The sequence below is a fragment of the Pseudomonas sp. LBUM1669 genome, assembly GCF_059695705.1.
This window is the reverse complement of the sequence record NZ_CP166784.1, coordinates 4,943,836-4,999,928: the sequence shown is the minus strand read 5'-3', so window position 1 is coordinate 4,999,928 and position 56,093 is coordinate 4,943,836. Positions and strand designations below refer to the sequence as shown.

The 56,093-nt window shown below is 60.4% G+C and carries 53 protein-coding genes and 1 pseudogene (2 of these 54 only partly in view); 24 read left to right on the top strand and 30 right to left on the bottom strand.

Going from position 1 to position 56,093, the window contains the following annotated elements:
* Positions 1 to 1,517: the 5' portion of a putative bifunctional diguanylate cyclase/phosphodiesterase gene (locus ACA051_RS23220; protein WP_497305048.1), read on the bottom strand. Its footprint begins 535 nt before the window's first position; the window shows 1,517 of its 2,052 coding nt (coding positions 1–1,517); its start codon is at positions 1,515 to 1,517; its stop codon lies off the left edge, out of view.
* A 1,188-nt stretch (positions 1,518 to 2,705) separates the two neighbouring features.
* Here ACA051_RS23220 and ACA051_RS23215 point away from each other — a divergent pair.
* On the top strand, positions 2,706 to 3,080 hold the full coding sequence (locus ACA051_RS23215; RefSeq protein ID WP_497305046.1) for a DUF6124 family protein: 375 nt from the start codon (positions 2,706 to 2,708) through the stop codon (positions 3,078 to 3,080).
* A gap of 57 nt (positions 3,081 to 3,137) precedes the next feature.
* Here the strand turns inward: ACA051_RS23215 and ACA051_RS23210 are convergent, their stop codons facing one another.
* The 3 genes from ACA051_RS23210 to ACA051_RS23200 all read right to left on the bottom strand — a co-directional run bounded on the left by ACA051_RS23210 (position 3,138) and on the right by ACA051_RS23200 (position 4,921).
* Positions 3,138 to 3,734 (bottom strand): superoxide dismutase, encoded by a 597-nt coding sequence (locus ACA051_RS23210; RefSeq protein WP_460121402.1) that lies wholly within the window; start codon positions 3,732 to 3,734, stop codon positions 3,138 to 3,140.
* A gap of 176 nt (positions 3,735 to 3,910) precedes the next feature.
* Positions 3,911 to 4,513 (bottom strand): LysE/ArgO family amino acid transporter, encoded by a 603-nt coding sequence (locus ACA051_RS23205; RefSeq protein WP_109634398.1) that lies wholly within the window; start codon positions 4,511 to 4,513, stop codon positions 3,911 to 3,913.
* 6 nt (positions 4,514 to 4,519) lie between these two features.
* Entirely contained in the window at positions 4,520 to 4,921 is a 402-nt protein-coding gene (locus tag ACA051_RS23200; RefSeq protein WP_497372072.1) for an ACT domain-containing protein, read from the bottom strand.
* Between the two features lie 95 nt (positions 4,922 to 5,016).
* Here ACA051_RS23200 and ACA051_RS23195 point away from each other — a divergent pair, with 95 nt between their 5' ends.
* The 4 genes from ACA051_RS23195 (at position 5,017) to ACA051_RS23180 (ending at position 9,064) form a co-directional block, all read left to right on the top strand.
* Positions 5,017 to 5,910: a LysR family transcriptional regulator ArgP gene (locus ACA051_RS23195; protein WP_109634394.1), complete on the top strand. Its 894-nt coding sequence runs from the start codon at positions 5,017 to 5,019 to the stop codon at positions 5,908 to 5,910.
* Positions 5,911 to 5,971: 61 nt separating this feature from the next.
* Complete coding sequence (locus ACA051_RS23190; protein WP_497305038.1) at positions 5,972 to 6,964, top strand: NAD-dependent epimerase/dehydratase family protein; 993 nt, start codon at positions 5,972 to 5,974, stop codon at positions 6,962 to 6,964.
* A 121-nt stretch (positions 6,965 to 7,085) separates the two neighbouring features.
* Complete coding sequence (locus ACA051_RS23185) at positions 7,086 to 7,964, top strand: ATPase (protein WP_497372070.1); 879 nt, start codon at positions 7,086 to 7,088, stop codon at positions 7,962 to 7,964.
* Positions 7,965 to 8,215: 251 nt separating this feature from the next.
* A complete protein-coding gene (locus ACA051_RS23180) occupies positions 8,216 to 9,064 on the top strand; it encodes a cache domain-containing protein (protein WP_497372068.1) in 849 nt (282 codons plus the stop codon).
* Positions 9,065 to 9,198: 134 nt separating this feature from the next.
* Here the strand turns inward: ACA051_RS23180 and ACA051_RS23175 are convergent, their stop codons facing one another.
* Both ACA051_RS23175 and pobA read right to left on the bottom strand, forming a co-directional pair.
* The gene (locus tag ACA051_RS23175) at positions 9,199 to 10,716 is read right to left on the bottom strand and encodes an MDR family MFS transporter (RefSeq protein WP_497372066.1); all 1,518 of its coding nucleotides are present in this window, start codon (positions 10,714 to 10,716) and stop codon (positions 9,199 to 9,201) included.
* An 80-nt stretch (positions 10,717 to 10,796) separates the two neighbouring features.
* Positions 10,797 to 11,981 carry a 4-hydroxybenzoate 3-monooxygenase gene (gene pobA, locus ACA051_RS23170; protein WP_497310651.1) on the bottom strand — a complete coding sequence of 395 codons (1,185 nt, stop codon included), beginning with the start codon at positions 11,979 to 11,981 and terminating at the stop codon, positions 10,797 to 10,799.
* A gap of 188 nt (positions 11,982 to 12,169) precedes the next feature.
* Here pobA and ACA051_RS23165 point away from each other — a divergent pair, with 188 nt between their 5' ends.
* A complete protein-coding gene (locus tag ACA051_RS23165; RefSeq protein ID WP_497372064.1) occupies positions 12,170 to 13,066 on the top strand; it encodes a helix-turn-helix domain-containing protein in 897 nt (298 codons plus the stop codon).
* Positions 13,067 to 13,075: 9 nt separating this feature from the next.
* Here the strand turns inward: ACA051_RS23165 and ACA051_RS23160 are convergent, their stop codons facing one another.
* Together ACA051_RS23160 and ACA051_RS23155 are read right to left on the bottom strand one after the other, a co-directional pair.
* Positions 13,076 to 13,252, bottom strand: a complete 177-nt coding sequence (locus tag ACA051_RS23160) for a hypothetical protein (RefSeq protein WP_497305028.1) — start codon at positions 13,250 to 13,252, stop codon at positions 13,076 to 13,078.
* 262 nt (positions 13,253 to 13,514) lie between these two features.
* Positions 13,515 to 14,420, bottom strand: a complete 906-nt coding sequence (locus ACA051_RS23155; RefSeq protein WP_497372062.1) for a LysR family transcriptional regulator — start codon at positions 14,418 to 14,420, stop codon at positions 13,515 to 13,517.
* Between the two features lie 115 nt (positions 14,421 to 14,535).
* On the opposite strand from ACA051_RS23155, the gene ACA051_RS23150 reads away from it, so the two are divergent.
* The gene (locus tag ACA051_RS23150; protein WP_497305024.1) at positions 14,536 to 15,423 is read left to right on the top strand and encodes an MBL fold metallo-hydrolase; all 888 of its coding nucleotides are present in this window, start codon (positions 14,536 to 14,538) and stop codon (positions 15,421 to 15,423) included.
* Positions 15,424 to 15,643: 220 nt separating this feature from the next.
* Positions 15,644 to 16,258, top strand: a complete 615-nt coding sequence (locus ACA051_RS23145; RefSeq protein WP_497372060.1) for an NAD(P)-dependent oxidoreductase — start codon at positions 15,644 to 15,646, stop codon at positions 16,256 to 16,258.
* Positions 16,259 to 16,360: 102 nt separating this feature from the next.
* Here the strand turns inward: ACA051_RS23145 and ACA051_RS23140 are convergent, their stop codons facing one another.
* Positions 16,361 to 17,242, bottom strand: a complete 882-nt coding sequence (locus ACA051_RS23140) for a LysR substrate-binding domain-containing protein (RefSeq protein WP_497372058.1) — start codon at positions 17,240 to 17,242, stop codon at positions 16,361 to 16,363.
* Positions 17,243 to 17,401: 159 nt separating this feature from the next.
* Here ACA051_RS23140 and ACA051_RS23135 point away from each other — a divergent pair, with 159 nt between their 5' ends.
* The 6 genes from ACA051_RS23135 (at position 17,402) to ACA051_RS23110 (ending at position 24,834) form a co-directional block, all read left to right on the top strand.
* Positions 17,402 to 19,039 (top strand): 5-guanidino-2-oxopentanoate decarboxylase, encoded by a 1,638-nt coding sequence (locus tag ACA051_RS23135; protein WP_497372056.1) that lies wholly within the window; start codon positions 17,402 to 17,404, stop codon positions 19,037 to 19,039.
* Positions 19,036 to 20,484, top strand: a complete 1,449-nt coding sequence (locus tag ACA051_RS23130; protein ID WP_497372054.1) for an aldehyde dehydrogenase family protein — start codon at positions 19,036 to 19,038, stop codon at positions 20,482 to 20,484. Before ACA051_RS23135 ends, ACA051_RS23130 begins: the two co-directional genes overlap by 4 nt.
* 217 nt (positions 20,485 to 20,701) lie before the next feature.
* Entirely contained in the window at positions 20,702 to 21,805 is a 1,104-nt protein-coding gene (locus tag ACA051_RS23125; protein WP_094470949.1) for an extracellular solute-binding protein, read from the top strand.
* Positions 21,806 to 22,008: 203 nt separating this feature from the next.
* Positions 22,009 to 22,917: an ABC transporter permease gene (locus tag ACA051_RS23120; protein ID WP_497305014.1), complete on the top strand. Its 909-nt coding sequence runs from the start codon at positions 22,009 to 22,011 to the stop codon at positions 22,915 to 22,917.
* On the top strand, positions 22,914 to 23,762 hold the full coding sequence (locus tag ACA051_RS23115; protein ID WP_497305012.1) for an ABC transporter permease: 849 nt from the start codon (positions 22,914 to 22,916) through the stop codon (positions 23,760 to 23,762). Before ACA051_RS23120 ends, ACA051_RS23115 begins: the two co-directional genes overlap by 4 nt.
* A gap of 16 nt (positions 23,763 to 23,778) precedes the next feature.
* On the top strand, positions 23,779 to 24,834 hold the full coding sequence (locus tag ACA051_RS23110; RefSeq protein ID WP_497372052.1) for an ABC transporter ATP-binding protein: 1,056 nt from the start codon (positions 23,779 to 23,781) through the stop codon (positions 24,832 to 24,834).
* 135 nt (positions 24,835 to 24,969) lie between these two features.
* Here the strand turns inward: ACA051_RS23110 and ACA051_RS23105 are convergent, their stop codons facing one another.
* Positions 24,970 to 25,899 (bottom strand): AraC family transcriptional regulator, encoded by a 930-nt coding sequence (locus tag ACA051_RS23105; RefSeq protein WP_497305008.1) that lies wholly within the window; start codon positions 25,897 to 25,899, stop codon positions 24,970 to 24,972.
* Positions 25,900 to 26,235: 336 nt separating this feature from the next.
* Here ACA051_RS23105 and ACA051_RS23100 point away from each other — a divergent pair, with 336 nt between their 5' ends.
* Both ACA051_RS23100 and ACA051_RS23095 read left to right on the top strand, forming a co-directional pair.
* Positions 26,236 to 26,589 carry a putative quinol monooxygenase gene (locus tag ACA051_RS23100; protein ID WP_497305006.1) on the top strand — a complete coding sequence of 118 codons (354 nt, stop codon included), beginning with the start codon at positions 26,236 to 26,238 and terminating at the stop codon, positions 26,587 to 26,589.
* Between the two features lie 41 nt (positions 26,590 to 26,630).
* On the top strand, positions 26,631 to 26,861 hold the full coding sequence (locus ACA051_RS23095; RefSeq protein ID WP_083375873.1) for a hypothetical protein: 231 nt from the start codon (positions 26,631 to 26,633) through the stop codon (positions 26,859 to 26,861).
* On the opposite strand, the gene ACA051_RS23090 is transcribed toward ACA051_RS23095, so the two are convergent.
* The 5 genes from ACA051_RS23090 to ACA051_RS23070 form a co-directional block, all read right to left on the bottom strand.
* Positions 26,862 to 27,491 carry a flavin reductase family protein gene (locus tag ACA051_RS23090; RefSeq protein WP_497372050.1) on the bottom strand — a complete coding sequence of 210 codons (630 nt, stop codon included), beginning with the start codon at positions 27,489 to 27,491 and terminating at the stop codon, positions 26,862 to 26,864.
* 241 nt (positions 27,492 to 27,732) lie between these two features.
* Entirely contained in the window at positions 27,733 to 29,052 is a 1,320-nt protein-coding gene (locus ACA051_RS23085) for an MFS transporter (RefSeq protein ID WP_497305004.1), read from the bottom strand.
* A 311-nt stretch (positions 29,053 to 29,363) separates the two neighbouring features.
* Positions 29,364 to 30,689, bottom strand: coding sequence for a sigma-54-dependent transcriptional regulator (locus tag ACA051_RS23080; RefSeq protein ID WP_497305002.1), 1,326 nt, complete (start codon positions 30,687 to 30,689; stop codon positions 29,364 to 29,366).
* Positions 30,683 to 32,449 carry a sensor histidine kinase gene (locus ACA051_RS23075; RefSeq protein WP_497372048.1) on the bottom strand — a complete coding sequence of 589 codons (1,767 nt, stop codon included), beginning with the start codon at positions 32,447 to 32,449 and terminating at the stop codon, positions 30,683 to 30,685. Before ACA051_RS23075 ends, ACA051_RS23080 begins: the two co-directional genes overlap by 7 nt.
* 163 nt (positions 32,450 to 32,612) lie before the next feature.
* Positions 32,613 to 34,136 carry a fumarate hydratase gene (locus tag ACA051_RS23070; RefSeq protein ID WP_008156025.1) on the bottom strand — a complete coding sequence of 508 codons (1,524 nt, stop codon included), beginning with the start codon at positions 34,134 to 34,136 and terminating at the stop codon, positions 32,613 to 32,615.
* Between the two features lie 499 nt (positions 34,137 to 34,635).
* On the opposite strand from ACA051_RS23070, the gene ACA051_RS23065 reads away from it, so the two are divergent.
* Genes ACA051_RS23065 through ACA051_RS23055 form a run of 3 tightly spaced genes read left to right on the top strand, consistent with a single transcriptional unit; the run spans position 34,636 to position 37,451 of the window.
* Positions 34,636 to 35,742, top strand: coding sequence for a GGDEF domain-containing protein (locus tag ACA051_RS23065; protein WP_497304998.1), 1,107 nt, complete (start codon positions 34,636 to 34,638; stop codon positions 35,740 to 35,742).
* The gene (locus ACA051_RS23060) at positions 35,735 to 36,670 is read left to right on the top strand and encodes an iron-sulfur-binding ferredoxin reductase (protein ID WP_497372046.1); all 936 of its coding nucleotides are present in this window, start codon (positions 35,735 to 35,737) and stop codon (positions 36,668 to 36,670) included. The genes ACA051_RS23065 and ACA051_RS23060 overlap by 8 nt, the downstream gene beginning before the upstream one ends.
* Before the next feature lie 31 nt (positions 36,671 to 36,701).
* Positions 36,702 to 37,451 carry an enoyl-CoA hydratase-related protein gene (locus tag ACA051_RS23055; protein ID WP_497372044.1) on the top strand — a complete coding sequence of 250 codons (750 nt, stop codon included), beginning with the start codon at positions 36,702 to 36,704 and terminating at the stop codon, positions 37,449 to 37,451.
* A gap of 203 nt (positions 37,452 to 37,654) precedes the next feature.
* Here the strand turns inward: ACA051_RS23055 and pyk are convergent, their stop codons facing one another.
* Complete coding sequence (gene pyk / locus ACA051_RS23050) at positions 37,655 to 39,106, bottom strand: pyruvate kinase (protein ID WP_140667576.1); 1,452 nt, start codon at positions 39,104 to 39,106, stop codon at positions 37,655 to 37,657.
* 157 nt (positions 39,107 to 39,263) lie between these two features.
* Between pyk and ACA051_RS23045 the strand changes: the two genes are divergently transcribed.
* On the top strand, positions 39,264 to 39,650 hold the full coding sequence (locus tag ACA051_RS23045; RefSeq protein ID WP_403100402.1) for a tetratricopeptide repeat protein: 387 nt from the start codon (positions 39,264 to 39,266) through the stop codon (positions 39,648 to 39,650).
* 245 nt (positions 39,651 to 39,895) lie between these two features.
* Positions 39,896 to 40,255 (top strand): PilZ domain-containing protein, encoded by a 360-nt coding sequence (locus ACA051_RS23040; protein ID WP_010457554.1) that lies wholly within the window; start codon positions 39,896 to 39,898, stop codon positions 40,253 to 40,255.
* 153 nt (positions 40,256 to 40,408) lie between these two features.
* Here the strand turns inward: ACA051_RS23040 and ACA051_RS23035 are convergent, their stop codons facing one another.
* From ACA051_RS23035 to ACA051_RS23000, 8 genes are all read right to left on the bottom strand, one after another.
* A complete protein-coding gene (locus ACA051_RS23035; RefSeq protein WP_497372042.1) occupies positions 40,409 to 40,792 on the bottom strand; it encodes a DUF6124 family protein in 384 nt (127 codons plus the stop codon).
* A 276-nt stretch (positions 40,793 to 41,068) separates the two neighbouring features.
* Positions 41,069 to 41,287 (bottom strand): hypothetical protein, encoded by a 219-nt coding sequence (locus ACA051_RS23030; RefSeq protein ID WP_497304989.1) that lies wholly within the window; start codon positions 41,285 to 41,287, stop codon positions 41,069 to 41,071.
* Between the two features lie 135 nt (positions 41,288 to 41,422).
* Positions 41,423 to 42,754, bottom strand: a complete 1,332-nt coding sequence (locus tag ACA051_RS23025; protein ID WP_497372040.1) for a DUF58 domain-containing protein — start codon at positions 42,752 to 42,754, stop codon at positions 41,423 to 41,425.
* Positions 42,755 to 42,959: 205 nt separating this feature from the next.
* Entirely contained in the window at positions 42,960 to 43,961 is a 1,002-nt protein-coding gene (locus ACA051_RS23020; protein ID WP_219095516.1) for an AAA family ATPase, read from the bottom strand.
* Positions 43,958 to 45,121, bottom strand: coding sequence for a DUF4350 domain-containing protein (locus ACA051_RS23015; RefSeq protein WP_497304986.1), 1,164 nt, complete (start codon positions 45,119 to 45,121; stop codon positions 43,958 to 43,960). The genes ACA051_RS23020 and ACA051_RS23015 overlap by 4 nt, the downstream gene beginning before the upstream one ends.
* Positions 45,118 to 46,662 (bottom strand): DUF4129 domain-containing protein, encoded by a 1,545-nt coding sequence (locus ACA051_RS23010; protein WP_497304985.1) that lies wholly within the window; start codon positions 46,660 to 46,662, stop codon positions 45,118 to 45,120. Before ACA051_RS23010 ends, ACA051_RS23015 begins: the two co-directional genes overlap by 4 nt.
* A complete protein-coding gene (locus tag ACA051_RS23005) occupies positions 46,649 to 47,626 on the bottom strand; it encodes a stage II sporulation protein M (RefSeq protein ID WP_497304983.1) in 978 nt (325 codons plus the stop codon). The genes ACA051_RS23010 and ACA051_RS23005 overlap by 14 nt, the downstream gene beginning before the upstream one ends.
* The gene (locus tag ACA051_RS23000) at positions 47,623 to 48,348 is read right to left on the bottom strand and encodes an RDD family protein (protein ID WP_497304982.1); all 726 of its coding nucleotides are present in this window, start codon (positions 48,346 to 48,348) and stop codon (positions 47,623 to 47,625) included. Before ACA051_RS23000 ends, ACA051_RS23005 begins: the two co-directional genes overlap by 4 nt.
* A gap of 182 nt (positions 48,349 to 48,530) precedes the next feature.
* On the opposite strand from ACA051_RS23000, the gene sbcB reads away from it, so the two are divergent.
* On the top strand, positions 48,531 to 49,961 hold the full coding sequence (gene sbcB, locus ACA051_RS22995; RefSeq protein WP_497372038.1) for an exodeoxyribonuclease I: 1,431 nt from the start codon (positions 48,531 to 48,533) through the stop codon (positions 49,959 to 49,961).
* A gap of 99 nt (positions 49,962 to 50,060) precedes the next feature.
* Here sbcB and mvaT read toward each other — a convergent pair whose 3' ends face one another.
* Entirely contained in the window at positions 50,061 to 50,438 is a 378-nt protein-coding gene (mvaT, locus tag ACA051_RS22990) for a histone-like nucleoid-structuring protein MvaT (protein ID WP_007933316.1), read from the bottom strand.
* Positions 50,439 to 50,778: 340 nt separating this feature from the next.
* On the opposite strand from mvaT, the gene purU reads away from it, so the two are divergent.
* A complete protein-coding gene (gene purU, locus ACA051_RS22985; RefSeq protein ID WP_219095513.1) occupies positions 50,779 to 51,627 on the top strand; it encodes a formyltetrahydrofolate deformylase in 849 nt (282 codons plus the stop codon).
* 86 nt (positions 51,628 to 51,713) lie between these two features.
* Positions 51,714 to 51,890 (top strand): hypothetical protein, encoded by a 177-nt coding sequence (locus ACA051_RS22980; RefSeq protein ID WP_497304976.1) that lies wholly within the window; start codon positions 51,714 to 51,716, stop codon positions 51,888 to 51,890.
* A gap of 213 nt (positions 51,891 to 52,103) precedes the next feature.
* Here the strand turns inward: ACA051_RS22980 and gpgF are convergent, their stop codons facing one another.
* From gpgF to ACA051_RS22955, 5 genes and pseudogenes are all read right to left on the bottom strand, one after another.
* On the bottom strand, positions 52,104 to 53,099 hold the full coding sequence (gene gpgF / locus ACA051_RS22975) for a glucosaminyl phosphatidylglycerol flippase (RefSeq protein WP_497372036.1): 996 nt from the start codon (positions 53,097 to 53,099) through the stop codon (positions 52,104 to 52,106).
* Positions 53,096 to 53,872, bottom strand: a complete 777-nt coding sequence (gene gpgD, locus ACA051_RS22970; protein WP_497304972.1) for an N-acetylglucosaminyl phosphatidylglycerol deacetylase — start codon at positions 53,870 to 53,872, stop codon at positions 53,096 to 53,098. Before gpgD ends, gpgF begins: the two co-directional genes overlap by 4 nt.
* The gene (gene gpgS, locus ACA051_RS22965) at positions 53,865 to 54,986 is read right to left on the bottom strand and encodes an N-acetylglucosaminyl phosphatidylglycerol synthase (protein WP_497304970.1); all 1,122 of its coding nucleotides are present in this window, start codon (positions 54,984 to 54,986) and stop codon (positions 53,865 to 53,867) included. Before gpgS ends, gpgD begins: the two co-directional genes overlap by 8 nt.
* Before the next feature lie 193 nt (positions 54,987 to 55,179).
* On the bottom strand, positions 55,180 to 55,944 hold the full coding sequence (locus ACA051_RS22960; protein ID WP_497375622.1) for a methyl-accepting chemotaxis protein: 765 nt from the start codon (positions 55,942 to 55,944) through the stop codon (positions 55,180 to 55,182).
* Positions 55,945 to 56,085: 141 nt separating this feature from the next.
* Positions 56,086 to 56,093, bottom strand: a pseudogene (locus tag ACA051_RS22955) (HAMP domain-containing protein); its annotated part runs 832 nt beyond the window's last position; the annotation flags it as partial.

The following is a 56,093-nucleotide window of genomic DNA, read 5'->3' as shown; positions in this document are numbered from 1 at the left end:
TGATCGTGCCATTCGCGTAATTGCTTGCACGCTTGATCCAGTACCCATTCGCCAATGGCGATGATGGTGCCGTTCTGCTCGGCCAACGGGATAAACAGGTCCGGCGGCACCAGGCCATGCTCGGGATGCTGCCATCGAATCAGGGCCTCGACACCCACCACCCGGTGATCGCGGTAGCTGATCTGCGGTTGGTAGACGAGGTAGAACTGGTCCCGCCGCAGGGCGTCGCGCAGGTCTTTCTCCAGTTCCCGGCGGCGACGCATCTCGGTGTCGACGCTGGCGATGTAGAACTGATAACGGTTGCGCGAGCGGGTTTTCGCCAGCGTCATGGTCTGCTCGGCTTTTTGCAGCAGTTTCTCGGTGCTGTCGCCATCCTCGGGAAACAGGGTGATGCCGATGGTCGCGCGCAGGCGGATTTCCTGATGGTCGAGGGCAAACGCCGCTTCCAGATCATCGAGAATGCTTTGCGCCAGTTCGGCGGCTTCGTAAGGTTGTTCGATATCGGCCTGGACCAGGGCGAACTGGTCACCACCGAGACGGGCGAGGGCACCAAGGCGACCGCTGTGAGCGCGCAGGCGATCGGCCAGGGCCAGCAGCAATTGGTCGCCGGTCTGGTAGCTGAACTGTTCGTTGATGCCTTTGAAGTCGTCCAGGCCCACCACCAGCACCGCAACCCGTCTTTGCAATTTGCCGGCGTCGACGAGGATCTTGTCCAGTTGTTGCTGTAATTGCTGGCGGTTCGGCAGGCCTGTGAGGAAGTCGTACTGGGCCATGCGCAGCAGGCTGTTTTCCGCTTCGTGTCGCAGGTGGGTGTTGCGCTCGATGGATTCGAGCAACTGGTTGGCGGTGCTGATCCAGATACCCAGTTCGTTCTTTTCGTGACCCTTGAGCAGCGGAATCTTGTGTTCGCTGGGGCGGTCCGGATTGATTTCGGTCAGGTGTTCGATGATTCGCGACAGCGGTTTGGTCAGCAACCAGTGGTAGACCAGGTACAGCACCAGGCCCATGGCCAGGGCGCGCAATACGCCAGAGATGAAGATGATGACCGAACTGACGATGAAATCCTGCCCGTAGGTGGCGGTGTCGAGGGTGATGCTCAGGTCGCCGTAATACTCGCTGTAGGGGCCGCGGCCTACCAGTTGGGTGGTAAAGGTGCGTTCCTTGCCGAGGATCAGGTCGGTCAGCCAGCGACTGTTGGAATGCTGCAACTCACGAGACTTTTGCGCGAGCATGGCTTCGTTGGGATGGCCGATGGAGGCCTGGCGCACGGCTTCGTCCTGGAACAGGCCTTCGATGACCTGCATGCCCATTTCCCGGTCCAGGCTGTAGACGGCCTGGGTGGAGGGGTCGCGGAACATGTCGAGGATGCGCTCGGCATCGTTGGCCACGGCTTGGCGTGTTTTATAGGCATCGAAAACAATCTGCGCGCAGCTCAAGACTACGCCGACGATCAATGCCGACAGGAGCACGACCCGGAGCAACTTCACCGACAAGCTGTTCTTGAGTTCCAGCTTCAAAGGGTTATTCCTTGTTCCGTGCGGGTAGCATCAAGTTGCCATGAGTATTGGCAATCCCGTGATGGCAGTCAAAGGGACATTCAATCTCAGGTTTTTTTGCCTTCAGCTTGGCAGAAATGCTGTTGTTTTGAGTATTTGCCCTATTAGCACTGTGTCGGTAGTTGGGTCCTTCAACTTGAGGGGGATTGGGACTATTTTTCCTTTTGTTGATGTTAGCCTGCTGTGGCGTGGGGGCAAGGGGCTGAATGCTGGTTTCATTGTCCGAGATTGGCTTGGTTGCTTGGCGGCCTTAAAGCCGACCAATCTCTTTCAGGCGTACGTCATTTCATTGTGGGAGCGGGCTTGCTCGCGAAGGCGGCCTGGTAGCCGACCATGTTCTTGTTGGTTGTGTACATATCCATTGCTGCGGTAACGGCTGCTTATGGTTTCGCCCTTACGGCGACTCCCTTTGGCAAACGCCCCAAAGGAAGCAAAGGTCTTCGCCCCAACGTCCGGCCCCTCGCCTGGGCTCGGCGTTCCTTCGCTCCGGCATTCATCTGGGGGCATCGCCTCCGGTCGGCTTCGCTTCGACCTCCTCTCGATGTGTGCGGCTTCGCCGCACGGCGCTACGCGCCTACCCCCCAGATGAACGCCTCCACTCAGCCTCCCGACGGGGCGGGTGGATCAAGATCAAGAGCTGCAGGCGAGCTAACGCTCGGCCTAATGAGTGGTGAGAAGCGGACGGCGTACGCCGATCCATTGTGGGAGCTGGCCTGCCAGCGATGGCGGCCTGACAGCCGACCAATCTCTTCCTGTTGCCTCCGATTGATCGTTCCCATGCTCCGCGTGGGAATGCCGCCCGGGACGCTCCGCGTTCCATTTTGTGTGTTGAAAGATGTGTAAGAAACACAGCGATTTCCCACGCATTTTTCAGGTTGCCGGGTAGGAAGCAGTCTCTCTAACCTCTGGCTGTCGCTGAAAACTCAGCGGCCGGGTGTGAGAGCCCAGCAACTTATGGTCATCCAGTGTCTGTACACGCATAATCGCCGCCAGCTTACTCGCTGCCAGTATTTGCGTTATGGCGGCTGTGTGCGGGCGGACTTCGGTCCGGCCGGGTGTCCATAACCGGTCTTCTCACCTCGCACATAGCTGCCACCTCTTTGCCGTGTGAGAAGCGGCAAGTGGAGGCTCCAACGCTGGAGAAATTCAATGGACAAATTGATCCCCGACCCACCCTTCAACACCACCACCCCAGGCGCCGAAGACACCCAATCCGAAGCACTCCTGCGAGACCGCGAAGCCATAAAACGCGCCCTCGATTACTACCTCGACCCGCCAGCCCCATACCTCGAAAAAACCCGTCGCCCCAGCACGATGTTCATGATCGCCCCCAACATGGACACCGAAAGTCTCCTGGCCCAAGCCTGCGAGTCCCTGGCTTCGGCGAGTGTCATGGCCAGCGATTTCGCGGCGAACCTGATTGGCCCGCAGCGCAATACGGTGTTGGCAATTCAGCAGATCATCATGCTGGCTGAGTTGGCGGTGAACCGAGCCTTGGATAACGTCGATCCGCAAGCAGCCTGATTTCTCCAGGCCATAAAAAACCCGGCATATAGCCGGGTTTTCTGTCTGGCATCGAGCTTAAGCCTTGAAGGTTTTGCCTTCAAATTGCTCAGCCACGAATTTCCAGTTGACCAGGTTCCAGAACGCTTCGACGTATTTCGGACGAACGTTGCGGTAGTCGATGTAGTAAGCGTGTTCCCAGACGTCGCAGGTCAGCAGCGGGGTGTCGCCGTTGGTCAGCGGGTTGCCGGCGCCGATGGTGCTGGCCAGGGCCAGGGAACCGTCAGCCTTTTTCACCAGCCAGCCCCAACCGGAACCGAAGGTGCCGATGGAGGTTTTGCTGAATTCTTCTTTGAACTTGTCGAACGAACCGAAGGCTGCGTTGATGGCTTCAGCCAGTGCGCCGGTTGGTTGACCGCCAGCGTTTGGCGCCAGGCAGTTCCAGTAGAAAGTGTGGTTCCAAACCTGAGCGGCGTTGTTGAAGATACCGCCCGAGGAAGATTTGACGATTTCTTCCAGGGTCTTGCCTTCGAACTCGGTGCCTGGCACCAGGTTGTTCAGGTTCACGACGTAGGTGTTGTGGTGCTTGTCGTGGTGGTATTCCAGAGTTTCCTTGGAAATGTGCGGCTGCAGGGCATCGTGTGCGTAAGGCAGCGGCGGCAGTTCGAAAGCCATGATGATTCTCCTAATCAGGTCAGTTGCGGTGAGCGCAAGGCCGATCACGGGCGGCCAGACACGCGCCGGGGAGTTTGTACTCTTTGCGGCGCATCGGATCGGATCATAGCACCGGGGGTGCGGCATAACCACGCAACAACTGTGTGGGATAGAGGTTCCAGAGCCTTTTGGAATAATCAGGGCGCGACGATTAATTGAAACGCCACTGCAAACATCATCACCGCCACCAACAGATCAAGAATCCGCCAAGTGCTCGGCCGAGCCAGCCAGGGCGCCAACCATGCAGCACCGAGTGCCAAAGTGAAAAACCACAGCAACGACGCACTGGCCGCGCCCACGACATAAGCGCCGGGCTCGGTTTGCTGCGCGCCGAGGGAGCCGATCAACAACACCGTATCCAGATAAACGTGCGGGTTGAGCAACGTCACCGCCAACGCGCTGAGCATCACCGCACGCAGCGAACGCACTGTCTGGTTTTCACCTTGTTGCAGACTTTGTTTCGAGCAGGCCCGACGCAGTGCCTGACTGCCATACCAAATCAGAAAGACTGCGCCACCCCAGCGGGCGACCGCCAACAGGGTCGGATTTTGCGCCAGCACCGTCGCCAGCCCGAATACCCCGGCGGCTACCAGCAAGGCGTCGCAGGTCACGCACAACGCCGCCACGGGCAGGTGGTGTTCACGCCGAAGGCTCTGCGCCAGCACAAACGCGTTCTGAGTGCCGATCGCCATGATCAGCCCGGCGGCCACCAACAGGCCGTTCACATAGCTTTGCCACATAAGGGTTTACTCCGCGTGGGCTGCCAGGTCGCGCAACACTTGCATTGCGTGTTGGGCATCGGCCTGACCGACGAATAAATGGTCGTGGTAGTAACCGGCGATCACGTTGCAACTGATGCCGGCCTGGCCCAGTGCTGTGGCGAAGGCGGCTGTCAGGCCGACGGCTTCGAGGGCCGAGTGCACGTTCAAGGTGATCCAGGCTGCGACGTAGTCGAAGCTGAAACCAGCCTTCTCGGCGTGGGAACGTTCGAGAATGACGGTCAGCCCTTCCTGCTCGCGAAAGCTGCCGACGATCTCAAGGCCAGCGGGCAACTTACCGTCGCGCAGGGTGCAGAACACGTATTCGCCGTCGTTGAGCTGCGGGCTCATGCTGCGTAGCAGCGTTGCCAATGAAGTTTCGCCAGCCATGTCGGTGTTCCTGTTCAAGAGTGCTTGCTGGCTATTCTCCGGTGCAACGCGGTATAAGAAAAACCAATCATGCTGATCGCTCATTAGGAAAACTGATGTTCGACTATAAATTGCTTTCTGCTCTGGCCGCGGTGGTCGAGCAGGCCGGATTCGAACGCGCCGCGCAGGTGTTGGGCTTGTCGCAATCGGCGATTTCCCAGCGCATCAAGCTGCTGGAGGCGCGGGTTGGCCAGCCGGTGCTTGTGCGGGTGACGCCGCCGGCGCCCACCGAGATTGGTCGGCGACTGCTCAACCATGTCCAGCAGGTGCGTTTGCTTGAGCGGGATCTACAGACGCTGGTGCCCGCGCTGGACGAAGAGGGTTTGCCGGAACGCCTGCGCATCGCCCTGAACGCCGACAGCCTTGCGACGTGGTGGGCCGCAGCCGTCAGTGATTTCTGCGCCGAGCAACACCTGCTGCTGGACCTGGTCGTCGAAGACCAGACGGTCGGCCTCAAACGCATGCGCGCTGGCGAAGTGGCCGCGTGCATCTGCGCCAGCGAGCGCCCGGTGGCTGGCGCGCGCAGCGTGTTGTTGGGTGCCATGCGTTATCGCGCGCTGGCCAGCCCGGCGTTTATCGCCCGGCATTTTCCTGAGGGTGTGCGTGCGGATCTGCTGGCAAAAACCCCGGCGCTGGTGTTCGGCCCGGACGATTTCCTGCAGCATCGCTACCTCGCCTCCCTCGGTGTCGATGGCGGTTTCGAGCACCATTTATGCCCATCGTCTGAGGGCTTCATTCGCTTGACCGAAGCCGGACTTGGCTGGGGTCTGGTGCCCGAATTACAGGTGCGCGAGCAGCTGGAACGGGGTGTCTTGCAGGAGCTTTTGCCAGATAAGCCCATCGATGTGCCGCTGTACTGGCATCATTGGCGCAATGGCGGTCAGCTGTTGGGGTTGCTGACCGATCAATTGGTGCGTTCGTCGAAGCAATGGCTGGTGCCGTTGGACTGACGGGCAGCGTCAAGACTTACGCATTACGCATTACGCAAAACGAAAGACATCGGAGCTCTACATGAAAATTCTGGTCACCGGCGCAAGCGGCTTCATTGGCGGGCGCTTTGCGCGTTTCGCCCTGGAGCAGGGCCTGGACGTGCGGGTCAACGGTCGCCGGGCCGAAAGCGTCGAACACCTGGTGCGCCGTGGCGCCGAGTTTATCCCGGGCGACTTGAGTGACCCGGAACTGGCGCGCGAGCTGTGTTCCGATGTCGAAGCGGTGGTGCATTGCGCCGGCGCGGTCGGTTTATGGGGACGTTATCAGGACTTTCATCAAGGCAACGTGCAGGTCACCGAAAACGTGGTCGAGGCCTGCCTGAAACAGCGGGTCCGGCGCCTGGTGCATTTGTCGTCGCCGTCGATCTACTTCGATGGTCGTGATCATCTGGGGCTGACCGAAGAACAAGTGCCTAAACGTTTCAAGCATCCCTACGCCGCCACCAAATTCCTCGCCGAGCAAAAGGTCTTTGGTGCACAGGAATTCGGTCTCGAAACCCTGGCCCTGCGCCCGCGCTTCGTGACAGGAGCGGGTGACATGAGCATCTTCCCGCGACTGCTGAAGATGCAGCGCAAGGGACGCCTGGCGATCATCGGCAACGGCCTGAACAAAGTCGATTTCACCAGCGTGCAGAACCTCAATGAAGCGTTGCTGAGCAGCTTGCTGGCCAGCGGTTCGGCGCTGGGCAAGGCCTACAACATTAGCAACGGTACCCCGGTGCCGTTGTGGGACGTGGTCAATTACGTCATGCGCAAGATGGAAGTCCCACAAGTGACGCGCTACCGTTCCTACGGTCTGGCCTACAGCGTTGCCGCGCTCAACGAAGGGGTGTGCAAATTGTGGCCGGGCCGTCCCGAGCCGACGCTGTCGCGACTGGGCATGCAGGTCATGAACAAAAATTTCACCCTGGACATCAGCCGCGCCCGGCATTATCTGGACTACGATCCGAAAGTCAGTCTCTGGACGGCCCTCGATGAATTTTGCGGCTGGTGGAAAGCTCAGGACATTCGCTGACTTTTGCAGTGACAAACCCGCCAGCACTGAACCGAGTTTGGCGTTGAGGGTCAATCGCTGCGGCAGTGGGGTTTATACTCGCCGCCTATAGCCATCACCGCGTTCCACAAAGGTTGACTCAATGTCCATGCGTAACGATGCCAACGACGACTTCGATGATGTCCCGAGCCTGCGTGCAGACATCCCCGATGACGATGATTTTCCGACCTCGAAACGCACCTCCGTGCATTCGCGCACGGCGCCGGTGGTCAAAGTCAAAAGTGCCAGCACCGGTCCTCTGTGGGCCTTGGTCGGCGCTTTGTTCTTCGCGTTCGCCGGCCTTGCCTGGTGGAGCTTTCAGCAGATTTCTCTGATGGAACAGCAACTGGTGGCCACCCAGGAAAGTTTCGCGCGGATCAGTGAGGACGCGGCGGGGCGCTTGCAGGACATTTCCGGCAAGGTGGTCGCCAGCCAGACCAACGTCACCAGCGGCAGCGAAGCCCTGAAGCTGCAAATCAAGCAGCTGGAAAACCAACTGCAGGATCAAAGCAAGCAGCAGCAAGGTGTAGTCGGTCAGACCAGCGATCTGGACAAGCGCTTGGCACTGATGACTGCGCAAACCACCGATCTGGACAAACGCCTGGCGCAAATGACCGCCCAGAGCACCGAACACCAGACCGCTAACACGCAATTGCAGGCGCAGGTCAAAGCCTTGAGCACCGAGTTGGCTGCGTTGAAAAATGCCCCGGACGACACCAGCAAACTCGACGCCCAGCTCAAAAGCCTCGGCGCCGACATCGTTGCGCTGAAAAAACAGGGCAACCCGAGCGCCGCCATCGATCGTCTGGAGCAAGACATGATCGTGCTCAAAAGCCAGCAGGACAACCGCCCGGCTGCCGCGCAAGGCGTCACCAATACCGCCGAGTTCGACGCCTTCCGCGGGCAGACCACCCGCAACATCAACACCCTTCAGGCGCAGATCCAGAATCTGCAGCAGCAACTCCGCGCCCGGGCGCAATAGCGCGGTTGCTGGATCCTGTGGCGAGGGAGCTCGCTCCCGTTCGGCTGCGAAGCAGTCGTCAACGAGGCACTGCCGATCTGACTGAATAACTGCGGTGAATGGTTTTGGGGCCGCTTCGCGCCCCAGCGGGAGCAAGCTCCCTCGCCACACAAACCCCATTTGCCGCGATGGCCGGCGCTTTCCTGAATATTCGTACATATCCCATAGCCGTCTACGCTCTTGAAACACCGACAAGAACGAGGGGATGCGCTATGGGGGGTCTGCACAAGTTGGCCGTGCTGGGGGGGATGCTGTTGCTGTGCCTGGGGCAGGTTCAGGCCACTACGGCGGAAAAGGATGACAGCCAGGCCGCCAAGGCCTTGCTGGAAAAAGCCTTGGCCTACTACCACGACAACGGCGACAAGGCCTTCGCAGCGTTCAGCCGTCAGGGCGAGTTTGTCGATAAGGATCGTTATGTCTTCGTGGTCGATACCAAGGGCGTGATGCTCGCCAGTGGTGGCCCGTCTTCGGCGCTGATCGGGCGTGATGTGTCTGAAACGCTCGGGCCGGATTTGCAGAAAGCCTTCAAGGACGCCTTGAACGTGCCGGAGGGCAATGGCATCCAGCAGGCCGAATATCGCTGGCAGAACTGGTCCGATGGCAAGGTCGAGCGCAAGCATGTGTTCTATCAGCGTGTTGGCCAGCGGATTCTGGCCGTGGGTTACTACCTGCCACGGGCGTCGGCGGAGCAGGCGATGGCCTTGCTCAACAAAGCGGCGACTGATCTTGCCAAGGACGAGAAGGGCACGCTGACCGCGATCAACTCCCTCAAGGGCGGGTATTTGCAGGATGACCTGTACGTCTTCGTGGTCGACCTGAACACCCAGCGTTACGTGGCTCACGGCACCAACCTGCGGCTGATCAACACCGACTTTGGCAAGATCAAGGACCCGGAAGGCAAACCGGTGGGCGAGCCGATCCTGGCATTGATTGCCAAACAGGATTACGGCGAATACGAATACCGCTGGAAAAACCCGGTGACCGCAAAGGTTGAAGACAAGCATGCCTACCTGAAAAAGGTTGGGCATTTTCTGGTGGCTGTCGGGTATTACAGCCCTTGATTCACCGTGGCCTGTAGACCGCTTTCGCGAGCAAGCCCGCTCCCACAAGGGATCTCCAGTGTTCACAGATCTTGTGTACGACCGAGAACCCTGTGGGAGCGGGCTTGCTCGCGAATGCAGGCAACTCGGTCCCCCTATCGAACCTTATCTTCCCGCCCCCGCAACACCCTGTTCGGCATCGCAACCGCCGCCGCCAACCCCAGCAACGACACCGCCGCACTGACCACCAGCAAATACCTGAACGTGAGCAGCAACTCCGCGCGCAAGGCGTTCTGCGCCTGCCCCGGCGCAGCGTTCAAACCGTCCAGCAACACATTCCCAGAACCGCCCTCGGCAATCGTCGACGAACCGGCCAGGTGGGCGAAGCTCGAATCCTGCAGCAATGCGAGCAGCAGCGCCGACATCAACGCCACGCCCACCGCGCCGCCCAGCGAGCGGAACAGGTTGGTGGTGCTGGTGGCGACGCCGATGTCCCGCTGTTCCACCGAGTTCTGCGTGCCGACCAACGACGTCGGGAATTGCATGCCGCTGGCGATCCCGCTGAGCAACATAAAGAGGCTACTGAGCAAAAAAGCCTGAGGCGGACTGAAGGCCATGCCGAGAATCGAAATTGGCATCAGCACCGCCCCCGTCAGGATCATCGGTTTGTAGCGCCCGGTCACCGACGTGCGACGTCCGGCGAAATAAGCCCCGATCGGCAAGCCCATGGCCAGCGGCAACAGGTGCAGCGCGGCGCTGTCGGCCCCGGCGCCGGTGACGCTCTGGAAGCGCAGCGGCATCAGCACGATCAGCGAGATCGCCTGGAAACTGGTGAAGAAAATCGTGCACCAGCACAGGATCGCGTTGCGGTTGGCGAACAGGTGCATCGGCAGCAACGGCTCCCGCGCCCGGCGCTCATGCCAGACGAACAGCGCCAGCACCAGCACTGCGCACCCAAGCAGGCCCAGCACTTCGGCGCTGCGCCATGAGTGGCCCTGACCGACTTCGCTGATGCCCAGTAGCAAGGCAGTCAAACCGATGATCATCAGCAGCGTGCCGAGGTAATCGATGATCGGTTTGCGCTGTGGCACGGGCAAACCCACCAATGTGCGGTTGGCCACCAGCCAGGCCCCGAGGCCCAGCGGCAGGTTGATCAAAAACACCCAGCGCCACGACAGGTATTCGGTCATGTAACCGCCGAGCACCGGGCCGGCGACACTGGCCACGGCGTACATGCTGCTGAAATAACCCTGATAACGACCGCGCTCCCGGGGCGGGACGATGTCGCCGATGATCGCCTGGCTGACCGAAATCATCCCGCCCGCGCCGATGCCCTGAATGATCCGCGCCAGCACCAGCTGCTCCATGCTCTGGGCCATGCCGCAGAACAACGAGGCGAGGGTGAACAGCCCCATGCCGAACAGCATCAACTTGCGCCGGCCGTACAGATCGCCGAGCTTGCCGTAGATCGGCACCGCCACCGTCATCGCCACCATGTAGCCGGAAATCACCCAGGCCAGCAGGCTGACGTCCTTGAATTGCGCGGAGATGGCCGGCATTGAAACGGCGACGATGGTTTGGTCCAGTGCGCCGAGAAAGATCGCCAGCATCAGGGCGATCAACACGCTGCGAATGGCCGGTTTGGGCGTTTCAGGCTGGTGGAGATTGGTCACGGCTGAAAACCTGCGGGCAGTGATTGACCCGCACGAAGCAAGGCGAGCGGCGGTGCTCGCCAGTGTAAGTCGATAGCAGGCTATTCGATAGCCTCATAAGGAAGCCCGACGTAATTTTCTGCAATGGTTTTTCGACCGGCTTCGGAGTTTACGAAGTAATCCAGCTCCGACTCGCAGATGCGCTGGCTGAAGGCGTCGTGATCATCGAAGCGGTGCAGCATCGAGGTCATCCACCAGGAAAACCGTTCGGCTTTCCAGACCCGGCGCAGGCAGATTTCAGAATACTTCTCCAGTAAGTCCAGTCGCCCCTCGTTGTACACCTTCTGCAAAATAGTGAACAAGGTGCTGACGTCGCTGGCCGCCAGGTTCAGGCCTTTGGCGCCGGTGGGCGGGACGATGTGCGCCGCGTCGCCGACCAGGAACATCCGCCCGTACTGCATCGGTTCGACCACGAAACTGCGCAGCGGCGCGATGCTCTTTTCGATGGACGGCCCGGTCACAAGGGTGTCGGCCAGCGCCGCAGGCAGACGCGACTTGAGTTCATCCCAGAATCGCTGGTCCGGCCAATCCTCGACCTTCTCGTCCGCCGGCACCTGGAGGTAATAACGCGTGCGGGTTGCCGAGCGCATGCTGCACAGGGCAAAACCGCGCGCGTGGCGGGCGTACACCAACTCGTCGTGGACCGGCGGCGTATCGGCGAGAATCCCGAGCCAGCCGAACGGATAGACCCGCTCGAAAACCTTCAGGCACTCGGCAGGAATCGACTGCCGCGCCACGCCATGGAAACCGTCGCACCCGGCGATGTAGTCGCAATCGAGGCGCCAGGTCTCGCCATCCTTCTCAAACGTCACGAACGGCTCTTCGGTTTTCATCCCGTGCGGTTCGACGTTGCCGGCTTCATAAATCGTCTGCGCGCCAGCCTCCCGACGAGCGGCCATCAGGTCGCGGGTGACTTCGGTCTGGCCATAGATCATTACGGTTTTGCCACCGGTCAGGGCTTGCAGATCGATGTGCACCTGGCGGCCGTCGAGGGCCAGTTCGAAACCACCATGGACCAGCCCTTCGGCGTCCATGCGCTGACCCACTCCGGCCTGACGCAACAGCTCTACCATGCCTTGTTCGAGGACACCGGCGCGGATTCGGCCGAGCACATAGTCGGGGGTCTGGCGTTCGAGGATCAGGGTGTCGATTCCGGCGTTATGCAGCAATTGGCCTAGCAGCAAACCGGAGGGACCGGCGCCAATGATGGCGATTTGGGTTTTCAGTGTTTTCATTGTTTTTATGACTCGCAAGCTTCACGCGACCACGGCCGGTGAATGATTTTTATGGATCGAGTGCTTGCATTTTTCCCTTGCGGGTCTGTCAATTGAAGGTGAAAACTGAGCCGATACCTGTACATTCTGCCAATCGGTGCGATTATCGCCCGTAACCCTCTGAGGCCTGGATTGAAGTGATGAACAAGCCTGACCTGCCTTCGATTCCAGTGTTCAAGCTCTACGGTGAAAGCCTGGACTGGCCGACCCCTGACTTGTTGCACTGTGAAACCATTTCCAAACGCAGCCGCGAACACCAGTGGGAAATCAAACCCCACCGTCACGCTGATTTATGCCAGTTACTCTTCGTATTCAAAGGTCAGGCAGAGCTTGAAATCGAAGGCAAACAGACGCAACTGACTGAACCGGCGATCCTGATCCTGCCGCCGTTATCGGTGCATGGTTACCGGTTCTCCGAGGACGTCGAAGGGTTCGTCGTTACCCTGGCCGCGCCGTTGATTGCTCATCTTCAGGCGCAACTGGGCAACTCGGTGAACGCGCTGGCCCAAGCCGAAAGTTATCCGGCGGGCCAGGAAAGCGACTACCTCAACAGCCTGTTTTCAGCGCTGCAAGACGAATACACCGGCCACCAGCCCGCGCGCGAAATGCTCATGCATTCGCTGGTCAGCGTGATCATGGTGTGGGTCAGCCGTCAGGTGATTTCGCGCCGTGATGCCAGTCAGCGTCCGCAACGGGCCCGGGAATACCTCAACGGTTTTATCCAGTTGGTGGAAGAGACTTACCGCCAGCACGTCAAGGTCGAGGACCTGGCGCATCGGCTGGGGATTTCTGTCTCTCACCTCAACGGCACCTGCCGCGAGCTGGCGGGGCAGCCGGCGTTGCAGATCATGCACGAGCGCCAGTTGCTGGAAGCCAAGCGCCTGCTGACCTACACCAGCATGACCATTTACGAAATGTCTGACGTGTTGGGGTTTTCCGATCCAACCAACTTCACACGCCTGTTCCGGCGCCGGGTGGGGATCTCGCCCAAGGCTTTTCGCGACCGCTTGAAGGCCGATCAGGATAACGAGGCCTGAGCGCCTTCGTTACCGAAGGGCGTTGAGGGTCGCGTTGTGGGGAATGCAGCGCTCGAAGTTACAACTCGCGTAGTCACGGGGCAGTTGTCGCAACTGCTCGACACGCCAGGCGGCGGTGCCATACAACGCCAGCGTCGCTGCGCAGGTGACGAAAATGGCGACGTATCTTCTTGTTTTGGTGTTCATGGCGTTGACCTCTGAACGAATACCCTTCGGTATTACTTTCAGCATAGGTCAGCGCGGGTGAGTTGCCAGTCACACGGTCTACGTAATTACCCCGCCATTCAGAACACTGATACCCCTGTGGGAGGGTGTCGAGCGCATAGTCAGCGGTATCCCCAATCGAACTGTGGGAGCGGGCTTGCTCGCGAAAGCGGTGGGTCAGTCGGCATCAATGTTGGCTGACACACAGCATTCGCGAGCAAGCCCGCTCCCACATTTGATTCGGTTACAGGCCGATATCCCATGTTGGTTCTTCGGGAAACCTGAGCACCAGAAAATCCAGCATGCTGCGCAGCGCCGCCGGCATGTGCTTGCGTGAGGCGTACACCGCGTACACGCTCATCTGCCGTGGCTCGGCGTGGGGCAGCAGGCGAATCAGCTCGCCGCTGTGGATATGCACACCCGCCTGATAACTGGGCAGCATCGCCACGCCCGCACCGGCCATGGTTGCGCGCAGCAAGGTGCTGGCTTCATTGGCGCTGATGTTGCCCTGCACCGGCACCGACACCGGTTCGCCGTCCTCCTCGAAATGCCACAGGCTTTTGCCGAAATAGGAGTGGGTCAGGCAGTTGTGCTGGCTCAAGTCCTCGACCCGTTGCGGCGTCGGGTGTTCGCTCAAGTAGGCGGGGGAGGCGCAGATCACCGAGCGGCAGACCGTCAGCCGCCGGGCGATCAGGTTCGGGTCCAGGTCGTTGCTGGTGCGAATCGCCAGGTCGATGCGTTCATCCACCAGATTCACCGTGCGGTCGAGCATCTGCATGTCGATGCTGACACCGGGGTAACGTTTGACGTACGCGGCCACTGCATCCGCCAGTTGCGCCTGGCCGAACGAAGTGCTGACACTGATGCGCAACAGGCCACGTGGCGCCTCATCCGGCTCGCTGACCGCTGCTTGCATGTCGGTGGACAGGTCGAGCATCTGCCGACAGCGAGGCAGGATTTCACTGCCTGCAGCCGTCAGGCTCAATTTGCGCGTGGTGCGGTGCATCAGGCGCGCACCCACCCAATCCTCCAGCTCGGCCAGATAACGCGAAACCACCGGCCGTGACAGGTCCAGATGATCGGCGGCGGCCGACTGGCTGCCGAGGTCGACCACTGAGACGAACACTCGCATTGCTTGTAGACGATCCATGATTTGCCCGCTTTCAGAAACAAACTATGTTCAAACATCGCATTTTTTGTACTGAGTCATGCAACTAAGCTCTGTCCCCATCGCCAGACACGGCATTCGGACAACGGAGCAACAGATGATCGGCTTCACCTTTCTCAAGCGCATTTTGCTGGCCACCGCCACACTCGGCTTCGCGGCCCACGCTGCTGCGGCATCGACCCTGACCCTGGACGTGTACAACCCGGGCGACAAGGCGATCTTCCCGGTGACCTCGGTTCTGGTCAGCGGCGAGAAAGAAGCGATTCTGGTCGACGCGCAATTCGGCAAATCCCAGGCCGAACAGGTGGTCGAGAAAATCCGCGCCAGCGGCAAGCAACTGACCACCATCTACATCAGCCACGGTGACCCGGATTACTACTTCGGCCTCGACACCCTGACCGCCGCGTTCCCGAACGCCAAAGTGCTGGCCTCGCAGCCAACCGTTGATCACATCAAGCACACCGTTGACGGCAAACTGGCGTTCTGGGGCCCGAAAATGGGCGCCGACGTGCCGGCCAAAACCATTGTGCCCGGCGTACTCAAGGGCGACAGCCTGATGCTCGAAGGGCAGAAGTTGCAGGTGGTGGGCCTGGACGGCAAACAGCCGGACCGGACCTTTGTGTGGATCCCGTCGCTCAAGGCCGTGGTCGGTGGGGTGGTCGTGGCAGAAAACATCCACGTGTGGATGGCTGACACGCAAACCGCGCAATCCCACACCGATTGGCTGGCTACGCTGCACGCCATCGAAACCCTGAAACCGAAAACCATCGTGCCGGGGCATTACCTGGGGCAGAGCGCCCGTTCGTTGGCCGCCGTGCAGTTCACCGCCGATTACATCAAGGCCTTCGACGAAGAAACCGCCAAGGCCAAAGACTCCGCCGCGCTGATCGCCGCGATGAAAAAGCGCTTCCCGACCCTGGGCGAAGAGAGCTCGCTGGAGCTGAGTGCGAAAGTCGCCAAGGGCGAGATGAAGTGGGGTGAATGAGTTTATGTGGCGGGGGGATTAGCTGTGGCGAGGGAGCTTGCTCCCGCTGGACCGGGCTGGCGCTCCAGTGCGAAGCGCTCCCCTGGAGTGTGTCAGCCACAGGGCATTCTCAGGTTTACGACTGCTGCGCAGCCGAACGGGAGCAAGCTCCCTCGCCACAGGATTGCGTGATCGCACTCGCTGCAAACGTCAGATATACCCAAGCCAACTGGAGAACGTCATGAGCAAAATCGCAATCATCGGTGCCACCGGCCGTGCCGGCAGCCAATTGCTGGAAGAAGCCCTGCGTCGAGGTCATAGCGTCACGGCCATTGCCCGCGACACCTCGAAGATCGGCCCGCGTGCCGGTGTGGTTACCAGGAACGTCGATGCCCTTGATGCTGAGGCGTTGCAAGCCGCCGTCGAAGGCCATGACGTGGTCATCAGCGCGGCGCACTTCGCGACCCTTCCGGCCAGCGCCGTGGTCGGGCCGGTGAAAAAGGCCGGGGTGAAGCGTCTCCTGGTGGTGGGCGGTGCGGGTTCGTTGTTGTTGCCGGACGGCATTCGCGTCATCGACAGCAAGGGCTTTCCGGAGGAGTACAAGGCAGAGGCGAGCGCCGGGGCTAAGTTTCTTGGGAACCTGCGTCAGGAAAAGGATCTGGACTGGACCTTCCTGTCACCGTCGGCGGAGTTTGTCGAAGGTGAACGCACGGGGGCGTTTCGGGTGGGCAAGGACGATTTGCTGGTGAGCGGTGCAGGGCGCAGCTGGATCACGTTTGCCGATTACGCGATTGCGCTGATCGATGAAGTGGAAGCGCCGAAGCATTCGCGTCAGCGGTTCACTGTCGGGTATTGATAGCGCGGCTGAAACCATTCGCGAGCAAGCCCGCTCCCACATTGGAATGCATTCTCCTGTGGGAGCGGGCTTGCTCGCGAAGCTTTTCAGCTTTTCAGCTTTTCAGCGACTCTGAGCCTGCTCCACCAACCACCCCAACAACTCGCGCAATTTCGGCGAAGGTCCGGGTTTTTCCGGGAACACCAGGTAATACGCCAACCCCGTCTTCACCTTCAATTCAAACGGCATGACCAGCCGCCCGGCGCTCAGGTCATCGCCAATCAACGACCAATCCCCGATCGCCACGCCTGTGCCCTGGGACGCCATCGACATCGCCAGGTCCAGGGTTTCGAAATGCTGACCCTTGCCGACATTGCTCAAGCGCACATCGGCGCTGGCCAGCCAGGCTTTCCAATCGCGTTCGTCGCGGGTCGGATGCAACAGCATGTGTTGTTCCAGATCTTCCGGCGCCTGCAACGGCACCGGCCCTTCGAGGTACGGTCGGGAGCAGACCGGCGTCAGTTGCTCATCGAACAGCCGATGGGACGCCAGTGACGTCTCCGGCGGTACGCCATAGATCACCGCCGCATCGAACTGTTCACGATGAAAATCCACGCCGTGTTTCACCGTGGTGGTCAATTCCACGGGCACATCCGGGCGCTCCCTTTGCCACTGCACCAGGCGCGGCAGCAGCCAGCGCATCACGCATGTCGGGGCCTTGAGTTGCAGGGTTTCGCGCTTCTCGCCGATCTGTTCGACCGCCTCGTCGATCAAGCCGAAAATCTGCTGGATCCGTGGCAGCCATTCGCGTCCTTCGACGGTCAAGTCCAGGCCGCGGGCCTGACGGATAAACAGTTCATAACCCAAATGTTCTTCCAGCCCGGCGATCTGCCGACTCACCGCGCCCTGGGTGATGTACAGCTGTTCGGCGGCCCGGGTGAAGTTGCAGCACTGCGCGGTGATCAGAAAAGTGTGCAGTGCCGGCAGGGGAGGCAATCGTTTCATTGGGATCCAAGGTATGACGTGAGGACATGGCTAGTATGATTTTTTATCCATTGTTGCGGCTACGTGTCGCCCGTTCCAATGAGGCCATCCCTGGACCTGCCCACGCATCATAAACACTGCGCAGGCCCGGCGTCTCAAACGAACAAAAAGGGCAATGACATGGCGACGTGCGGCGAAGTATTGGTCAAGTTACTCGAAGATTACGGGGTCGAGCAGGTGTTCGGCATTCCCGGGGTTCATACCGTGGAGCTGTATCGCGGGCTGGCCCGTTCGAGTATCAACCACGTCACGCCGCGTCACGAACAGGGCGCCGGTTTCATGGCCGACGGTTATGCACGCACTAGCGGCAAACCGGGTGTGTGCTTTATCATCACCGGCCCAGGCATGACCAACATCACCACCGCCATGGGCCAGGCCTACGCCGACTCGATCCCGATGCTGGTGATCTCCAGCGTGCAATCGCGCAACCAGTTGGGCGGCGGTCGCGGCAAGCTCCACGAGCTGCCGAACCAGAGTGCATTGGTCGGCGGCGTGGCGGCGTTCTCCCACACCCTGATGTCGGCGGCGGAATTGCCGGGCGTGCTGGCGCGTGCGTTTGCACTGTTCCAGGCCGGTCGTCCGCGTCCGGTGCACATCGAAATTCCGTTGGACGTGCTGGTTGAAGAGGCCGACGACCTGCTCGCCAGTCTCCCGGTGAACATCGACCGCGCCGGTGCCTCGCCAAGCGCCATCAGCCGCATGACCGCGCTGCTGGCCGGCGCCAAGCGTCCACTGATTCTCGCCGGTGGCGGTGCCATCGATGCGGCCGCCGAGTTGACCGAGTTGGCCGAACTGCTGGACGCGCCGGTGGCCCTGACCATCAATGCCAAAGGCATGCTCGAATCCAGCCACCCGTTGCTGATCGGTTCGACCCAGAGCCTGGTTGCGACCCGTGCCCTGGTGGCCGAGGCCGACGTGATATTGGCCATCGGCACCGAACTGGCCGAGACCGATTACGACGTCACGTTTGCCGGCGGTTTCGAGATCCCCGGCGTGCTGCTGCGCGTGGACATCGACCCCGACCAGACCGTGCGTAATTACCCGCCGAAAGTCGCCCTGGTCGCGGACTCGCGCAACGCCGCTCAAGCCCTGCTGGGCGAACTGTCCAAACACTCGCTGGCCGAGCGTCGCAACGATTGGGGTCAGGTCCGTGCCGCACGTTTACGCGAAGACCTCGCCGCGACCTGGGACGCCCCGACCCTGGCCCAGACCCGCTTCCTCGAAACCGTGCTGCACGAATTGCCGGACGCTGTGTTCGTCGGCGATTCGACCCAACCGGTGTACACCGGCAACCTGACGTTCAACCCGGAACGCCCGCGTCGCTGGTTCAACTCGTCCACCGGTTACGGCACTCTCGGTTACGCCTTGCCGGCGTCAATCGGCGCCTGGCTCGGTGGCAGCCTTGAAAACGGTGCGCGTCCTCCGGTGGTGTGCCTGATCGGTGACGGTGGCCTGCAATTCACCCTGCCGGAACTGGCCAGCGCGGTAGAAGCGCGCACCCCGGTCATCGTGCTGCTCTGGAATAACCAGGGCTACGAAGAGATCAAGAAATACATGGTCAACCGCGCCATCGAGCCGGTCGGCGTGGACATCTACACCCCGGACTTCATCGGCGTGGCCAAGGCGCTGGGCTGTGCGGCCGAAGCGGTCAATGGTGTCGAGCAGCTGCGCAGTGCACTGCGTACTGCCGCTGATCGTCAGGGCCCGACCCTGATTGAAATCGATCAGACGTCGTGGATGAAGGCGGTGTCGAAATGAGTTTTCCAACGACCCTGGACGGTCTGTACATCGACGGCCGATGGTCCGCCGGCAACGAACATCTGCGCGTGATCAACCCGGCCACCGAAGCCCTGTTGACCACCGTGAATGGCGGCGATGAGCAGTCTGTCAATCAAGCCGTCACTGCCGCGACTGACGCCTTCAAGGAATGGTCGAAAACCACCGGCGCCGAGCGCGGCGCGATCCTGCGCAGAATCGCCGCTGGCGTGCAGGCCGGACGCGATCACTTGATGAAATTGCAGTCGAGCAACAACGGCAAGCCGCTGTTCGAAGCCTCTATCGACGTCGATGACGTGATCGCCACATTCGAGTATTACGCCGGTTTGGCCGAAGGCCTCGATGCCAAACAAGACAGCAATGTCGAGCTGCCCACCGACGATTTCAGCGCCCGTGTGCGCCGTGAACCGTGCGGCGTGGTCGGCCTGATCGTGCCGTGGAATTTCCCGATGGTTACCACCGCCTGGAAACTCGCCCCGGCGTTGGCCGCCGGTTGCTGCGTGGTGCTCAAACCGTCCGAAGTCACTCCGCTGCCCGAGCTGGAACTGGCGGCGATCATCGCTGAGGCCGGCTTGCCGGCCGGTGTGTTCAACCTGGTTTGCGGTACTGGTCTGGCTGTTGGTGCGCCTTTGTCGGCCGACCCGCGCATTGCCAAAATCTCCTTCACCGGCAGCAACGCGGTCGGTGTGCAGGTGATGCAACGCGCGGCGGAAACCGTGAAAGGCGTGAGCCTGGAACTGGGCGGCAAATCTTCGCTGCTAGTGCTCGCCGATGCTGACATCGAACTGGCGGTGGAAGTGGCCTGTGGCGGCGGCTTCTTCAACGCCGGCCAGATGTGCTCCGCCACCAGCCGCGTGCTGGTCGCTGATGAACTGGCCGATGAGTTTTTATCGAAACTGAAAACTCGCGCCGAAGCCATTCGCGTGGCCGACCCGTTCGACCCGAACGTTGAAATGGGTGCGCTGGTCAATCAGGCGCAATACCAGCGTGTGCTCGGTCACATTGATCGTGGTCTGAGTGCCGGCGCCAAGCTGATTTGCGGCGGCAACCGTCCCGCAGACCTGTCCCGCGGCTATTTTTTACAGCCGACGATTTTCACTGAAGTGCCCCTCGACAGTGCGTTGTGGTGTGAAGAGATTTTCGGGCCAGTGATCTGCGTGCGCAGTTTCGCCTCTGAAGCCGAGGCGATTGCCCTGGCCAACGACAGCCAGTTCGGCCTGGTGGCCAGCGTGGTCACCCGTGACGCCGAAGCGGCGGACCGGGTCGCCAACGCCCTGCAGGCGGGGCTGGTGTGGATCAACGCGCCGCAAGTGATCTTCCCGCAGACGGCCTGGGGTGGCTACAAACAGAGCAGCATCGGCCGCGAATTGGGGCCGTGGGGCTTGCAGGCTTTCCAGGAAATCAAACACGTGATTCGCGCCGTCTGACGGCACGAAAAAGGTCAGCGCATGCCTCGTATGGAGGCATGCGCTGGTGTCATGGCTTCGATGAGTTTTTATCGATAGTCAGGTGTTTTGCACGACCTCAGGATGAACTCACTGGTTCAGCCAAACCCCCGAAAATACGAGGGATAACGCTGAACCGGCCGCGCGGATGCAACAGTTTCGACCTGCCTTATACCTACAAAAACAAAGGGAGTCCGTAATGGGCGAGCATGATCTAAACAGACGTCAATTCATCAAAACCGTGGGCGTGGCTTCGGTTGCAGCGGCGGCCATGAGTTTGCCCTTCGTCAAGGCCAATGCCAGCGACACACGCTTCCAGGGCAAAACCCTGCGCCTGCTGACCTGGTCCGACGACACCGGCCTCGCTGCACTGCGTAACATCGCGGCCACCTTCGAAGACAAATACGGCTGCAAGGTCATCGCTGACCGCACCGGCAGCACCTCGGAAATGGTCGCCAAACTCAAGGCCGGCGGTGATCGTCCGCAGTACGACATCATCACCCTGGCCGGCGTCGGCGCCGAAGGCCTGGCCGCGGCCAACCTGTTGGAAAAACCCGACCTCAACCGCATTCCCAACCTGGTCGATGTTCCGGAGAAATACCGTACCGGCGCCAACGGTCACGGCATCGGTTACCTGCTGTGGTGCAACAGCCTCGTCTACAGCACCCGCACCATCAAGGAAGCGCCGGACAGTTACGCAGCCCTGTGGGACGCCGAGCTGTCGCCGAACATCTTCCTGCCGCCGCCGAACTGGACCGAAGCGATGGACCTGATCATCATCGCCGCCAAACTGGCCGGGGGTGACGAGCACAACATCGAGCCGGGCTTCAAGAAACTCGCCGAGCTGAAAGATCGTGTGGTGACCCTGGGTGAAAACCCGAACCAGATCGCCGAACTGTTCCGCACCGGCTCCCTGGACATGGGCGGCCTGTACGCGCCGGCATTCTTCCCGAAACAGATCCGTGATCCGGCCTACGGCCTGGGCGCTACGTTCGGGATGAAGGAAGGTTTCTACACCGACCTGATGCTCTCGGTCATGCCGAAGAACCGTCCCGGCGATACCGACCTGACGTACGCCTTCATCAACCACTCTCTGGACCCGCTGGTGCAGGGCAAGATGGCCGAGGACATCTACAACGGCCCGGTCAACGCCAAGGCGATCATCTCCGCCGAAGCGCGCAAGAGCCCGTACATCCTCACGCCGGAGCAGATTGCCGAGAAGGCGATCATGCACGACAACGCCTTCCTGGCCACCGTGCATGACCAATGGATTCGTCGTTACACGGAAATCTTTTCTTCCTGATTTCTGCGGTTTGAAGATCCATTGTGGCGAGGGAGCTTGCTCCCGCTTGGCTGCGTAGCAGCCACAAAACCGAACACCTCTTTCTGTCTGAACGAGTGCGGTTATTCATTGGGGCCGCTTCGCGGCCCAGCGGGAGCAAGCTCCCTCGCCACAGGTTTTGCCGAATCTCAGTCTTGCTGCTTTCCATTGACGAGACCTTTGCTATGGAACACCAACCTCTGACTCATCCGGTCGCCGCCGTTCCCGCGCGCGCAAATCGGGGTGTTTCGCCGACGGCGCGTGCGTGGTTTTTCCTCTCGCCGTCGATGCTGTTTCTGGGCGTGTTGATTGCCGCCAGCCTGCTGGTGCTGCGCATGAGCGTGGGCACCAAAGGCGCAGAGTGGACCGGGTTCAGCCTGGCCAGTTATGCCCAATTGCTCGAACCCTATTACCTCAAATCCTTGCTGCTGACCCTGCGCCTGGCACTGATCAGCGCGGTGATCGCGGTGGTGCTGGCGATCCCGGTGGCCTACACCATGTCGCGGCTGACCTCACCGTTTGTGCGCCGGATCTTCCTCGCCGCGGTGTTGCTGCCGTTGCTGGTCAATCTGCTGCTGCAAAGCTATGGCTGGCTGGTGATTCTCGGCCCTGGCGGCATGCTCAATCAGGCGCTGCTGGGCCTGGGCCTGATCAAGCGACCGATCATGCTGCTCTACAACCAGAACGGCGTGTTGATGGGCCTGGTGCAAACCGCGTTCCCGTTGGCCGTGCTGCCGATTGCCAGCGCCATGCGCGGCGTCGCCCGCACTTACGAAGAAGCCGCCGCCACCCTGGGGGCGAGTCGCTTCCAGGTGTTCCGTCAGGTGGTGCTGCCAATGAGCATGCCGGGGATCATCACCGGGGCGACGTTGGTGTTCGCCTACAACGCTAGCAGCTTCGTGGTGCCTTTGCTGCTTGGTGGCCGACGCGTGCCGATGCTGGCCGTGATGGTCCATGACCAGATCGCCCCGCTGATGAACTGGCCTGCCGCCTCCGCTGCCGGTGTGGTGCTGATTGTCACCACGCTGGCGATCATGACCTTGTCCGAATTCATCACTGGCCGTCGTCGGCGCATGCTGGAGGCTTCGCAATGAGCACGTTGACCAAGAAACGTTATGGGCTGCTGCCCGGCGAAACCGGCAAGTTTGCCGGCATCCTGTCGGGCTTCATCCTGCTGCTGGCGGTGTTGCCGATCCTGACCATGATCGTGATGTCGTTCAGCGGTGCGTCGAACCTCGACTTCCCGCCGAGCAGCTACAGCCTGCAATGGTACAAGGCCGCCTGGAACACCTTTGTGTCGCCGGATTCCAGCGATGTGCTGAGCCTGGGCCAAGCCATGACCACCAGCCTGATGGTGGCGTGCCTGACCATGGTGTTTGCAACCATTGTCGCGGTGCCGGCGGCTTACGCACTGACCCGTTGCGAGTTCCGCGGCAAGGCTGTGGCGCTGCAACTGATGTCGCTGCCATTGGTGTTTCCAATGGTGGTGTTGGGCCTGGCGTTATTGCTGGTGTTTGACAGCCTGCCATTTCACATCACTACGTCGCGGCTGGTGATTGCCCACGTGATCCTGGCCCTGCCGTTCGTGGTCAAGAACTGCACGGCGGCGATGCTCTCCATCGGCAGCGAAGTCGAAGAGGCCGCGCAAATGCTCGGCGCCTCACCGCTGCGGGCGATTATCGATGTGGTGGTGCCGTTGATGAAGTCGGGGATTCTGGCGGGCATGCTACTGGCGTTCATCGTCTCGTTCAACGAATTCACCGTGACCTATTTCCTCTACACCATCGACGTGATGACCGTGCCGATCTGGATGTACAGCCGCACCGTGTCTTCGCTCGACCCCACCGTATTTTCGTTTGCCGTGCTGATCGTGCTGATCGACTTCGTCCTGATCTGGGCGTTGGAGAAGCTGGTCGGTGAAGGTGGCGTTTCGTTCTGATTTCTTGAGGTGCAACATGACTGGTCTGATTCTGGAAAACGTCGAGAAATATTACGGCTCGGCCTGCGCGGTAAAGGATGTAAACCTGCATTTGCCGGAAGGCAAACTGGTGTGTTTCCTCGGCCCGTCGGGCTGCGGCAAAACCACCCTGCTGCGGATGATCGCCGGGCTTGAAACCCTGAGTGGCGGCGAGATTCGCCTGGACGGTGAAGACATCGGCCACACGCCTGCGCATCAGCGCAACTTCGGCATGGTGTTCCAATCCCTGGCGCTGTTCCCGCACATGACGGTGGGGGAGAACATCGCCTATCCGCTGAAACTGCGCGGGGTCAGCAAAGCTGATCAGCAGGCGCGAGTGGTGGAATTGCTCGAGCTGATTCAACTGAGCGAGATGATTGATCGCCCGGTGGCCAAACTCTCCGGCGGTCAACGTCAGCGCGTGGCGATTGCCCGGGCGATTGCCTCGCGGCCGAAAATCCTGCTGCTGGATGAGCCACTGTCGGCACTCGACGCCAAGTTGCGCGAATCGATGCAGGTGGAAATCCGCCAGCTGCAACAACGCTTGAACATCACCACGATCATGGTGACCCACGACCAGCGCGAAGCCATGACCATGGCCGATATCGTGGTGGTGCTGGGTGAGCATCGGGTGCAGCAGGTGGGTTCGCCGATTGAAATCTACCGGCACCCGGCCAACGAATTTGTGGCGGACTTTATCGGCTCGGGCAACATCTTCCCGGCCACGGCGCTGGGCAACGGCAAGGTTGGATTGCCGGGTGGCGATGCGCTGGAAGTGCCGATCTGCAGCAGCATTGTGGTCGGTGAGAAGGTGAAGATGCTGATTCGCCCTGAGGACCTGCAACTGTCGCATCCGCAGGCGACGGCGGGTAATCGGTTGCTGGGCAAGGTGACGTTTGTGCGGGATATCGGCGCGACGATTGAAACCACCGTGGAGTGTTCGGGTGTGTCGTTTACCGCGCTTAGCACGCCGTGTCAGGGGTTTGGGTTGAGCATTGGCAATCCGGTGTCGGTGACGTTGCCGGCCGAGGCTTGCCGCGTACTCGGCGCCTGACTCTAGAGGTGTGTTGACTGGACTGGCCTCTTCGCGAGCAAGCCCGCTCCCACATTGGATCTGTGTCGTTCACAAATCCCCTGTGGGAGCGGGCTTGCTCGCGAAAGGGCCAGTAGCCTCACCACAAAAATCAGATCAGACGGACAACCGCAACCGCGCCAAATCCCTTAACGGCGGCGCCCCGAACAACCGGCTGTACTCCCGGCTGAATTGCGACGGGCTTTCATACCCCACTCGATACCCGGCCGCCGACGCTTCCAGCCCTTCGGCCAGCATCAACCGCCGCGCTTCCTGCAAGCGCAGTTGCTTCTGATACTGCAACGGGCTCATCGCCGTCATCGCCTTGAACCGGTGATGCAACGTCGACACGCTCAGGTTCACTTCCTTCGCCAGATCATCGATACGCAGCGGTTGCTCATAGTTGCCGTTCAGCCACTTGATCGCCTGACTGATGCGGTGGCTCTGGCTATTGGCAATCGCAATCTCATACAGCCGATGCCCCTGCTGACTGCGCAATAACCGATAAAGAATCTCCCGGCGAATCAGCGGCGCGAGCATGGCGATGTCTTTCGGGGTATCGAGCAAACGCGCCAGACGCAACACCGCGTCGAGCATCGCCGTATCAATCCGTTCGACATACAGGCCGCGGCCGGTGGGGCGGGTCGGTACGCCCAAAGGGCCGGCGTCGGCAATCAGCGCGGTGATTTCGGCCGGATCAATATCCAGTCGCACCGCGAGGATCGGTTCTTCAGACGTGACATTCACGACGCGCCCGCTCAGTGGCATCGAGACCGACACCACCAGGTAATTCAGCGGATCGTAATTGAAGTATTCATCGGCCAGCCTGACCTCTTTGCGGCCCTGGGCCATGATGCACAACGCCGGTTGCGCCAGCACCGGAGCAAAGTCATGGGACTTACCGTGACGCGACATGAACAGCGAGCCGACCGCTGTGGCATAAGTGCCATCGTCCGTTGTGTTGCGACGGATGATCGTGGCCAGTTCTGCGCGCTGTTTCTCCATGTCGGCATCCAGCGGGGCTTGAAAGTGATCGAACGACGACATGCCGGGCATCCTCGCTGAGGTGTTGGTAATGGGGCGAGCTTAAGTTTGTGCAAGACGCAGCGGTAGACACATCCTGCCTCAAGCTTGCCTGATTCTGCATGGAGTGGATCAGCGGTGCCTCTATGGCTGCACCTGCCAAGGGAAACTTGCTTGAAAGCCTTGTTTCAAAGGTACGAACATTTTTTACAGGTTGTTACAGGTATATCGGAACGCCGCGCAGGATTGTGCAAAAAGCCGGCAGGAATCGACTAACCGCACTTCCCCCTGCGCGCTTAACCTTTGATCCTGTCGCAGCCCGTCCCCCGGCTGCCACTCGACTCCCTGGGAGGGTTGAACATGTCTACGCAGATCCCCGTCAGTCATATGGCGTTTGTCCGTGCCCGCGCCGGGCGTTCGGCGGAGCTCGGTGCGCGCCTGAGCGCCTTGATCGAGCCGTCCCGCAGCGCGCCGGGTTGTCTGAGTTTTTCCCTGCAGCATTCGCAATGTGATCCAGAGTTGTGGCTGGTGTCCGGTTTCTGGACGCACCAGCAAGCGATGACGGCCTATTTCAGCACGCCCGCGATGGAGATTTTCGCCGAGCTGGTGCAGGAGATGGTGGTTAACAGCCTGGATTTTCATACCTTCAAGGACGTGTCGGCCGACCAGGCGCGGGGGCAGTCCCGGTCGTGGGTACACAAAATGGCGGGTTGAGGGTTTAATGGCTCCATTCTCAATCAGCCAGGATCCGCGACATGGCACGTAAAGCCTTTGATCATTTCGAAGCTGTTTCCGCTGTAGTACCGGGCGAGGGGGGTTACCACGCCGCTATCGCCGTCAAAGCCATCGGTGGCACCGGAGCGCCACGTTTTCACAAAGTACTTGAAGGGCAAATCTTCAAGACTGCCAACGAGGCTGATCTGGCCGCCGCCAAAGAGCTGACCCGCCTCAAAGACGTCAAAGAAGACGCCGACCTGCTCTGGTAATCACTTGACCGCCCCCGGGCGGAACATCTTGAACAATGCCTCTGGCCCCAGCTGAAAGTAATCCGCTGGCCCGCCGCCGCGCAGAATCGGTTCTGCCGCGGCGGTGTCGTACACCCCGTCTTTCAACAGCCACCTGGCGATATGCACGGCGACCACTTCGCCCAGTATCAGCCAGCTCGGCACCACGTTCCCGTCCGCCCGCTGCAATTGAATGATCTGCGTGACCTTGCACTCGAAGGACACCGGGCTTTCGGCGACCCGTGGCACCTGAATGATTTTCGAGGCGACCGGGGTCAGGCCAGACAGCTCGAACTCGTTGACCTCGGGCGGGACCATGGCGCAGCTCTGATTCATCTGCTCGGCCAGTGGCCGGGTGGCCAGGTTCCAGGCAAATTCGCCGGTCTGCTCGATGTTGTTCAGGCTGTCTTTACGGCCGACGCTGGAAAACCCGATGATCGGCGGAATGTAGTTGAAGGCGTTGAAGAAGCTGTAAGGCGCCAGGTTCAAGCGGCCATTGGCATCCTGGGAGGAAATCCAGCCGATGGGGCGCGGGCCGACGATGGCGTTAAACGGGTCATGCGGCAGGCCGTGGCCGTTGGCGGGTTCGTAGAAGTGGATGTCGTCGGGCATGTAAACAATTCCTGGGCTGCATTCGGGATGCGCCAATAGTGCAAGGACGACCACGTTATTTCCAGCGACACGCCACTGTAGGAGCGAGGCTTGTCCGCGAAGGCGATTTCAGATTCAGCATCGATGTGGCTGACACTACGCCTTCGCGGGCAAGCCTCGCTCCTACAAGGGGATGTGTAGACGCAATTAAAAAGGGGCAGACCCGCTAAGGTCTGCCCCTGTTTTTATTGCGCGGGCTGACTCAGTCCGTTTCGATCCGCGAATGTTTGCGGGTGTCTTTCATGGTGATGTACACCAGCAACGACACGGCAATACACGCCGTCACGTACCAGTAGTAACCGGTTTCCATGCCGATGCTCTTGAACCACAGCGCGATGTATTCAGCGGTGCCGCCGAAGATCGACACGGTCAGCGCATACGGCAGGCCGACGCCCAGCGCACGGATTTCGGTCGGGAACAGTTCGGCTTTGACCACCGCGTTGATCGAGGTGTAGCCGCTGACGATGATCAGCGCCGCCATGATCAAGAAGAACGCGCCCCACCAGGATTGAATGGTGTGCAGGGTGGTCAGGATCGGCACGGTGAACAGCGTCCCGAGCACACCGAAGGCAATCAGGATCGGACGACGGCCAACCTTGTCCGACAAGCCGCCGATGATCGGTTGCAGGCACATGAACAGGAACAGCGTAGCGGCGGAAATCGTGGTGGAGTCGGAGATGCTCATGCCGACCGTGTTCACCAGGTATTTCTGCATGTACGTGGTGTAGGTGTAGAACGCCAGGGTGCCGCCCATGGTCAGGCCGACCACGGTCATCAGTTCCTTGGGGTGGCGCATCAAGGTGCGCATCGCGCTTTCCTTGGCCTTCTCTTTCTTGGTGAACGACTCGGTTTCTTCCATGCCACGACGCAGGTACAGCGCGACCACGGCACACAGCGCGCCGATGGCGAACGGGATGCGCCAGCCCCAGGCGTACAGTTCTTCAGTGGTCAGGGTCTGTTGCAGCACGATCAGTACGGCCAAGGCGATGAGCTGACCCGAAATCAGGGTCACGTACTGGAAGCTGGAGTAGAAGCCGCGACGGTCCTTGGTCGCCATCTCGCTAAGGTAGGTCGCCGAGGTGCCGTATTCGCCACCGACCGACAGGCCTTGCAGCAAACGGGCGAAAATCAGCAGGATCGGTGCGCCGATGCCAATGGTTTCATAACCGGGGCTCAGGGCAATCAGCAGCGAGCCGAAACACATCAGATACACCGAAGCCATCAGTGCTTTCTTGCGACCGGCCTTGTCAGCGTACAGGCCCATCAGCCAGCCACCGATCGGGCGCATCAGGAAGCCCACGGCGAAGATCGCGGCGGTGTTCAGCAGTTGGGCGGTGGTGTCGCCTTTGGGGAAAAAGGCCTTGGCGAAGTACAGGGAGAAGGCCGCGTAGACGTACCAGTCGTACCACTCGACCATGTTGCCGACAGAGCCGCTGAAGATCGACTTGATGCGACTGGCGGTGGTTCTTTCTTTGGCAGGCAAGGCAGCCGACCCGAGGGGCAGGGCGTTGGAGTTATCCATTGAAGGATCCTTCGTTTAATTGTTTTTGTGGAGCGCGTTGAAACGCAGCCTGCTTGGGCTATAGCAGGAGGTGTGCCAGATCAAGGAAGGCTGGTTTAGAGGGGTTGCGGGGATTTGGTGAGCGGAAATCCGCTTATGCTGGGTTGGGCGTGAGCGGAAAATTGCTTATCTGGGTTGTGGGTTTGTATTGTTTGTATTGGCCCCTTCGCGGGCAAGCCTCGCTCCTACAGGGTTTGCGTCGTTTGCAGTATTTTCGAGCGACACAAATACCGTAGGAGCGAGGCTTGCCCGCGAAGAGGCCCGTTCAGGCACTACAAGAACATCTCCCGGCTCAACCCATGCCGCTGCATCTTTTCATTGAAGGTCCTGCGCGGCAGTTGCAGTTCTTCAAGCACCGCTTTCACGTCACCCTTGTGCCGGGTCAGCGCCGCGCGCAGGCAATGCGCTTCGAACGCCTCCGCCTGCGCCGCCAGCGACTGGCCGGGGTCGATCCCGACCGGTTCCGGCTCGCCCAACCCCAGCACCTGACGCTCGGCAACGTTCGCCAGTTCGCGCACATTGCCCGGCCAGTCGTGGCTCAGCAGATGGCTCAACTGCGGGCCACTCAACGGTGGAAACGTGCGGCCCAGGCGCTCGGCGGCATTCTGCGCAAACGATTCGAACAACAACGGAATGTCTTCACGCCGCTCGCGCAAGGGCGGCAGGCGCAACTCAGCAACATTCAAGCGATAAGCCAGGTCCTCGCGAAAACGCCCCGCCCGTGCCTCATCCAGCAGATCAGGCTTGGTCGCGGCGATGATCCGCAAATCCACGCGAATGCTCTGATTGGAGCCCAGTCGCTCAAGCTTCTGCTCCTGCAGCACCCGCAGCAACTTCACCTGCTGGGCCAGCGGCATGCTTTCGATTTCATCGAGAAACAGCGTGCCGCCGTCCGCGTATTCAAGCTTGCCAATGCGTTTGCCCGAGGCGCCGGTAAAAGCGCCGCTCTCATGGCCGAACAATTCCGCCTCGAACAACTGCTCGGGAATCGCCGCGCAATTGAGCGCCACAAACGGCTTGTCCGCGCGCGGCCCGAAGTCGTGCAGGCAGCGGGCGACCAACTCTTTACCGCTGCCGGTTTCACCACGGATCAACACATTGACCGGCAATGCGGCCAGATCCAGCACCTGCCGGCGCAAGGTCTGCAAACCGCGTGACACGCCCAGCAGCGTCGCGTCGAGTTTTGCGCGGTTGTCGGCCAGCTCATGCAAGGCACGGTTTTCCAGCACCAGCCGGCGCTTGTCCAGCGCCCTGCGCAAACTGCTCAGCAGGGTTTCCGGGCTGAAGGGTTTTTCGAGGAAGTCATAGGCGCCATCGCGCATCGCTTCGACCGCCATCGGTACATCGCCGTGGCCGGTCAGCAGAATCACCGGCAGGTCGGCATCGCGGCGCTGAACCTCGGCCAGCAACTCCAGGCCGGTCATGCCGGGCATGCTCACGTCGCTGAGGATCACGCCCGGGAAGTGACCTGGCAACTGCGCCAGGCACTCATCGGCTCGGCTGAACAGCTGCACCTCGAAACCCGACAGGCTCAGCCATTGCTCGACGGCGCTGCGAATGCTGCTTTCGTCGTCGACCACCATCACGGAATTCAGCATGGGCCGTGGGCCTCCAGATCGATGGGTAATGTCACGGTGAACACGGCGCCGTTGGCGTGATTGTCGGCGCTCAGGCGCCCACCCGATTCGTGAACGATGGCAAACGATACCGCCAAGCCAAGGCCCAGGCCATCGCCCACCGGTTTGGTGGTGAAGAACGGGTCGAACACGTTCGGCAAGTGTTCTTCGGCGATGCCGCCTCCGTTGTCGGTGACGGTCAGGCGCCAGAGTTGCTCGTCGGCTTCGAGGCGGATTTCCAGGCGTTTGCAGGGTTTGTCCTGCATGGCATCCAGCGCATTGCGCAGCAGGTTGATCAACACCTGTTCCAGGCGAATCGCATCGCCACGGACCCACGCCGGACGCGTCAGGTGCAGCACGGTGCTGACCTGCTCATCACGCAGGCGCGCGTCGAGCAATTGCAGCGATTGGTCCACCACCGCCGCCAAATCCAGCCGTTCGCGCAAACCGCTGGGGCTTTTACGGGCAAAGGTTTTCAGGTGGCCGGTGAGGGCGGCCATGCGCGTCAGCATGTCGTCCACCGGTTTCAACGCCTTGTAGGCGTCGTCGACCCGGCCGTGATCGAGCAGCAGCCTCAGCGTAGCCAACTGCATGCGCTGGGCGGTCAGCGGCTGATTGATTTCATGGGCGAGGGCGGCGGACATCTGGCCGAGGGCCGCCAGTTTGGCCGATTGCACCAGACCGTCCTGAGCGGTGCGCAGGTCGCGGGTGCGCTCTTCCACCAGTTGTTCGAGTTCTTCACGGCTGCGCTGGCGCATTTTCGCCAGGCGCCAGCGTTGATTGAGGAACAGCAACAGAAACACCAGCGCCAGCCACAGCCCGGCAGCGGCGAGCGCGGCGTTGCGGCTGTCCTCGAAGGCGACTTGCGGGCGGCGCAGCAGGTGCAAGGTCCAGCCTTCCGTGCTCAGCGGCAGCGATTCCCACAGGTAATTGGCCGTACCGTCCGGACCGACGACCCGCGTCAGATCGCTGTTGTCGTCAAAGCGCTGCAGCGATTGATAGTCCAGCGGTGTCAGCGGTTGTTTGTCGTATTGGCGGGTGACCTTGAGCTCGGCGCGATCGCTGTCGCTCAAGGGTTTCAACAGGCGATAGCGCCAGCCCGGCTGGTTGGCGATGAAAATAATGCCGCGTGCATCGCTGACCAGCAACGTGTCGCTGCCCTGGCGCCATTCGCGCTCCAGTTCCGGAAACTCGAGCTTCACCACCATCGCCCCGAGGAACTCGCCACTGTCGCTGGTCACCGCGCTGGACAGGAAATACCCCGGAATGCCGCTGGTCACGCCCACCGCATAAAAGCGCCCGGTGCCTTGGGTACGGGTTTGGCTGAAGTAGGGGCGAAAACCGTAGTTGTGGCCGACGTAACTGCTGGGCAAACGCCAATTGCTGGCGGCCACGGCGAGGCCGGTGCGGTCGAGCAGTTCCAGGGTCGAGGACTGCGCGGCACCGTTGATTTTTTCCAGTTTGCGGTTCAGCGCGTCCTGCTGTTCGGTCGTTACCTGGCCATTGAGCGCGCCGCGCAACTCCGGGTCCAGCGCCAGCACGGCGGGCAGGGCGCGGTAGCGATCAATCAGGGTATGCAGGGAGTTGGCGTAGAGCGCCAATTGCTGATTGGCCCGCGCGGCGTCTTCGACCAACGCCTGGCGTTCGGCGTGACGCAGGGCAAAACCGGCCGCCAGTGCGGCACCGGCGAGGATAAGGAGGGTGTATAGAGTTATGCGCAAAGAGCGAGAAGACTCAAGCATGCCGGGGATTACACAAGTGTGCGGAGGGCGCGAACCATATCACGACGGTGTTGAGCATTCCCACGCTGAAATCCACCACCTTTTTGACATAGATAAATAAAGCAAATAAAAAAGGCGGCAAGAGCATAGCCCCTGTCGCCTTTTTATTTCGTCGTCGACGCGCTTACTGCACTTCGACCGCCAGGCTTTCACTGATCTTTTTCTGCCAGATGGCAGGACCGGTGATGTGTACCGACTCGCCCTTGCTATCCACCGCAACGGTCACCGGCATGTCTTTCACGTCGAACTCGTAGATCGCTTCCATGCCCAGTTCGGCGAACGCCACCACACGGGATTTCTTGATGGCTTGGGCCACCAGGTAAGCCGCGCCGCCGACTGCCATCAGGTAAACGGCTTTGTGGTCTTTGATCGCTTCGATCGCGGTCGGGCCGCGCTCGGATTTGCCGATCATGCCCAGCAGGCCAGTCTGCTCGAGGATCTGACGGGTGAACTTGTCCATGCGAGTGGCGGTGGTCGGACCGGCAGGGCCCACCACTTCTTCGCGCACCGGATCAACCGGGCCGACGTAGTAGATGAAGCGACCTTTCAGATCGACCGGCAGGGTTTCACCCTTGTTCAGCATCTCGACCATGCGCTTGTGCGCGGCATCGCGACCGGTGAGCATCTTGCCGTTGAGCAGGACGGTTTCGCCCGGCTTCCAGCTCTGCACGTCTTCCGGGGTCAGGGTGTCGAGGTTGACGCGACGAGCCGACGGGCCGGCTTCCCAGACGATTTCCGGGTAGGCGTCCAGCGGTGGCGCTTCCAGCGAGGCCGGGCCGGAACCGTCGAGCACGAAGTGCGCGTGACGGGTGGCGGCGCAGTTGGGGATCATGCACACCGGCAACGAAGCGGCGTGGGTCGGGTAATCCATGATCTTCACGTCGAGCACGGTGGTCAGGCCACCGAGGCCCTGGGCGCCGATGCCCAGTTGGTTGACCTTCTCGAACAGCTCCAGGCGCATCTCTTCGATACGGTTGGACGGGCCGCGCTTTTTCAGCTCGTGAATGTCGATGGACTCCATCAACACTTCCTTGGCCATGACGGCGGCTTTCTCGGCGGTGCCGCCGATGCCGATGCCGAGCATGCCCGGTGGGCACCAGCCGGCGCCCATTTCCGGAACGGTTTTCAGCACCCAGTCGACGATCGAGTCGGACGGGTTGAGCATGGCCATTTTCGACTTGTTCTCGGAACCGCCGCCCTTGGCCGCCACGTCCACTTCCACGGTGTTACCCGGAACGATGGAGTAGTGGATAACGGCCGGGGTGTTGTCTTTGGTGTTTTTACGAGCGCCCGCCGGGTCGGCGAGGATCGAGGCACGCAGGACGTTTTCCGGCAGGTTGTAAGCCCGGCGCACGCCTTCGTTGATCATGTCGTCCAGGCCCATGGTGGCGCCATCCCAACGCACGTCCATGCCCACGCGGACGAAGACGGTGACGATGCCGGTGTCCTGGCAGATCGGGCGGTGGCCGGTGGCACACATGCGCGAGTTGATCAGGATTTGCGCCATCGAATCGCGAGCTGCCGGCGATTCTTCGCGCAGATAGGCCTCGTGCATCGCCTGGATGAAGTCAACGGGATGGTAATAGGAAATGAACTGCAGGGCGTCGGCAACGCTCTGAATCAGGTCGTCTTGCTTGATCACGGTCATGAGTCGCGCTCCTCTAAAAGACGGGAACATTCAATAAGGTGCTTGCAGCTTGGGTGCATCGGTCGGTTGCAAGCACCTTTACAAGGCACGCCGGGGCAGCTGGCGCGACGCTAAAAAGGCGCGGCAGTATAACGCGCCTCGGTTCCAGGCACACCCGCCGGCAGTCAATCGTTGGTCGCATATCGGACACACATGGATATTCGCAGAGCTGCTGTTATGGCGAGGGAGCTTGTCGGGACTCCGCACCGTCCCACCCGGCTGCGCAGCAGACGTAAAACCTGCCAGCAAGTCATCGCTGAAAGACTGCAGGGGGCCGCTTCGCAGACCAGCGGGAGCAAGCTCCCTCGCCACAAGATTGTCGCCACTTCGGGACATGCTTTTGACGCCAGTTTTCTGCCCCGAAAATTGAATGGTCATTTATCAGACACCCCACTAAAGTGGCATTCGGTCTGTAGAGTAGGACACTCGGTCAGCCTCCTTTCGCACGGTGAGTCAACGATTGACCCATAACGCCATCCAACGGCTTTTGCTCAAACGCTTTGCCCTCGCAGCCGGCACCTACGCCCTGGCTTTGGTCTTGCTGTGGCTGGCGTTTTTCACCGGGCATTTCGATGAACCGCTGACCAGCGTGGCCATCGGCAGTGCGCTGGTGGTGATCACTCAGGGGACGTTGTTCGCGGTGTTTTACAGCGGCTGCAACCTGCGTTTTTCCGACCCGAGCCTGACCGAAGCGCAAGTGTTGATGGGCCTGGGGTGGCAGACGTGGCTGATCGCCAATCTGGATGAGGCGCGCGGTGCGTTCCTGGTGTTCTACCTGTTGATCATGTTGTTCGGGCTGTTCCATCTTTCCCGTCGTGCGTTTGTGCGATGCACCCTGTTGGTGTTTTTCAGTTTCAGTGCGATCACGCTGTGGGAGGGCTTCCACTTCCAGTTGCACGACCCGGCGCTGGCCGCGTTGCAGGTGTGCGTGCTGTTTATCGTCTTGGTGTGGCTGGAGCTTTATGCCCGTTACGTCCAGGCCTCGCGTCAACGTATGCGGCAACGACGGTTTGCCTTGCAGGCGCACCAGGACACCCTGCGCGGGATGATGCGCCAGCTCGAAGACCTGGTCGCCACCGACGAACTTACCGGGCTGTTCAACCGCCGGCATTTCCTGCGCCTGGCCTCCCGCGAGCTGAATGCGATGGACGCTGGCGTGGTGCATGGCCTGGCGCTGATCGACCTCGACCACTTCAAACGTATCAACGATGTTCATGGTCACGCTGCTGGCGATCAAGTACTGCAAGCCTTTGCCGGTGTGGCCACCGCCTGCCTGCGCGAGGGGGATGTGCTGGCCCGTTATGGCGGCGAAGAGTTCGTGGTGTTGCTGCCCGACTGCAACGCCGAACGCCTGACGTCCTGTTGCGAACGGCTGCGCATCGCGTTCACCGATGTCGAACTGATCGGACTCAACGTCGCCCACCTCAGTTTGTCCGCCGGCATGACCTTGCTGGAGCTGGGCGACGATCTCGACGACGCCTTGCAGCGCGCCGATCAGGCGCTTTACCGCGCCAAGCGCGACGGTCGCAATCGTTGCGCGGCGGCGTGGGAGAACGTCGATGCCTGAGTTGCGGGTCGGCGAGCGCCACTGGTCTGTGGTGCCGGGCAGCAACCTGCTCGATGCCCTGAATCAGAACGGCGTGGCCGTGCCTTACAGTTGTCGCGCCGGCAGTTGCCATGCGTGCCTGGTGCAATGCGTCCAAGGCTTGCCCAGTGACAGCCGTCCCGATGCCTTGAGCGTCGAACAGCGTCAGCAAGGTTGGCGTCTGGCGTGTCAGTGTCAGGTGGTCGAGGACCTGCAAGTGCACACCTTCGACCCACACGTCGACGGCCGCCCGGCGCAAGTCGCTGCCGTTGATTGGTTGAGCGCCAGTGTGTTGCGATTGCGCCTTACGCCGGAACGACCGTTACGCTACAGCGCCGGGCAGCATCTGGTGTTGTGGGCGGGCAACGTGGCCCGGCCATACTCCTTGGCGAGCCTGCCGGAAGAAGACCGCTTTCTGGAATTTCATCTCGATTGTCGCCAGCCCGGGGAATTCAGCGACGCGGCCCGTCAGCTGAAAATCGGCGACCCGATCCGCCTCGGGGAACTGCGTGGCGGAGCGCTGCAATACGACCCCGACTGGAGCACTCGACCGCTATGGCTGATGGCCGCCGGTACAGGATTGGGGCCGTTGTTCGGGGTGTTGCGCGAAGCGTTGCGTCAGGATCACCAAGGCGCCATCCGCGTCATTCACCTCGCCCATGACGCCAGCGAGCATTACCTGGCCAAACCCCTGCAAGCCATGTGCGATGTGCGTGAAAACCTCAGCGTCGAATGCTGGACCCCGGCCGAGTTGCCACAGGTGTTGGCGCAACTGCGGCTTGTTTCCCGACAAACCCTGGCCTTAGTCTGCGGAGCCCCCGACAGTGTCGACGCCTTTGCCCGGCGTTTGTACCTGGCCGGATTGCCGCGCAACCAACTGCTGGCGGATGTCTTTGTTCCCCGTGGTTGAGCGCTGATCGTTTAACGACGCGAGACTCGCCATGACCGATGCCATCCAGCTTGAACGCGAACGCGGCCTGCTGACCCTGCGCCTGAACCGCCCCGACAAGAAAAACGCCCTGACCCGCGCCATGTACAGCCACTTGGCTGACGCCCTGAAGCTGGCCGACACCGACCCCGAAATCAACGCCGTGCTGATCACCGGCAGCGCCGAGTGCTTCACCGCCGGCAACGACATCGCCGATTTCATCCAGCAACCGCCGAGCAACCTCGACAGCCCGGTGTTTCACTTCATGGTCAACTTGCTAGAGTGCCGCAAACCGGTGATCGCCGCCGTGGCGGGCGCTGCAGTGGGGATCGGCACGACGATGTTGCTGCATTGCGATCTGGTGTATGTCAGCCGTGATGCGCGGCTGCGGATGCCGTTCGTGAACCTCGGGTTGTGTCCTGAGTTTGGTTCCAGCCTGATCCTGCCGCGATTGCTCGGGCACGCAAAAGCGGCGGAGTTGCTGCTGCTCGGCGAAGGGTTCAGCGGTGAACAGGCCGCGGAGTGGGGCATCGCCACCGAAGCGTTGGGCAGTGGTGAAGCGGCCTTGACCAAGGCGCGGGAGATGGCGTTGCGGTTTGAGTCAATGCCACCGGAAGCGGTGCGGATCAGCAAGCAATTGATGAAAGCGCCGGACCGGGAATTGCTGCGCAAAGTGATCGAAGAGGAGGGCGCGTTGTTCACCCAAAGGTTGCGTTCGCCGGAGGCGATGGCGGCGTTGTCGGCCTTTATCAAACGGCATTGAATAATGCGGTGACTGGACTGACGCCTTCGCGGGCAAGCCTCGCTCCTACGGTGGATTTTCGGCGCTCACATAACCTGAGCGAGCGGTGCGACGATTCGACTTGCCCGCGAAGAGGCCCATCCAGGCGACACATCTTCCGGATCAAAAACCAAAAAGCCCCGTCATTCACATGGCGGGGCTTTTGTTTTTCAGCAACCGGTCAATCAGACCATCTTGTCGCCAACGTGCAGGATTTTCATCCCGTTGGTGCCGCCGATGGTGTGGTAGCTGTCGCCCTTGGTCAGGATGACCCAGTCGCCTTTCTCCACGACGCCGCGCTTGAGCAACTCGTCGATCGCGGCCTGGCTGACTTGCTCAGGCGGCAACGATGCCGGGTCGAACGGCACGGTGTAGACGCCACGGAACATGGCCGCGCGGGCCTGGGTTTCGCGGTGTGGGGAGAACGCGTAGATCGGCACCGAAGAACGGATGCGCGACATGATCAACGGCGTGTAGCCACTCTCGGTGAGGGCGATGATCGCTTTCACGCCCGGGAAGTGGTTGGCGGTGTACATGGCGGCCAGGGCGATGCTCTGGTCGCAGCTTTCGAAGACCTTGCCGATGCGGTGGCTGGAAGTCTTGCTGGTCGGATGCTTTTCAGCGCCGACGCAGATGCGCGCCATCGCTTGCACCGCTTCCAGTGGGTACAGACCGGCAGCACTTTCTGCCGAGAGCATCACGGCGTCGGTGTAGTCGAGCACGGCGTTGGCCACGTCGGACACTTCGGCGCGGGTTGGCATCGGGTTCTGGATCATCGACTCCATCATCTGGGTCGCCACGATCACAGCCTTGTTGTGGCGGCGTGCGTGCAGAATGATCTTCTTCTGAATGCCCACCAGCTCGGCGTCGCCGATTTCCACACCCAGGTCACCACGGGCAACCATCACCGCGTCGGAGGCCTGGATCAGCGCATCGAGGGTTTCGTCATCGGCCACGGCTTCGGCGCGTTCGATCTTCGCCACCAGCCAGGCGGTGCCGCCGGCTTCGTCGCGCAGTTGACGGGCGTATTCCATGTCGGCGGCGTCACGCGGGAAGGACACCGCGAGGTAGTCGACTTCCATTTCTGCGGCGAGCTTGATGTCGGCCTTGTCTTTCTCGGTCAGGGCCGGCGCCGTCAGGCCACCGCCGCGACGGTTGATGCCTTTATGGTCGGACAGTGGGCCGCCGATCAGCACGGTGCAGTTCAGTTCAGTGGCGGTGGCGGTATCGACGCGCATCACCACGCGACCGTCGTCGAGCAGCAGCTCGTCGCCGACGCCGCAATCCTTGACCAGGTCCGGGTAGTCGATGCCGACCACTTGCTGGTTGCCTTCGGTCAGAGGATGGCTGGTGGAAAAGGTGAATTGATCACCGATCTTCAGCTCGATCTTCTTGTTGGCGAATTTGGCGATACGGATTTTCGGGCCTTGCAGGTCACCCAGCAGGGCGACGAAGCGGCCGTGCTTGGCTGCGAGGTCACGCACCAGCTTCGCGCGAGCCTTGTGCTCGTCGGGGGTGCCGTGGGAGAAGTTCAGGCGGGCGACGTCCAGGCCAGCCAGAATCAGCTGTTCGAGAACTTCCGGCGAGTTACTGGCCGGGCCAAGGGTAGCGACGATTTTGGTACGACGGACGGACATGCAAAGACTCCTGAGTTCAAGCGCTGAGTGAGGCTACTATGGTCCGAAGTTGTAGTCATTGTTCATATGCACTACTTATTCGTTTATATCTTTAACCGAACATTCCTGAAGATTTCTGCTCACGGGTCGATACAGAGCTCAAGACAGGAGATCCCCCATGCGATTCGTGCCCATTGCCGCCCTTGCCCTCAGCGTCCTCAGCGTCACGGGCTGCACCCGTTGGTCGATGAACCACCATTTGAACCTCGCCTACAGCGCTTACGACCGTGGCAATTGCGAGCAGGTGATGCTCGAATTGTCGAAAGTCGAGCGCTCCAGCCGTGCGCGGCCTTATGTGTGGCCGGAAGTGTCGATGATGCGCGGCCAGTGCCTGGAACGGCAGAAGCTGTTCATTGATGCGGCGCAGACTTATCAGTTCATCATGGCGTCCTACCCGCAAAGCGAATACGCCTACCGCGCCCGCGCGCGCCTGGAAACCTTGCAGAGCCTGGGCCATTACCCGACTCGCAGCGCAGCAGCAGCCGTGCGCCCGACGCAGTTCTGATTGCCGTTGTCATGCAAAGGCTGGCCGCCCGGCGGTGGTGAGCTATAGTCGAATGGATCGGTTTTAGAGCCATGTCTCTAGATCGAGGTCATACCTGTAACCGGCAGCCGTAAGCGTTAGCGGAGTCATGGGCTGACGCACCGGGAAGGGGGAGAGCGCGCCAGGCTTTTCGACAAGAGCAAAAACAGGCACGTTCCGAAGCATTAGTGCGGCCCTGCTTAAGGGCCTTGATGGGCCAACTGCGCATGTTTACCGACCGCCGGATCGAGCGGCATCAATTGCCGTATTTTCTGAAAGTGTTCAACAGCGTCACCGACAAACCCATCGGCTTTCTGGGCAATGTGTCCGCCGACGGGCTGATGCTCATCAGCCAGTTGCCCATGATGGTGGGCGTCGATTTTGACCTGCGATTGAAAATCCCCGCCAGCGACGGTTGCCAGCAGGTCATTGACCTGACGGCGTGTTGTTTGTGGTGCCACGAAGACGAAACCCCCCACCATTACGACGCCGGGTTCAGCCTGCAACGGGCACCGCCGGAGTATGGGCAATTGGTGGAGGCGTTGACGCAGTACTTCAGTTTTCAGCCGATGCCGGCGTCTGCCTGAGTGTTGTGGTGCATCTGCAATGGCCATCGCGAGCAGGCTCACTCCCACATGGGTATCGGCTGTCCACAAATATTGTGGTCCCAGAAGATCCCCTGTGGGAGCTAGCCTGCTCGCGATGGCGTCAGCCCAGACAACAAATAAAAAGACTGAACTCTACGTCGTCTTGATCGCCTTCTCGTTATCCAGCGACCGCTCCACCAGCATCAACCCCAACTCACTGATCCGGTAAATCGCCATCGCCAGATGCCGCGGCTTGTCCTCCAGACTTTCCGCCAGGTCGAGTAGCAGAATGCTGACCGTCGAGAATGTTTCGTAGGTCTCGATGGTCAAGGCTTCGGGGTTGGCATCAGGGACAACGGTGAACATCTTCATGGCGCGTTCCTCGGTGGTGCGTTCGTTAGCGAAGCACGATTTGGTGTTTTTTTGAGCAAGATGGTGGTTCAGCGCTTTTTGGGCGGCGGTATGAAGTTTTTTTGGATCGAAAGTGGCATAGGGTGAGCGCGTAGGCTCGGAAGGGGCAGGTGTAGCCTTCGACATTGGGTTAACTCCTTGTTGGATCGCTGATGAGTAGCGATAGGAGAACCTTAATCGGGGTGACTCTCGCCCGAAGTCAGTCGGGGGCACCGCAGGTTGTAGGCAGAAGCAACTGATTATGTAGCCGTTGTACGGTTTCTTGTATATACGTGTAGGACCAGGGTGAGTGTCGGCATGGGCATGGGCATGACCATGCCCATGCCCATTGGCCACAGCAAAGCGAGTCTCTCCACTGCATCACTCTTCGCTTCGGGCAAAGGGACTACAAAACTCGAATACCTATTCTCCTTTGAAGTCAGTTGACACAGAGAGAAGAGCCAACGAGATAAACTCTTGATTTTGATCCAGTGTTTCTAGTGCATCTCTTATGTGGCCTGCGACATTGATCGCACCTTGCTTCTCAGCCCAGATAGTGAGCTCATCTATAGCCGCACCCAACGCTAGTTGGTTCTGGTTGATCTTGATTAGCACTGACGCGAATAGATATTTATCGTCCATGATTTATTCCTTGCTAGCTATTTGGTATTTCGGATTTTCATTGAAAGTACTTACTTCAGCTTTGCTGCATTGCTGAGGCCCGACATCGCCACCTTTTTTATCGCTAAGAAATGGCTCCTTTTACGATTATCGCTATTACATAGCGCCTTCTTTCTTCCACCCCAAATACCGCGTCACCAACTCGGCTCCCAACTCTGAGGGCCGGGCATCCACCACCGGCACCCCATGAGCACTCAACTGCTCATGGAGTTGCGCCCGGTCGTTCAAGTAATCCACCGTCCCGCAATAGGTCAGCGCTTCCGGCAAGGTTTGCACCGGCGCGTGCCGCAAACCGTCGAGCAAGTCCTCGCGCAGACTCGCCACCAGCACCCGATGCAGTTTGCTCAGGCGTTTGACGGCGGTCAGCAGTTCTTCGTCGTCTTCGTCGCGCAGGTTGGTGACCAGCACCACCAGCGCACGGCGTTTCTGTCGGGCCAGTAGCTGCGTGGCGGCAGCCTGGTAGTCGGCGGGGCGTTGGGTGCTGTCGAGGTCGTAGACGGTGTTGAGCAATACGTTGAGCTGGCCCGTGCCTTTGACCGGGGCGAGGTAGTGCACTCGATCACTGGCGAAGGTGCTCAGGCCCACTGCATCGCCTTGGCGCAGGGCGATGTAGCTGAGCAACAGACAGGCATTGAGTGCGTGATCGAAATGGGCCAGTTCACCGTCCTGGCTGCGCATCCGTCGGCCGCAATCGAGCATGAAGATGATCTGCTGGTCGCGCTCATCCTGATACTCGCGGGCGATGGGTGTGCGTTGGCGGGCGGTGGCCTTCCAGTCGATCTGGCGCAGGCTGTCGCCTTCACGGAATTCGCGCAGTTGATGGAATTCCAGGCCCAGGCCACGACGTTGGCGCTGGCGCACGCCAAGTTGGCTGAGCCAGTTATCCACCGCCAGTAGTTCACCGCCGTAGAGACGGGCGAAGTCGGGGTAGACGCGGGTGCTGTCGGTCACGTTAAGCAGGCGTTTGTCGGACCATAAGCCCAAGGGGCTCGGCAGGTTGATTTCGCAGTGTTCGAAGGTGAAGTGGCCGCGCTTGATGGGGCGCAATCGATAGCCGACCTGGCTCTGCTGGCCGGGTTGCAGTTCCACCGAAAGCGGCAGGTTTTCGAAGCTGACGCCTTCTGGAACATGGTCGAAGATCTGCATGTTCAGGGATTGAGCAAAGTCATGCTCGACCTCCAGCCGCACTTCGCTCCAACGGCCGAGCGCCAGGCTGCCGGGCATCTGGCGTTGGAGGCGCGGTGAGGGCAGACGTTTGAGGCGAATGGCGTCGAGAACGGCCAGAATCAGCAGCGCTAGCAACAGTCCCCAGTTGATCGACGACAGGCTTGAGGGGACGTCGAATTCCAGTGCCTGCAACGCGCCCAGCACGATGCCGATGGCCAGCAGCACGGCGAGCCAGATCAGCAACAGGCGTGACGGTTTCATCAGCGCACACCTTTTGTGGCAAAAGAGCTTTCTGTGGCGAGGGAGCTTGTCGGAACGCCGCATCGTCCCGCTGGGTTGCGCAGCAGCCCCAAAACCATCCAGCGCAGAGTGTCAGATAAAACGTGCCTTTCTGATTTGCGACTGCTGCGCAGCCGAGCGGGAGCAAGCTCCCTCGCCACAGGGTTTGTGTTGGGCAGGGATGTAATCACAGCCGTGGCGCCGGTACTTGGTCAAGCAACTGCTTGAGCACCTGATCGACGTCCAGCCCTTCGATGTCGAACTCGGGGGCGATCCGTACACGATGGCGCAGCACCGCCAGGGCGCAGCCTTTGATGTCATCAGGTATCACGAAGTCGCCGCCACGCAGCAGTGCGCGGGCGCGGGCGCAACGCACCAGGGCAATGGAGGCGCGTGGCCCGGCGCCGAGGGTCAGGCCCGGCCAGGTGCGGGTGGTGCGGGCCAGGCGCACGGCGTAATCGAGGACCTGATCGTCCAGCGGCAGGTCGCTGGCGATGCGCTGCAAGGCCAGCACGTCCTTGGCTTGCAACACGGTGCGCAGCGGTTGCACGTCGAGCATGTCGGCACGGGTCGAGCGGCTGACCTGACGGACCATGTCCAGCTCTTGCTCGGCGTCGGGGTAGTCCATGCGCACCTTGAGCATGAAGCGGTCGAGCTCGGCTTCGGGCAGTGGATACGTGCCTTCCTGTTCGATCGGGTTTTGCGTGGCGAGCACCATGAACGGTTGCACGATGGGCAAGGCGCGGCCTTCCAGGGTGACCTGGCGTTCCTGCATGGCTTCAAGCAACGCGGCCTGGGTTTTCGCCGGCGCACGGTTGATCTCGTCAGCCAACAGCAAGTTTGTGAATATCGGACCTTTGCGCAGTTTGAACTGCTCGGTGTTCAGGTCGTAGACCGCGTGCCCGGTAACGTCGCTGGGCATCAGGTCCGGGGTGAACTGGATGCGCGCGAACTCGCCGCCAAAGCAGCGGGCGAGGGCACGCACCAGCAGCGTTTTACCCAAGCCCGGCACACCTTCGAGCAACACATGACCACCGGCAATCAGTGCGGTGAGGACGTCGTCGATCACGCTGTTCTGGCCGATCACGGCTTTTTGCAGCTCATTGCGCACAGCCTGGGCCAACTGACTGGCGCGCTGGCGTTGCTGGGCGGCGTGGGTCGCGCTGCCAGGCTCGATCTGTTGACTCATAGCGTGTTCCTCAAAGTTTGCAGGTGGGCGACCTGACGGCTGAAATCAGCGCTGGACAGCCGCTGTTTCGGTCGCGGGCTCATTGCCTGGCTGATGGCGCGTGTGGGTTGGCCGGTCAGGCGCGCGAGCACCAGCCATTGTTCGGCGACGCCGAGTTGTTCGAAACCGGGATGACGGCGCCGCACGCGCCGCAGGATGTCTTGTTGCAAGGCTTGCAGCAGGTGCTGCTGCCCGTTGCGGCGCAACATGAAATCGGCGCTGGCACGCAGGTGTTCCTGAAGTTGCCGGCGCCCTTTCGACGCGGGTGCCAGCATCGGACCCTGGCGCACTCCGACATGCCAGAGCGCAAGACCGATCAGGGCGATGAGGGCGACCAACGCCTGCGGGAAGTTGCGCAGCAGCAAGGTCAGCAGACTGTCGTGATCGGTGTTGAACAGCAAGGTCACGCTCGTGTCGGCGGTCAGGTACCAGAGCAGCCAGGCGTTGTCGTATTGGTCGATGGCGGGGGTTTTCCACAGGTCGGCGTCGGTGACCACGGTGATCGAACCCAGCCCGTGGTTCAGCTGCATCATGTGCGTGGCCTTGCCACTGTTGGCCCAGGCTTGCGCGAGGTTTCTCGGGTCTTCGAGATGGAACGCGGTATCGAAACTGGCGTAGGCCGGCGCGTTCTCGTCTTCCAGATACAGCTTGGTCAGTTTGGGGAACGGGTCGTCAAGGATGTCCGGCGGCGGCTCCTTGAGGTCTTTGCTCAGCGACTGATGCACCTGCACACGATCGAGCAGCAGGTCATTGCTCTGGCCGGTCTTTTCATCCCACAGCGACTGGGCGACAAACAACAGGCGCCCGCCGGCCCGGGTCCAGTTCATCACTTGGTCGATCTGGCGTGGGGTCATGTTGTAGCGGTCGCCGAGCAACAGCAGGCTGTGCTGACGCGGATCGAGGGTGGGCAGCACGTCGAGGCTGTTGGCATGGCCGACGGTCAGGCCCTGTTTGCGCAGGAAATGCTCGGCGGCCAGATAGGGATTGGCCAGGGCTTCGGGTGTCGGGCCGTGATCGATTTCGGCCTGATAGGGCGTGGCCTTCAGGTACAGATAAACACTCAGCGCGCCCACCAGCACGGTGATGAACACGCCGACCGAAAGCCACCAGCGCCGGCTCAACGGGCGGCTCCCGGGCCGAACAAGGTTCGCCAGCCGTCACACAGTTCCTGTTGCAAATGCGCGGGTGGCAGGCGATGTCCGTAGGCCATGTTCTGCCAGTGCCCGGTCAAGGTTTTGCTGAAGGCGAGCAAGGCCGGTTGGTGCAGTTGCTCGACGCGTTGCAGCACCTCGCCTTCGGTGTCGGCGGGTTTCAGCGCCATGTTGTGATCGTGCAACAAATGGCTGAGCAGGGCGCGATAGAGCAATCCGAGGGCCGCGCGCGGGTTGGTTTGCCAGAGAGTTTCGGCGCTGGCGGCAATGTCGGCGGGCAGGGTTTCGCGGCTCAGGTCCAGGCCGAATGCTTGTTGCGGTAACGGACGCTCGGCTCTTCGGTTCAACACCGGCCGACGGCTGACGAATGCCTGCAACCAGTCGCGGTAACGCCAGATCAGCAAACCGATGGCGCTCATTACGGCGGCCCAGAGCAGCACTTCAATCAGGTTGGCTATAAAGCCGAAACGCTGGCTGTCGAGCAGACCGGCCAACGCCTTCAGCCATTCAGGTGTTTTCCCGCCGTCCGGGGTTTTGGTGTCGGGTTTGTCTTCGCCAAATCGGTAGCGGGTCACCGTTTCCTTGTTCTTGAACGGGGGCTGATCGAGGATTGATTTGATGCTGTCTCTGGAGGCCTGGCTGGTCAGTGGTTGCTCCAGCAGACGTGGGCTGTCCGGGGTAATGACCGGCTCGGCGGCCCAGACGTTTTGCGTGCTCGGCACCAGCATTATCGCCGCGAGCAGCAGCGTGACCGCCGTGGTGTTGAGGCGTTGGCGCAATCGGCGGAACACCAGTTCGATGTCCCAGGCTTCCAGCACCGTGCGCCGATTCAGATAGAGGCTGAAACCGCAGGCCACGTAGATCGGTTCCCAGACAATCAGCACCAGCACGTAAAAGAAATTGGTCAGGTGTTCCAGCCAGCGCCAATCCTGGGTGGCCACGGCGATCAAGGTCTGCCAGCTCCATTCGAGTTCAACCTGCTGTGGCAGGAACATATAGAACAGCACCATCAGGCCAATCCACAGCGCACTTTCCAGGTGCACGCCAATGATCGTCAACCACTGCGCGGCGCCGGCGTTGCGCTGCAGCAGCACCCGCAAGCGCTGTTGTCGTTCATCACCCTCCAGGCCTTCGAGTTGCACCACCGGCATCAGAAAACTGCGGCTCAGGCTCAATCGTCGCCAGGTCAGGCTGGCCAACAGTTGTGGCTTGAGCAGGCGCGGCCATTGGCGCAATGCCTGTTTCAACGTGGGCGTTTCGCCGAACATGGCTTTGGACAGGATGTACAACGGCAAGCGCTCGAACGCCGGTTTCAACCACCAGAAGATGAACACGGCGAGGGAGGGTGAATCCCACAGGAAAAAGCTGAGCAGCGCGAAGATCGGCAAGGTGATGATGGCCCAACTGGTCATCAGCAACCGTCGGTGGCGCTGGCTCAGCAGCACGCCCAGGTCCATGGCTTCCCAAGAGGTGCGCGGGCGGATCACGACCGTGGCGTCACTCAGGCGCATGGCGGGTCCGTCCGGCAAACAGCAAGTAAGTCGCCACCAACAACCACAGCGCCGCGCCGACCAGGTATTTGGTCGTGGGTGCCGGCGCGGTCATCGACGACCAGTAGGCTTCGATAAACGCGGCAATCAGCAGAAACAACATGACGCCACAGATCAGCAACACGCTTTTGCGCGCCGCCAGTCGCAACGCTTCGGCACGGGGCAGGCGTCCCGGTGCGATCAACGCCCAGCCTAGCTGCAAGCCGGCGGCACCGGCCAGGGCAATGGCGCTCAGCTCGAACGCGCCATGACCGATCACGAACGACCAGAAGGTCTGCCCGAAACCGATGTGCGTCAGGTGTCCGGCCACCGCACCGATCATCAAACCATTGAACAGCAGGAAAAACGCGCTGCCCAGACCAAACAGCAAACCGCTGGCAAAGGTCTGAAAGGCAATGCCGATGTTGTGCATGATGTAGTAACCGAACATCACCCAGTCTTCACTGGCGGCGCGTTCCGCCGAGCGGCCCAAATGGCCGGCGACCGGGTCGTACATGCTTTGCATCTCATTGACCTGCTCGGCCGGGATCAGGTTGTAGACCAGGTCCGGGAACAGATACACCAGCAGCGCGAAGCCAATCAGGCTGCCAAAAAACATCAGGCCGGCGGCGAGCACAAAGCGCCATTGTTCGCGCACCAACCGCGGAAATCCGGCAAGGATAAAGCTCAGAATGTTGGCGCCCAGTCGACTGCGATGTCGGTAAAGCTGTTGATGCCCGCGCAGCACCTGTTGCTGCAAGGAGTCAATCAGGAAACTGCTGTAGCCGCGTTCCTGAGCCAGTGCCAGTTGTTGGCAGAGCCGTCGATAGTCTTTCGGGAAACCGGCAATGCCGGACGCTTCCTTGCCGCGCTCCAGCTGTTCGAGCATCACGGAAAACCGCGCCCATTCGGCCTTGTGGCGATTTTCGAAAAGGCTTTGCTTCATGCGGGCCCCAACAAACCACGAGCGATGGCGTTAAGTTCCGCCACGGCGCGTGGCGTGGGAACCTGCAAAGGTTGGGCAAGGATGGACGCGAGTTCATGGGTCCGCGCCTCGGAAAGGTCGCCTTGGCGCTCGGCAAACCCGAGGACGGCGCGTTGCTCGGGTAGCGTCAGGGCAAAGGTCGGGCGCCGAGGCTGGACGTCGGGCAGTTGCGGTCGGGTCAACGGTTGTTCGCGGTAGATGACCAGCGTGCCGGCGGCCAGGTCACCGAGGCGTTTGAAGGAGGGGTGTTGCAGGCAACTGATGGCCCCGAGGAAGTAGCCAAACGGCAACAGGTCGACGAATCGCAACAGGTTACGCAACAGCGAGGCGGACCATCCGATCGGGGTGCCGTCGTCATGTACCACGCGCAACCCCATCCATTGTTTGCCCGGCGAACGGCCTTGATTCAGCACCTCGAACAGCACCATGTACCACCAGCTCACTCCGAACAACAGGATCGAGCCCAGCCCGGCGCCGAGTTTTCCGAGAAACGCCAACACGATAAACAGCACGCCGAGTATCAGCCCGCGTAACCCGAGGTCGATGGAGAAGGCCAGCGCACGAACCATCAACCCGGCTGGGCGCAGTGGCAAGTCGATGCCTTCGGGCGTTTCGACTTGATACCGCGTGTCCAGTGGCGGGGGCAGCGTCGCTTTCCTTGGCAGTGCTGTGGTCTCGAGCATGGGCAACCTTGATGTGGCCTGTTCGGGATTCGATGTCCGTCCGATGCTAGCAGCCTCTCGGGGTGAAACGACATAACTATGTAGTGCACGTTGCGTAACCAGAGCTGATTGAATGACAAGTTACTGGCCGGGGCGGGATGTGAACGCCTAGACTTTGCCGATCTTCAGTTCAGGAACAGCCCGTGACCTCGATCTTCTGGTACGACTACGAAACCACTGGCATCAATCCCCGATGCGACCGTCCGCTGCAGGTGGCTGGGATTCGCACCGACTTCGATCTCAATGAAATAGACGAGCCGGTCAACCTCTTCTGTCAGCCCAGCGATGACATCCTGCCGCATCCGGCAGCTTGCGCGATCACCGGTATTACGCCCGGTCAACTGGCCGAACACGGTCTGAGCGAAGCCGACTTCATGACCCGGGTGCACGCTCAACTGGCGGCGCCGGGTACGTGTGGGGCGGGTTACAACACGTTGCGCTTCGATGACGAGATGACCCGTTACAGCCTGTACCGAAACTTTTTCGACCCATATGCCCGCGAATGGCAGGGCGGCAACAGCCGCTGGGACCTGATTGATGTGGTGCGTGCAGCCTATGCCTTGCGCCCCGATGGCCTCGTCTGGCCAACCGATGATGATGGGCGGGTGACGCTCAAGCTCGAACGGCTGACCGCCGCCAATGGCATTGACCACGGCAATGCCCACGAGGCGCTGTCGGACGTTCGCGCCACCATCGCCCTGGCTCGACTTATTCGCGAGAAGCAGCCGAAGTTGTATGACTGGCTGTTTCAGTTGCGCAGCAAACAAAAGGTGATGGATCAGATTCGGCTGTTACAGCCGATGGTGCACATTTCCGGGCGATTCTCGGCGGCTCGCAGTTATGTCGGTGTGGTGCTGCCACTGGCCTGGCATCCGCGCAACAAAAACGCCCTGATTGTCTGTGACCTGCATCTGGATCCCCAGGGGTTGCTTGATCTGGACGCAGAGACCTTGCGTCAGCGCCTGTATACCCGCCGTGATGACCTGGCCGACGGCGAATTGCCGGTGCCCCTCAAGCTAATTCATATCAACAAGTGCCCGGTGGTGGCGCCGCTGTCGGTACTTCGCCCTGATGATCAGCAGCGCCTGGGGCTGGACATGGCGCTTTATCAGGATCGCGTACTGCGGCTAAGTGACGCACAACAAGTTTGGCGAGATAAAGTGTTGGCGATTTATACCAGCGAAGATTTCACCTCGAGTCAGGATCCCGAGCAACAGTTATACGACGGTTTTATCGGTGATCGGGACCGTCGGCTATGTGAGCAAGTCAGGGCCGCCGACCCTGCCCAATTATCACAACAGCAATGGCCTTTCGATGACGAACGTTTACCTGAATTATTGTTTCGTTATCGCGCACGCAACTTTCCCGATACGTTGAATTCCGAGGAGCAAGAGCGCTGGCGAATATTCTGTCAGCAACGTTTGTCGACCCCTGAGTGGGGCGCGCCCAATACGCTTGAAAGTTTCGTAGAAGCCGCAGCCCAATTGAGCGTTACTGCTACAACGTTTCAGCGAGAGGTACTGAATGAATGGCAGAATTATGTCCAGGGATTACGCAAACGTTTGAATCTTTGAAAACGAAAAATGCCCGGGCTGTATTCCGCGCATAAAAAAACGCCAGCATCAGCTGGCGTTATTTTTTGTCGCGGATAAGTCTTTGACAACCTCTTGGGCTTAGCCCAGCAGGGTAGCCCAGCCTTCAACCACGTCACCGCCCCACTTGGCTTTCCACTCTTTCAGAGTCTTGTGGTTGCCACCTTTGGTTTCGATGACTTCGCCGTTGTGCGGGTTTTTGTATTGTTTAACTTTGCGAGCACGCTTGGTGCCAGTAGTTTTTACTGCGCCGCCGCGTGGTGCTTTGGTCTTGGACTCTGGGTCCAGCAACGCGATGATGTCACGCAGGGACTTGGAGTATTCGCCCATCAGGGTGCGCAGTTTGCCTTCGAATTCCAGCTCGGTTTGCAGTTTGTCGTCTTGGGACAGGTTCTTCAAACGGGCTTGCAGCTCTTTGATAGCTTCTTCGGTGGCGCGATATTCGTTGATCAAGGACATGAGGACTACCTTATGTTGGGCACTGGATGGCAGGGTGACAGTGCCGCAATAATAGTCAGGGTGTTTCATCAAGTAAACATTTAACCGGCTTTTTATTTAAATTAGTTGCGAAGAATAGGGCGTAAATTCAACGCAGAGTTAAAAGTGTGATGCAGTCATCACAGATATTCACAATTGAGCGCTTGAAGATTGACTACAAGAACACCTTCGCGCGGGTGGTGAGGTGCTGCCGGAATCTGTTCCACTGACCCGCGTGCAGGTCAATGTGTCATCAATACTGCAGTTTTGCTGCGCACTCGCTAGAATGGCGGCCTTTGCGAAGTTCTGGAGTTTCCCCCTCATGCGCACTTTTCGGCTGGTGATTGCTTGCCCGGACCGCGTCGGCATCGTTGCTAAAGTCAGTAACTTTCTGGCGTCACATAACGGCTGGATCACTGAAGCGAGCCATCACTCGGACAATCAGAGTGGCTGGTTCTTCATGCGTCACGAAATTCGTGCTGATTCGCTGCCTTTCGGTATTGAAGCCTTTCGCGAAGCGTTTGCACCCATTGCCGAAGAGTTCTCGATGAACTGGCGCATTACCGACACCGCGCAGAAAAAGCGCGTTGTGTTGATGGCCAGCCGTGAATCCCACTGTCTGGCTGATTTGCTGCACCGCTGGCACAGTGATGAACTGGATTGCGAAATTTCCTGTGTGATTTCCAACCACGACGACTTGCGCAGCATGGTCGAGTGGCACGGCATTCCTTATTACCACGTGCCGGTCAATCCACAGGACAAAGAGCCGGCCTTCGCCGAAGTCTCGCGCCTGGTCAAACAGCACGATGCCGAAGTGGTGGTACTTGCCCGTTACATGCAAATCCTGCCGCCCGCGTTGTGCAGGGAATATGCGCACAAGGTCATCAACATTCACCACAGCTTCCTGCCGTCGTTCGTCGGCGCCAAGCCGTATCACCAGGCCTCGATGCGTGGCGTGAAGTTGATCGGCGCGACGTGCCACTACGTGACCGAAGAACTGGACGCCGGTCCGATCATCGAGCAGGACGTGGTGCGCGTCAGCCACAGCGACAGCATTGAAGACATGGTGCGTTTTGGCCGTGACGTCGAAAAAATGGTGCTGGCCCGCGGTCTGCGTTATCACCTGGAAGACCGGGTGCTGGTGCATGGCAACAAGACCGTGGTGTTCTGATAGCCACACACCACGGTTGAAATTCGAAGGGCCTGGGCGTTCAATCGCTTCAGGCCCTTCGCCGTTTCTGCACTGAGGACATGACCATGGCCGATCCACTCGACAAAGCTACCTCCAAGGCCCCCGCCACAATGGGAGAGGGCTGTTTGAGTCGCTACGACCCGGATGACATGAGCCCCGAAGACGGCACGGAGTTCCCCGGTGCCGCCGAATTGTGGGAGCAGTTGCAGCAACCACCCGACGAAGAAATCGACGAAGCCTGAAAGATTGTCCGAACGTGCTCCCACCTTCGGCAGCGCCCATATGGGATATGCGGTGAATGACCCAACGCCATCGCGAGCAGGCTCACTCCCACAGGAGATCTATGCCACACCGAAGATCCCTGTGGGAGCGAGCCTGCTCGCGATGAGGCCCAAATCGGCGCTACAAATGTCCATGTAGGGGCCGTGAGTTCGGGCCGCGTTCGGACGATCTTTTCAGGCCTGCTTGAACTTCATCAGTTTCTTGAGCAACGGCCGCCCCAGCATCAGCAAAAACACCGGGCCACCCACCACCAGGTAGAAGTAATACGTCACCGCCCGCCAGATCAGTATCGCCGCCGCTGCTGTGGATTTCCCCACCATGGGGGCCAACAGCGCCGCCGAGGTCAACTCTGCCGCGCCCGCACCGCCCGGCAGCAGGCTGAATTGCCCGGCACTCAGCGACAGCATCTGGATCAGAAAGCACCAGGCCCACTGCAAGTCTGCCCCCAGCCCGCGCAACGCCAGATACAGCACGCTATACCGCAGGAGCCAATGCACGCAGGTCAGGGCAAACACCTTGATCAACGTCAGAACGGGCAACTGCAGCGTGTCAGTGAACGCCGCCAGGAAGTGCAGGAGCTTGCGTGCCCAGCGCAGGCGTGTGGTGCCTTTGACGTTGAGGCGAATGAGCAACCGCCCGCTCAGGCGAATCAGCAATCGATGGTAGCGCGCCACCACCACGCAGCTGAGCAACCCGCCGAACATCGAGATGGCGCTGATGATCAGCAGCCATTCCAGGCGTTCGCTGAGGTGCTGGAACAACGCATAAATCAGAATCCCGCTCAGCGCGCAGAGGAAAAACAACAAATCGCTGAGTTGGTCCATGGCGAACACCGCGCTGCCCCTTGCCGGGCGCACGCCATTGCGCGCCAGCAGCGCCATGATGGTCAGCGGGCCGCCACTGCCACCGGGTGTGGCGCAGTAGGCGAACTCGGCGGCCATCACCACGCCGAGACTCTTGACCCTGCCGACCTTGTCGCACTGATCGCCCAGCAACAGGCGCAAGCGCAGGGTGTTCACCACCCAGCACAGCAAGATCATGCCGAACATGATCAGCAATTCATTCAACGGGAAATTTTGCAGCCGCGACCACGTTTCGTTGCCACCCAGCAACAACGGAATCAGCACCGCGGCGAGCAGGGCGATAAACAGCAGAATCCCCCGGCTCATGCGGCGCGACCGAGACGATTACTGTGCAAGGAGAGCCACTGGGCCTTGGTCATCGGCACTCGCCCCTCATCGAGCAAGCGCTTGAGGGTTTGCAGCCAGTAACTCCGCGAAAATCCATGGCGCATGTCCACCGGGTGCAGACCGAGGCGAATCACCGGTGCTTGCCGCCAGCGCTGTTCACGCTGATCGCTGACGAGTTTCGACAGACCCCGGCGCCAGGCACTGCGCGCACTCCAGACCAGTCCCGGCGCATCGATGGCAGTGAAATCAGGCAGACGATAGAGATGTTGTGGATCGCTGGTGTAGCCCAGCGGTAACTGGCGTAACGCCTGCCGAGTGCCTTCGCTCATCAACCAGGCCGGGGCGACGAAGCCTTCCAGCGGCCAGTGATAACGATGGAACACTTCGATTCCCGCACGCAGGCGGGCGAGGGCGGCGGCTTGCGACAAGCTGTAAAACTCGCCTTCGTGGGTATAGATCCGGCGCATGAACCAGTCTCTGGGATTGTTGGGAGGAGGGCCTTCGTCGCAATGAAAGTAGCCGTGCAATGCCAGTTCGTCACCTCGGGCGACTCGGCTGGTCAGCCACCGACGAAATCCAGGATGCTCGTCCAGATCGTTGTGCTTGTGGAAGTTCGGCACCACCAGCCAGGTCATCGGCACCTCGCCCAGGGCATCGACGGCCTCGACAAAAGGCTGGTAATCGGCCCAGGTCTGCGGCGCAACGTCATGCAGCACGAGTAACAGGCTGGGCGGGTTCATGGGCTCAACCATTCGCAGTCAGCGGCCATTGGCTGCCGAGCACCGCGTGATAGTGCCCCAGCAGACTGTTGACTACGGTGTCCCAGGCGTAATGCTGTTCAACATGTTTGCGGGCGCGTTTGCCCAGGGCCGCGCTGCCCTGGCTGAACAACTCGCGCACCGCGTTGGCCATCGCCAGGGGATTGTTTGGCGCGCAGAGCAAGCCGCATTGATCGGTGACGATTTCCTCGAAGGCCCCGGCTGCGACCGCCACGACCGGAATGCCGCTGGCCATGGCTTCGAGGATCACCAGGCCGAAGGTTTCCTGATCGCCGGCATGCAGCAGTGCGTCGGCGCTGGCCATCAAGCGCGCGACTTGGGCGGCCGGGCAGAATTCATCGACGACGGTCACATTGTCCGGCACCACAGCGGGCATGGAGGAGCCGACTAACAGCAAATGATAACGAGGCCCCAGACGCTTCATGCAACCGAGCAGGACCGGCAGGTTCTTTTCCTTGGAGCCACGGCCGGCGAAGATCAGCAGATGGGTGTTCTCATCAATGCCTAATTCGGCCCGCAGGCCGCCGTCCCTTGCTTCGGGATTGAATGTTTGCAGGTCGACGCCCAACGGCTGCACGAACACATTCTTCACCCCAAGACCCATCAACTTGTCGGCCATGACCTGACTCGGCGCCAGCACCCGGTCAAAGTTGCCATACAGCTTGCTGACATAGGCCTCGACATTGGGGGTCACCCAATTGCCCATTCGATTGCTGACCAGCAGCGGCAGGTCAGAGTGATAAAAACCGATCACGGGCACATCCAGTTGCCGGCGCGCATCCAGAGCCGCCCAGGCAGTGAGATAAGGGTCGCCGACTTCGATCAGGTCGGGCTGCAAATCCTGCAGGACATTTCGCCATGGCGCCAGGCGGAGGGGGAAACGATAACCCTTGCCGAAGGGCAGGGCCGGGGCTGGAACTGAGTAGACGCCATCCTGCTCACTCAAGTGTGCCCCTGGAATCAGCAAACTGTGGCGAATGCCTGGCTTGATGCTCAGGCGACGGTGCTTGGCATCCAGATACGTGCGCACGCCACCGCTGGCCGGGGCGTAGAACATGGTTATGTCCGCGATATGCACAGTGAGCATCCCTCCGGTCCGTTGTTCTCCCTTGGTTGACCTTTATGAAGGATAGATGTTCGGTTGGGGTTTTGTGGCGCGGGGGATCAGTGAGGTTTTTGCGGTGTATTTCAGACCGCTTTCGCGGGCAAGCCTCGCTCCTACAAGGATTCATGTGAACCTGTCGGAGCGAGGCTTGCCCGCGAAGAGGCCGGGTCAGACATTAAATACGGAAACTGCCCACCAGCTGCTTGAGACGCGCCGCCTGCTGCTCCAGGTCCGAACACGCCCGCAACGTCGATTGCAGGTTCTCCACGCCTTCCTGATTGAGCGTGTTGATCTCGGTAATGTCGACGTTGATCGATTCGACCACCGCCGTCTGTTCCTCGGTCGCGGTCGCCACCGACTGGTTCATCCCGTCAATCTCACCAATACGCAACGTCACGCTGTTCAAGCGCTCGCCCGCCAGATTGGCGATTTCCATGCTGTCCTGGCTGTGGCGCTGGCTTTCGCTCATGGTGCTGACGGATTCACGGGCGCCGACTTGCAGCTCTTCGATCATGGTCTGCACCTGTTGCGCCGATTCTTGCGTGCGGTGCGCCAGGTTGCGTACTTCGTCAGCCACCACGGCAAAACCACGCCCGGCTTCACCGGCGCGTGCCGCTTCGATGGCTGCGTTGAGCGCCAGCAGGTTGGTTTGCTGGGAGATGCTGGTGATTACTTCGAGAATCTGCCCGATGTTCACGGTTTTGCTGTTCAACGATTCGATGTTGGTGCTCGAGGCGCTGAGCATGCTCGACAGCTGATTCATCGCTTTGATGCTGCGATCCACCACTTGCTGGCCGTCCTCGGCGAGGCTGCGGGCATCGCTGGCCTGGCTGGATGCCTGGGCGGCGTTTCGGGCGATTTCCTGAGCGGCGGCGCCGAGCTGGTTGATCGCTGCGGCCACGCTGCTGGTGCGCGAGGCTTGCTGGTCGGAGTTGAACATCGACGAGTTTGATGCCGCGACCACACGCAGCGCGACTTCGTTGACCTGGCCGGTGGCTGAGGATACTTCGCGAATCGAGGTGTGAACTCGTTCCACGAAGCGGTTGAACGCCGTGCCGAGAACGCCGAATTCATCGTTGTTGACGATGG

Excerpts from the sequence above, each read along its gene's own strand:
- ACA051_RS23215 (WP_497305046.1), top strand. The coding sequence starts at position 2,706 with ATGGACAAATTGATCCCCGACCCACCCTTCAACACCACCACCCCAGGC.
- ACA051_RS23210 (WP_460121402.1), bottom strand. The coding sequence starts at position 3,734 with ATGGCTTTCGAACTGCCGCCGCTGCCTTACGCACACGATGCCCTGCAG.
- ACA051_RS23205 (WP_109634398.1), bottom strand. The coding sequence starts at position 4,513 with ATGTGGCAAAGCTATGTGAACGGCCTGTTGGTGGCCGCCGGGCTGATC.
- ACA051_RS23200 (WP_497372072.1), bottom strand. The coding sequence starts at position 4,921 with ATGGCTGGCGAAACTTCATTGGCAACGCTGCTACGCAGCATGAGCCCG.
- ACA051_RS23195 (WP_109634394.1), top strand. The coding sequence starts at position 5,017 with ATGTTCGACTATAAATTGCTTTCTGCTCTGGCCGCGGTGGTCGAGCAG.
- ACA051_RS23190 (WP_497305038.1), top strand. The coding sequence starts at position 5,972 with ATGAAAATTCTGGTCACCGGCGCAAGCGGCTTCATTGGCGGGCGCTTT.
- ACA051_RS23185 (WP_497372070.1), top strand. The coding sequence starts at position 7,086 with ATGTCCATGCGTAACGATGCCAACGACGACTTCGATGATGTCCCGAGC.
- ACA051_RS23180 (WP_497372068.1), top strand. The coding sequence starts at position 8,216 with ATGGGGGGTCTGCACAAGTTGGCCGTGCTGGGGGGGATGCTGTTGCTG.
- ACA051_RS23165 (WP_497372064.1), top strand. The coding sequence starts at position 12,170 with ATGAACAAGCCTGACCTGCCTTCGATTCCAGTGTTCAAGCTCTACGGT.
- ACA051_RS23160 (WP_497305028.1), bottom strand. The coding sequence starts at position 13,252 with ATGAACACCAAAACAAGAAGATACGTCGCCATTTTCGTCACCTGCGCA.
- ACA051_RS23155 (WP_497372062.1), bottom strand. The coding sequence starts at position 14,420 with ATGGATCGTCTACAAGCAATGCGAGTGTTCGTCTCAGTGGTCGACCTC.
- ACA051_RS23150 (WP_497305024.1), top strand. The coding sequence starts at position 14,536 with ATGATCGGCTTCACCTTTCTCAAGCGCATTTTGCTGGCCACCGCCACA.
- ACA051_RS23145 (WP_497372060.1), top strand. The coding sequence starts at position 15,644 with ATGAGCAAAATCGCAATCATCGGTGCCACCGGCCGTGCCGGCAGCCAA.
- ACA051_RS23140 (WP_497372058.1), bottom strand. The coding sequence starts at position 17,242 with ATGAAACGATTGCCTCCCCTGCCGGCACTGCACACTTTTCTGATCACC.
- ACA051_RS23135 (WP_497372056.1), top strand. The coding sequence starts at position 17,402 with ATGGCGACGTGCGGCGAAGTATTGGTCAAGTTACTCGAAGATTACGGG.
- ACA051_RS23130 (WP_497372054.1), top strand. The coding sequence starts at position 19,036 with ATGAGTTTTCCAACGACCCTGGACGGTCTGTACATCGACGGCCGATGG.
- ACA051_RS23125 (WP_094470949.1), top strand. The coding sequence starts at position 20,702 with ATGGGCGAGCATGATCTAAACAGACGTCAATTCATCAAAACCGTGGGC.
- ACA051_RS23120 (WP_497305014.1), top strand. The coding sequence starts at position 22,009 with ATGGAACACCAACCTCTGACTCATCCGGTCGCCGCCGTTCCCGCGCGC.
- ACA051_RS23115 (WP_497305012.1), top strand. The coding sequence starts at position 22,914 with ATGAGCACGTTGACCAAGAAACGTTATGGGCTGCTGCCCGGCGAAACC.
- ACA051_RS23110 (WP_497372052.1), top strand. The coding sequence starts at position 23,779 with ATGACTGGTCTGATTCTGGAAAACGTCGAGAAATATTACGGCTCGGCC.
- ACA051_RS23105 (WP_497305008.1), bottom strand. The coding sequence starts at position 25,899 with ATGTCGTCGTTCGATCACTTTCAAGCCCCGCTGGATGCCGACATGGAG.
- ACA051_RS23100 (WP_497305006.1), top strand. The coding sequence starts at position 26,236 with ATGTCTACGCAGATCCCCGTCAGTCATATGGCGTTTGTCCGTGCCCGC.
- ACA051_RS23095 (WP_083375873.1), top strand. The coding sequence starts at position 26,631 with ATGGCACGTAAAGCCTTTGATCATTTCGAAGCTGTTTCCGCTGTAGTA.
- ACA051_RS23090 (WP_497372050.1), bottom strand. The coding sequence starts at position 27,491 with ATGCCCGACGACATCCACTTCTACGAACCCGCCAACGGCCACGGCCTG.
- ACA051_RS23085 (WP_497305004.1), bottom strand. The coding sequence starts at position 29,052 with ATGGATAACTCCAACGCCCTGCCCCTCGGGTCGGCTGCCTTGCCTGCC.
- ACA051_RS23080 (WP_497305002.1), bottom strand. The coding sequence starts at position 30,689 with ATGCTGAATTCCGTGATGGTGGTCGACGACGAAAGCAGCATTCGCAGC.
- ACA051_RS23075 (WP_497372048.1), bottom strand. The coding sequence starts at position 32,449 with ATGCTTGAGTCTTCTCGCTCTTTGCGCATAACTCTATACACCCTCCTT.
- ACA051_RS23070 (WP_008156025.1), bottom strand. The coding sequence starts at position 34,136 with ATGACCGTGATCAAGCAAGACGACCTGATTCAGAGCGTTGCCGACGCC.
- ACA051_RS23060 (WP_497372046.1), top strand. The coding sequence starts at position 35,735 with ATGCCTGAGTTGCGGGTCGGCGAGCGCCACTGGTCTGTGGTGCCGGGC.
- ACA051_RS23055 (WP_497372044.1), top strand. The coding sequence starts at position 36,702 with ATGACCGATGCCATCCAGCTTGAACGCGAACGCGGCCTGCTGACCCTG.
- pyk (WP_140667576.1), bottom strand. The coding sequence starts at position 39,106 with ATGTCCGTCCGTCGTACCAAAATCGTCGCTACCCTTGGCCCGGCCAGT.
- ACA051_RS23045 (WP_403100402.1), top strand. The coding sequence starts at position 39,264 with ATGCGATTCGTGCCCATTGCCGCCCTTGCCCTCAGCGTCCTCAGCGTC.
- ACA051_RS23040 (WP_010457554.1), top strand. The coding sequence starts at position 39,896 with ATGTTTACCGACCGCCGGATCGAGCGGCATCAATTGCCGTATTTTCTG.
- ACA051_RS23035 (WP_497372042.1), bottom strand. The coding sequence starts at position 40,792 with ATGTCGAAGGCTACACCTGCCCCTTCCGAGCCTACGCGCTCACCCTAT.
- ACA051_RS23030 (WP_497304989.1), bottom strand. The coding sequence starts at position 41,287 with ATGGACGATAAATATCTATTCGCGTCAGTGCTAATCAAGATCAACCAG.
- ACA051_RS23025 (WP_497372040.1), bottom strand. The coding sequence starts at position 42,754 with ATGAAACCGTCACGCCTGTTGCTGATCTGGCTCGCCGTGCTGCTGGCC.
- ACA051_RS23020 (WP_219095516.1), bottom strand. The coding sequence starts at position 43,961 with ATGAGTCAACAGATCGAGCCTGGCAGCGCGACCCACGCCGCCCAGCAA.
- ACA051_RS23010 (WP_497304985.1), bottom strand. The coding sequence starts at position 46,662 with ATGCGCCTGAGTGACGCCACGGTCGTGATCCGCCCGCGCACCTCTTGG.
- ACA051_RS23005 (WP_497304983.1), bottom strand. The coding sequence starts at position 47,626 with ATGAAGCAAAGCCTTTTCGAAAATCGCCACAAGGCCGAATGGGCGCGG.
- ACA051_RS23000 (WP_497304982.1), bottom strand. The coding sequence starts at position 48,348 with ATGCTCGAGACCACAGCACTGCCAAGGAAAGCGACGCTGCCCCCGCCA.
- mvaT (WP_007933316.1), bottom strand. The coding sequence starts at position 50,438 with ATGTCCTTGATCAACGAATATCGCGCCACCGAAGAAGCTATCAAAGAG.
- purU (WP_219095513.1), top strand. The coding sequence starts at position 50,779 with ATGCGCACTTTTCGGCTGGTGATTGCTTGCCCGGACCGCGTCGGCATC.
- ACA051_RS22980 (WP_497304976.1), top strand. The coding sequence starts at position 51,714 with ATGGCCGATCCACTCGACAAAGCTACCTCCAAGGCCCCCGCCACAATG.
- gpgF (WP_497372036.1), bottom strand. The coding sequence starts at position 53,099 with ATGAGCCGGGGGATTCTGCTGTTTATCGCCCTGCTCGCCGCGGTGCTG.
- gpgD (WP_497304972.1), bottom strand. The coding sequence starts at position 53,872 with ATGGTTGAGCCCATGAACCCGCCCAGCCTGTTACTCGTGCTGCATGAC.
- gpgS (WP_497304970.1), bottom strand. The coding sequence starts at position 54,986 with ATGCTCACTGTGCATATCGCGGACATAACCATGTTCTACGCCCCGGCC.
- ACA051_RS22960 (WP_497375622.1), bottom strand. The coding sequence starts at position 55,944 with ATGTTCAACTCCGACCAGCAAGCCTCGCGCACCAGCAGCGTGGCCGCA.